The 55932-nt window shown below is 68.9% G+C and carries 50 protein-coding genes and 2 pseudogenes (1 of these 52 only partly in view); 26 read left to right on the top strand and 26 right to left on the bottom strand.

The genetic code is table 11. The features are described 5' to 3' along the window. The 3 genes and pseudogenes from A9976_RS00055 to tsaB form a co-directional block, all read right to left on the bottom strand. Nucleotides 1–239, bottom strand: a pseudogene (locus A9976_RS00055) (hypothetical protein); the annotation flags it as partial. Next, nucleotides 230–754, bottom strand: a complete 525-nt coding sequence (gene rimI, locus A9976_RS00060; protein WP_013804496.1) for a ribosomal protein S18-alanine N-acetyltransferase — start codon at nt 752–754, stop codon at nt 230–232. The pseudogene A9976_RS00055 and the gene rimI, both read right to left, overlap by 10 nt. Then, nucleotides 751–1491, bottom strand: a complete 741-nt coding sequence (gene tsaB, locus A9976_RS00065; RefSeq protein ID WP_183017296.1) for a tRNA (adenosine(37)-N6)-threonylcarbamoyltransferase complex dimerization subunit type 1 TsaB — start codon at nt 1489–1491, stop codon at nt 751–753. The genes rimI and tsaB overlap by 4 nt, the downstream gene beginning before the upstream one ends. A gap of 102 nt (nt 1492–1593) precedes the next feature. Between tsaB and dacB the strand changes: the two genes are divergently transcribed. From dacB to A9976_RS00080, 3 genes are all read left to right on the top strand, one after another. Further along, complete coding sequence (dacB, locus tag A9976_RS00070) at nt 1594–3129, top strand: D-alanyl-D-alanine carboxypeptidase/D-alanyl-D-alanine-endopeptidase (RefSeq protein ID WP_259649053.1); 1536 nt, start codon at nt 1594–1596, stop codon at nt 3127–3129. A 252-nt stretch (nt 3130–3381) separates the two neighbouring features. Further along, complete coding sequence (locus tag A9976_RS00075) at nt 3382–4515, top strand: SGNH/GDSL hydrolase family protein (protein ID WP_183017298.1); 1134 nt, start codon at nt 3382–3384, stop codon at nt 4513–4515. Between the two features lie 31 nt (nt 4516–4546). Further along, nucleotides 4547–5218 (top strand): OmpW family protein, encoded by a 672-nt coding sequence (locus tag A9976_RS00080; RefSeq protein WP_183017299.1) that lies wholly within the window; start codon nt 4547–4549, stop codon nt 5216–5218. A 64-nt stretch (nt 5219–5282) separates the two neighbouring features. Here A9976_RS00080 and A9976_RS00085 read toward each other — a convergent pair whose 3' ends face one another. Continuing rightward, nucleotides 5283–6821, bottom strand: a complete 1539-nt coding sequence (locus tag A9976_RS00085; RefSeq protein WP_183017300.1) for a CoA-acylating methylmalonate-semialdehyde dehydrogenase — start codon at nt 6819–6821, stop codon at nt 5283–5285. Between the two features lie 82 nt (nt 6822–6903). Between A9976_RS00085 and A9976_RS00090 the strand changes: the two genes are divergently transcribed. Next, nucleotides 6904–7866, top strand: coding sequence for a LysR family transcriptional regulator (locus A9976_RS00090; protein WP_183017301.1), 963 nt, complete (start codon nt 6904–6906; stop codon nt 7864–7866). Between the two features lie 16 nt (nt 7867–7882). Here A9976_RS00090 and A9976_RS00095 read toward each other — a convergent pair whose 3' ends face one another. The 6 genes from A9976_RS00095 to iolC all read right to left on the bottom strand — a co-directional run bounded on the left by A9976_RS00095 (nt 7883) and on the right by iolC (nt 14546). Next, complete coding sequence (locus tag A9976_RS00095; protein ID WP_183017302.1) at nt 7883–9226, bottom strand: type II toxin-antitoxin system HipA family toxin; 1344 nt, start codon at nt 9224–9226, stop codon at nt 7883–7885. Beyond that, nucleotides 9223–9483, bottom strand: coding sequence for a helix-turn-helix domain-containing protein (locus tag A9976_RS00100; RefSeq protein ID WP_183017303.1), 261 nt, complete (start codon nt 9481–9483; stop codon nt 9223–9225). Before A9976_RS00100 ends, A9976_RS00095 begins: the two co-directional genes overlap by 4 nt. Before the next feature lie 136 nt (nt 9484–9619). Beyond that, nucleotides 9620–10600, bottom strand: coding sequence for a tripartite tricarboxylate transporter substrate binding protein (locus A9976_RS00105; RefSeq protein ID WP_183017304.1), 981 nt, complete (start codon nt 10598–10600; stop codon nt 9620–9622). Between the two features lie 42 nt (nt 10601–10642). After that, nucleotides 10643–11662 (bottom strand): tripartite tricarboxylate transporter substrate binding protein, encoded by a 1020-nt coding sequence (locus A9976_RS00110; protein ID WP_183017305.1) that lies wholly within the window; start codon nt 11660–11662, stop codon nt 10643–10645. Nucleotides 11663–11706: 44 nt separating this feature from the next. Beyond that, entirely contained in the window at nt 11707–12510 is an 804-nt protein-coding gene (iolB, locus tag A9976_RS00115) for a 5-deoxy-glucuronate isomerase (protein ID WP_183017306.1), read from the bottom strand. A gap of 62 nt (nt 12511–12572) precedes the next feature. Next, nucleotides 12573–14546, bottom strand: coding sequence for a bifunctional 5-dehydro-2-deoxygluconokinase/5-dehydro-2-deoxyphosphogluconate aldolase (iolC, locus tag A9976_RS00120; RefSeq protein ID WP_183017307.1), 1974 nt, complete (start codon nt 14544–14546; stop codon nt 12573–12575). A 100-nt stretch (nt 14547–14646) separates the two neighbouring features. On the opposite strand from iolC, the gene A9976_RS00125 reads away from it, so the two are divergent. Further along, entirely contained in the window at nt 14647–15546 is a 900-nt protein-coding gene (locus tag A9976_RS00125) for a MurR/RpiR family transcriptional regulator (protein ID WP_183017308.1), read from the top strand. Between the two features lie 36 nt (nt 15547–15582). On the opposite strand, the gene A9976_RS00130 is transcribed toward A9976_RS00125, so the two are convergent. The 6 genes and pseudogenes from A9976_RS00130 to A9976_RS00155 all read right to left on the bottom strand — a co-directional run. After that, nucleotides 15583–16272: an NYN domain-containing protein gene (locus tag A9976_RS00130; RefSeq protein WP_225971041.1), complete on the bottom strand. Its 690-nt coding sequence runs from the start codon at nt 16270–16272 to the stop codon at nt 15583–15585. 213 nt (nt 16273–16485) lie between these two features. Then, complete coding sequence (locus A9976_RS00135; RefSeq protein ID WP_183017309.1) at nt 16486–17484, bottom strand: L-threonylcarbamoyladenylate synthase; 999 nt, start codon at nt 17482–17484, stop codon at nt 16486–16488. Nucleotides 17485–17495: 11 nt separating this feature from the next. Continuing rightward, nucleotides 17496–18659 carry a 5-(carboxyamino)imidazole ribonucleotide synthase gene (locus A9976_RS00140; RefSeq protein WP_012202921.1) on the bottom strand — a complete coding sequence of 388 codons (1164 nt, stop codon included), beginning with the start codon at nt 18657–18659 and terminating at the stop codon, nt 17496–17498. Continuing rightward, nucleotides 18656–19153, bottom strand: coding sequence for a 5-(carboxyamino)imidazole ribonucleotide mutase (purE, locus tag A9976_RS00145; protein ID WP_012202922.1), 498 nt, complete (start codon nt 19151–19153; stop codon nt 18656–18658). The genes A9976_RS00140 and purE overlap by 4 nt, the downstream gene beginning before the upstream one ends. Nucleotides 19154–19236: 83 nt before the next feature. Next, nucleotides 19237–20625: a hypothetical protein gene (locus tag A9976_RS00150; protein WP_183017310.1), complete on the bottom strand. Its 1389-nt coding sequence runs from the start codon at nt 20623–20625 to the stop codon at nt 19237–19239. After that, nucleotides 20622–21542 (bottom strand): annotated as a pseudogene (locus tag A9976_RS00155) (ABC transporter ATP-binding protein); the annotation flags it as partial. The pseudogene A9976_RS00155 and the gene A9976_RS00150, both read right to left, overlap by 4 nt. A 341-nt stretch (nt 21543–21883) precedes the next feature. Between A9976_RS00155 and trxA the strand changes: the two are divergent. After that, on the top strand, nt 21884–22840 hold the full coding sequence (gene trxA, locus A9976_RS00160; RefSeq protein WP_183017312.1) for a thioredoxin: 957 nt from the start codon (nt 21884–21886) through the stop codon (nt 22838–22840). Between the two features lie 64 nt (nt 22841–22904). On the opposite strand, the gene A9976_RS00165 is transcribed toward trxA, so the two are convergent. Further along, nucleotides 22905–23711, bottom strand: a complete 807-nt coding sequence (locus A9976_RS00165) for an aminotransferase class IV family protein (protein WP_183017313.1) — start codon at nt 23709–23711, stop codon at nt 22905–22907. Nucleotides 23712–23807: 96 nt separating this feature from the next. On the opposite strand from A9976_RS00165, the gene A9976_RS00170 reads away from it, so the two are divergent. After that, entirely contained in the window at nt 23808–24719 is a 912-nt protein-coding gene (locus A9976_RS00170; protein WP_183017314.1) for a LysR substrate-binding domain-containing protein, read from the top strand. 3 nt (nt 24720–24722) lie between these two features. Here the strand turns inward: A9976_RS00170 and A9976_RS00175 are convergent, their stop codons facing one another. After that, a complete protein-coding gene (locus A9976_RS00175) occupies nt 24723–25619 on the bottom strand; it encodes a LysR family transcriptional regulator (RefSeq protein ID WP_183017315.1) in 897 nt (298 codons plus the stop codon). Nucleotides 25620–25713: 94 nt separating this feature from the next. Here A9976_RS00175 and A9976_RS00180 point away from each other — a divergent pair, with 94 nt between their 5' ends. After that, entirely contained in the window at nt 25714–26574 is an 861-nt protein-coding gene (locus tag A9976_RS00180; RefSeq protein ID WP_183017316.1) for a DMT family transporter, read from the top strand. 28 nt (nt 26575–26602) lie between these two features. On the opposite strand, the gene A9976_RS00185 is transcribed toward A9976_RS00180, so the two are convergent. Both A9976_RS00185 and A9976_RS00190 read right to left on the bottom strand, forming a co-directional pair. Next, complete coding sequence (locus tag A9976_RS00185; RefSeq protein WP_183017317.1) at nt 26603–27187, bottom strand: DJ-1/PfpI family protein; 585 nt, start codon at nt 27185–27187, stop codon at nt 26603–26605. Between the two features lie 155 nt (nt 27188–27342). Next, nucleotides 27343–28266: a phosphoribosylaminoimidazolesuccinocarboxamide synthase gene (locus A9976_RS00190; RefSeq protein ID WP_012202931.1), complete on the bottom strand. Its 924-nt coding sequence runs from the start codon at nt 28264–28266 to the stop codon at nt 27343–27345. A 364-nt stretch (nt 28267–28630) separates the two neighbouring features. On the opposite strand from A9976_RS00190, the gene hpf reads away from it, so the two are divergent. The 9 genes from hpf to A9976_RS00235 all read left to right on the top strand — a co-directional run bounded on the left by hpf (nt 28631) and on the right by A9976_RS00235 (nt 38592). Next, on the top strand, nt 28631–28990 hold the full coding sequence (gene hpf, locus A9976_RS00195; RefSeq protein WP_012202932.1) for a ribosome hibernation-promoting factor, HPF/YfiA family: 360 nt from the start codon (nt 28631–28633) through the stop codon (nt 28988–28990). A 155-nt stretch (nt 28991–29145) separates the two neighbouring features. Next, nucleotides 29146–29619 (top strand): PTS sugar transporter subunit IIA, encoded by a 474-nt coding sequence (locus A9976_RS00200; RefSeq protein WP_013804474.1) that lies wholly within the window; start codon nt 29146–29148, stop codon nt 29617–29619. 32 nt (nt 29620–29651) lie between these two features. Further along, the gene (gene hprK / locus A9976_RS00205) at nt 29652–30608 is read left to right on the top strand and encodes an HPr(Ser) kinase/phosphatase (RefSeq protein ID WP_012202934.1); all 957 of its coding nucleotides are present in this window, start codon (nt 29652–29654) and stop codon (nt 30606–30608) included. 230 nt (nt 30609–30838) lie between these two features. Beyond that, a complete protein-coding gene (locus A9976_RS00210) occupies nt 30839–33016 on the top strand; it encodes a TonB-dependent siderophore receptor (RefSeq protein WP_183017318.1) in 2178 nt (725 codons plus the stop codon). Nucleotides 33017–33020: 4 nt separating this feature from the next. Continuing rightward, entirely contained in the window at nt 33021–34787 is a 1767-nt protein-coding gene (locus A9976_RS00215; protein ID WP_183017319.1) for an enterochelin esterase domain-containing protein, read from the top strand. A gap of 14 nt (nt 34788–34801) precedes the next feature. Then, nucleotides 34802–35812, top strand: coding sequence for a siderophore ABC transporter substrate-binding protein (locus A9976_RS00220; protein ID WP_183017320.1), 1011 nt, complete (start codon nt 34802–34804; stop codon nt 35810–35812). Between the two features lie 46 nt (nt 35813–35858). Next, nucleotides 35859–36842 carry an ABC transporter permease gene (locus tag A9976_RS00225; RefSeq protein ID WP_183017367.1) on the top strand — a complete coding sequence of 328 codons (984 nt, stop codon included), beginning with the start codon at nt 35859–35861 and terminating at the stop codon, nt 36840–36842. After that, nucleotides 36839–37837 (top strand): iron chelate uptake ABC transporter family permease subunit, encoded by a 999-nt coding sequence (locus A9976_RS00230; RefSeq protein ID WP_183017321.1) that lies wholly within the window; start codon nt 36839–36841, stop codon nt 37835–37837. Before A9976_RS00225 ends, A9976_RS00230 begins: the two co-directional genes overlap by 4 nt. Continuing rightward, nucleotides 37834–38592 (top strand): ABC transporter ATP-binding protein, encoded by a 759-nt coding sequence (locus A9976_RS00235; RefSeq protein WP_183017322.1) that lies wholly within the window; start codon nt 37834–37836, stop codon nt 38590–38592. The genes A9976_RS00230 and A9976_RS00235 overlap by 4 nt, the downstream gene beginning before the upstream one ends. A 181-nt stretch (nt 38593–38773) precedes the next feature. Here A9976_RS00235 and queA read toward each other — a convergent pair whose 3' ends face one another. Then, nucleotides 38774–39871 carry a tRNA preQ1(34) S-adenosylmethionine ribosyltransferase-isomerase QueA gene (gene queA / locus A9976_RS00240; protein WP_183017323.1) on the bottom strand — a complete coding sequence of 366 codons (1098 nt, stop codon included), beginning with the start codon at nt 39869–39871 and terminating at the stop codon, nt 38774–38776. A 98-nt stretch (nt 39872–39969) separates the two neighbouring features. Continuing rightward, the gene (locus A9976_RS00245) at nt 39970–41223 is read right to left on the bottom strand and encodes an HD-GYP domain-containing protein (RefSeq protein WP_183017324.1); all 1254 of its coding nucleotides are present in this window, start codon (nt 41221–41223) and stop codon (nt 39970–39972) included. Nucleotides 41224–41408: 185 nt separating this feature from the next. On the opposite strand from A9976_RS00245, the gene recG reads away from it, so the two are divergent. From recG to ubiA, 6 genes are all read left to right on the top strand, one after another. Further along, nucleotides 41409–43643 (top strand): ATP-dependent DNA helicase RecG, encoded by a 2235-nt coding sequence (gene recG / locus A9976_RS00250; RefSeq protein WP_183017325.1) that lies wholly within the window; start codon nt 41409–41411, stop codon nt 43641–43643. Between the two features lie 336 nt (nt 43644–43979). Beyond that, complete coding sequence (locus A9976_RS00255) at nt 43980–44753, top strand: MHYT domain-containing protein (RefSeq protein WP_183017326.1); 774 nt, start codon at nt 43980–43982, stop codon at nt 44751–44753. 226 nt (nt 44754–44979) lie between these two features. Next, a complete protein-coding gene (locus A9976_RS00260) occupies nt 44980–45945 on the top strand; it encodes a LysR substrate-binding domain-containing protein (protein WP_013804463.1) in 966 nt (321 codons plus the stop codon). A 120-nt stretch (nt 45946–46065) separates the two neighbouring features. Further along, a complete protein-coding gene (locus A9976_RS00265; protein ID WP_043822499.1) occupies nt 46066–46671 on the top strand; it encodes a Dps family protein in 606 nt (201 codons plus the stop codon). Nucleotides 46672–46730: 59 nt separating this feature from the next. Further along, entirely contained in the window at nt 46731–47528 is a 798-nt protein-coding gene (locus A9976_RS00270; protein WP_183017327.1) for a phosphatase PAP2 family protein, read from the top strand. Between the two features lie 126 nt (nt 47529–47654). Continuing rightward, entirely contained in the window at nt 47655–48524 is an 870-nt protein-coding gene (gene ubiA, locus A9976_RS00275) for a 4-hydroxybenzoate octaprenyltransferase (protein ID WP_183017368.1), read from the top strand. Nucleotides 48525–48598: 74 nt separating this feature from the next. Here the strand turns inward: ubiA and proC are convergent, their stop codons facing one another. The 4 genes from proC to A9976_RS00295 all read right to left on the bottom strand — a co-directional run bounded on the left by proC (nt 48599) and on the right by A9976_RS00295 (nt 53047). After that, nucleotides 48599–49438: a pyrroline-5-carboxylate reductase gene (proC, locus tag A9976_RS00280; RefSeq protein ID WP_183017328.1), complete on the bottom strand. Its 840-nt coding sequence runs from the start codon at nt 49436–49438 to the stop codon at nt 48599–48601. A 100-nt stretch (nt 49439–49538) separates the two neighbouring features. After that, nucleotides 49539–50744 (bottom strand): esterase-like activity of phytase family protein, encoded by a 1206-nt coding sequence (locus tag A9976_RS00285; RefSeq protein WP_183017329.1) that lies wholly within the window; start codon nt 50742–50744, stop codon nt 49539–49541. Next, nucleotides 50713–52209 carry a glycerol kinase GlpK gene (glpK, locus tag A9976_RS00290; protein ID WP_183017330.1) on the bottom strand — a complete coding sequence of 499 codons (1497 nt, stop codon included), beginning with the start codon at nt 52207–52209 and terminating at the stop codon, nt 50713–50715. The genes A9976_RS00285 and glpK overlap by 32 nt, the downstream gene beginning before the upstream one ends. A 73-nt stretch (nt 52210–52282) precedes the next feature. Beyond that, on the bottom strand, nt 52283–53047 hold the full coding sequence (locus A9976_RS00295; RefSeq protein WP_012202956.1) for a DeoR/GlpR family DNA-binding transcription regulator: 765 nt from the start codon (nt 53045–53047) through the stop codon (nt 52283–52285). A 271-nt stretch (nt 53048–53318) separates the two neighbouring features. On the opposite strand from A9976_RS00295, the gene A9976_RS00300 reads away from it, so the two are divergent. The 3 genes from A9976_RS00300 to A9976_RS00310 form a co-directional block, all read left to right on the top strand. Beyond that, nucleotides 53319–54398, top strand: coding sequence for an ABC transporter ATP-binding protein (locus A9976_RS00300; protein WP_183017331.1), 1080 nt, complete (start codon nt 53319–53321; stop codon nt 54396–54398). A 1-nt stretch (nt 54399) separates the two neighbouring features. Then, nucleotides 54400–55479 (top strand): ABC transporter ATP-binding protein, encoded by a 1080-nt coding sequence (locus A9976_RS00305; protein ID WP_183017332.1) that lies wholly within the window; start codon nt 54400–54402, stop codon nt 55477–55479. 156 nt (nt 55480–55635) lie between these two features. Then, nucleotides 55636–55932: the start of a carbohydrate ABC transporter permease gene (locus tag A9976_RS00310; RefSeq protein ID WP_183017333.1), read on the top strand. Its footprint extends 597 nt past the window's final position; the window shows 297 of its 894 coding nt (coding positions 1–297); its start codon is at nt 55636–55638; its stop codon lies off the right edge, out of view.

The raw sequence follows: 55932 nt of genomic DNA on the forward strand, positions 1-55932 counted from the left end.
GGCGCTGGCGCGGTGACAGGCGCCGGTGCAGCAGGCGCCGGGGGGGGCGCCTCCTGCACGGGCGGCGGCACGGGGCGGGCCACGGGCGGAACTGCCAGGGGCGCCGCTGCGGGCGCATCGGCGGGCGCAGCCAGGGCCTCGGACAGCATGGCGGGTGCGGTCTCGGGCTCGGGCAGCCAGACGGTGATGCCCATGGCGTGCAGCATGGCCCGCTGGCGGGTGTCTAGATTCAGGGCCATAGCTTGAGGCTCATGAGCACGGCATGCTCGCGCGGGCCGTCGTGCATGGGGTAGTAGTTCTTGCGCAGGCCCACCTCCTGGTAGCCATGCGCGGCGTAGATGCTGCGTGCGCGGACATTGCTCTCGCGCACCTCCAGCCAGATCCATTGGGCCTTGCGCTGGCGCGCCCACAGGGCCAGCGCGTCCAGCAGGATGCGGGCCCAGCCCTGGCGCTGGCGCGACGGGGCCACGGTGATGTTGAGCAGGTGGACCTCGTCGAGCACGATCATGGCGACGAAGTAGCCCACCAGTTCGCCCCGGGCATCGACCAGCAGCTGCGCTTCATTGCCGGCCGCCATGGCATCGATGAAGTTGCCACGGGACCAGGGATGCGAGTAGGCCTGCTGCTCCACAGGCAGCAGCATGTCGAGCGACAGCACGTTCAGCGGCTCGAAGCGCACGCTGTCCCGCTCCGGCGCCGGAGCGTCGGTCAGGGGCGGCTGCGGCCGCGAGGGCTGTGGCGTGTGCGTGCTCATGGTGCGGGTGGGTTGGCCTCTGGAGTGGGCGTGGCCAGGGCCAGCGCGGCGGCCGCCTTGGCAGCCTCCCGCTCGGCCGTGGTCTGAGCGACTTTATCGCGGATGTAGCGCGGCAGGGCCTGGTCGGCCGGCAAGGCGCGGTCGGCCGCCAGCAGGGCCGGGGCCAGGCGCAGCATGGCGGCGGCGGTGGGCAGGGCGGCCAGGTGGCTGGCCTGGGGCGCCAGGCGCTCGCCGTAGGCGGCCAGGGCGTTGCCGGCCACCACGGTGCCGGGCGGCAGTTGCAGGGCCTCGGGCGCGCACAGGCCGAAGTCGCCACTTTGCTCGCCAATGTCGTTCCAGCGGCCATCAGCCCAGTGGTAGGCGGCGTGGTAGACCTCGTTCATGCGCGCATCGATCACGGCGATGAGGTCGGTGCAGCCGTATTGCACGCGCGCCTGCTCGGCCACGGCCAGCAGGCTGTCCATGGGCAGCACGGGCACGCGGGCGGCAAAGGCCAGTCCCTGGGCCACGGAGCAGGCCGTGCGCAGGCCCGTGAACGAGCCCGGGCCCCGGCCGAAGACGATAGCCTGCAGCTCGGCGAATTCCAGCCCGGCCTGGGCCATCAGCGCCAGGATGGCGGGGATCAGCTCGGTCGAGGTCTGCGGGCCACCGGGGCCGCTGTGCTCCCAGACGGCATCGCCGCGCTGCACGGCGATGGAGAGGGTGTCGGTACTGGTGTCTAGGGCAAGAAGATTCATGGCTTGGGGCAGGCGGCGGTGCCGCAGCAAGTGCAGGATTATCGGTGCCCCGCCCGTCCCGCGCCCGGCGGGGCTGCAATGACCGGCGTAGACTTGCCGGCCATGTTGCATCTTTCGCCGTCTTCTTCCCTTATTGCCTCGATTTCCTCTGCCTTCTCACTCGGAACACCGCGTTCACGCCAGGGCCTGGCGGCCGCGCTGCTGGCGGCGGCTGCCCTGCCCGGCGTGGCAGGCGCCCAGGCTGACGCGCCCAGCTCGCCGGCCTCCCTGGCCACCAAGGCGGTGCGCGAAAGCCGGCTGCCGCCCGCCGTGGAGGCGGCCCTGGCGCGCGCCAAGCTGCCGCGCGATGCTGTCTCCGCCCTGGTGGTCGAGGTCGATGGCCGTGCCGCCCCGCGCCTGGACTGGCAAAGCCATGTGGCCATGAACCCGGCCTCGGTCATGAAGCTGGTCACCACCTACGCGGCGCTGGACCAGCTGGGTCCCGCCCATGTCTGGCGCACGCCCGTCTTCCTGGGCGGGCCGGTGCAGGACGGCGTGCTGCGCGGGCCGCTGTACATCCAGGGCCAGGGCGATCCCAAGCTCGTGATGGAGCGGCTGTGGCTGATGCTGCGCCGCCTGCAGGGCATGGGCATCAAGGTCATCGTGGGCGACATCGTGCTGGACCGCAGCGCGTTTTCCGTGAGCGGCCATGACGCGGCCACCTTCGACAACGAACCCTGGCGCCCCTACAACGTGGCGCCCGACGCGCTGCTGGTCAACTACAAGGCCGTGACCGTGGGCTTCACGCCCGACGCGGCGGCGGGCGTGGCGCGGCTGCAATACGATCCGCCGCTGGCCGGCATCCAGCAGCAGGAGACCGTGCCGCTGGCGCCGGCCGGCAGCGAGTGCGGCGACTGGCGCGCCCGGCTGCAGCTGGACATGGCCGACCCGCTGCGCATCGCCTTTGCCGGCCCGTTCCCGGCCAGTTGCGGGGACAAGAGCTGGTCGCTGGCGCCGGCCCAGCCCGAGGCCTTCGCGGCCCGCGCCATCGAGGGCATGTGGCGCGAGCTGGGCGGCAAGCTCACCGGCACCGTGCACGACGGCCGCGTGCCGGCCGGGCTGCAGCCTGCGTTCCAGAGCGAATCGCCTTCACTGGCCGAGGTGGTGCGCGACATCAACAAGTACAGCAACAACGTCATGGCCCAGCAGGTGTTCCTGACCATGGGAATGCAGCGCACGGGCGTGGCCAGCTTCGAGTCCTCGCGCCAGGCCCTGGGCCAGTGGTGGCAGGCGCGCTGGGGCGCGGCCGAGCAGCCCGTGGCCGACAACGGCGCGGGCCTGAGCCGCGAGGCGCGCATCACCGCCTCCGGCCTGGGCCGCATGCTGCAGCAGGCCTGGGCCTCGCCGGTGATGCCGGAGTTCGTTGCCTCCATGCCCATCGTCGGCGTGGATGGCACGCTGCGCCGCAGCCTCAGCCGGGCCCAGGGCATGGCGCATCTGAAGACCGGCACGCTGCGCGATGCCTCGGCCCTGGCCGGCTATGTGGACGGGGCCAGCGGCCGCCGCTACGTGCTGGTGGCCATGGCCAACCACGCCAACGCCCCGGCTGCGCGCGCGGCCTGGGATGCGCTTGTGGACTGGACGGCGCGCGACCGCTGATCGGGCGCCTTCGCTCCCTCTGCAGGGCCTGCTTTCGCAGGCCCTTTTTCATTGTTTTCACGGCAAGGACGTTGTCCTACCCACGGGCCATGCGGCGGTCCTTATCGTCTGTTCGCCCGCGTGCGAAATGCCTGGGCGGCAGGCAATTCCTATCCGTAGTTGCCCGGTGTCGCCAATGCGCAAGTGTCGCTACGATGGCCTTAGCAAAAAAGCACGGTCGTGCTATTCATAACACTTCACGGAGATTCCATCTTGGCAAATCGTTATCGAATCCTCGCGGCCGCTCTGGCCGCGGCCGGCCTGCTGGCCGCTTGCGGCGGCGGCAGCGGCGCCGACACCACTCCCCGGGCCAAGATCACCTCCGTCAAGGTGATGGGCGACAGCCTCTCCGACAGCGGCACCTTCGGCTACAAGTTCACCGTGCAGAACGCCACGCTGACGGGCGCCGGCTCCAACCAGGTCTGGGCCGAACGCGTGGCGGGCCTGTACAACATCTCCCTGTGCCCGCGTTTCAACGGCACGGCCTTCACGCCCAACACGGCCTGCAACAACTACGCCGTGGGCGGTGGCCGCATCAACTACACCAGCGCGCCCACGGCACCGATCTCCATCACGCAGCAGATCCTGCTGGCGGGTGCGGCGGGCTTCACGGCCGATGACCTGGCGGTGATCGACGGCGGCGCCAATGACGCGGCCGACGTGGTCGGCGCCTTCCTGGCCGCCTCCAGGGACCAGGGTGCGAGCTTCAAGGCACTGCTGTCCACCAAGATCGACGCGGCCACGCTGGGCGCGCTGCTGCAGCAGGGCCAGGCCGGCATGGCCCAGGCCGGTGGCCTGTACATGCAGAACCTGGCCAAGGGCTTTGTCTCCAGCATCCAGGCCAATGTGCTGGGCAAGGGCGCCACGCGCGTGGCCATCCTCAACGTGCCCGCCATCACGCTGACACCGCGCTTCCAGCTGGTGCTGCAGTCCGTGGCCCAGCAGCAGGGCTCGGCCGCCGCCGCGCAGCTGGAGACCGTGTTCGACGGCTGGGTCAAGGCCTTCAACCAGCAGGTCGCGGCCGGTTTCACGGGTGAGAGCCGCGTGGCCATCATCGACTTCTACAGCGAGTTCCGCCAGCAGATGGCCGACCCCGCCCAGTACGCCTACACCAACGTGAAAAAGCCGGCCTGCCCGGCCACCGGCGTGGGCGCTGACGGCCTGCCCACCTACAGCTTCCCGACCTGCACCGAGGCCGCGCTGTCCGCCTCCATTCCCGTGGGCGAGACCAGCGCCAACTGGTGGAAGAGCTATGCCTTTGCCGACAGCTTCCATCCCACGCCCTACGGCCATCAGCAGATGAGCCAGCTGGCCTCCCGCACCCTGGCCCGCGCCGGCTGGCTGTGATCGCAGACACGCAGCACGAGGAGACACATCCATGAAGAAATTCCTGCGCATCACCGCCGCCGTGGCCATGGCCACGGCCTGCATGGCCGCCAGCGCCCAGTCCGCCGGCACCTGGAGCGTGCGCCTGGGCGCCACGCGCATCGATCCCCAGACCAGCAGCGGCTGGCTGAGCACGCCCAGCTTCCCCGACACCCGCGTGGACGTGAAGGCCAACAGCCAGCTCACGGGCGGCGTGACCTACATGGTCACCAACAACTGGGCCATCGACGTGCCCATGGGCCTGCCGTTCAAGCACGACTTCGTGGGCGATGGTGCCATCTCCGGCACGGGCAAGCTCGGCCGCACCAAGGTGCTGCCCGCCACCGTGTTCGCGCAGTACCGCTTCGGCGAGGCCAACTCCGCCTTCCGCCCTTACCTGGGCCTGGGCGTGACCTATGCCAAGTTCTTCGGCGAGCGCACCACGGCCTCCCTCAACGGCCTGACCGGCGGCACGCTGGCCAATCCCACCACGGCCTCGGTGGACAGCAAGTGGGGCCTGACGCCGCAGATCGGCTTCGTCTACAACTTCAACGAACGCTGGTTCCTGGACGTGGCCTACTACAAGAGCTTCCTGAAGACCACGGCACACCTGTCCTCGGGCCAGAGCGTGTCGCTCAAGCTCAATCCCAACGTCTACGCCATCGGCATCGGATACCGCTTCTGACAGGTCGCAGTCCCCAAAGAAAAACCAGCCCGCGGGCTGGTTTTTTCATGGAGCGAACCTGCGCCTACTTGGCCGTGGGCATCACGAATTCCGCGCCCTTGGGCGTGCTCTCGGGCCAGCGCTGCATGATGCTCTTTTGGCGGGTATAGAAGCGCACGCCTTCCTCGCCGTAGGCATGCATGTCGCCGAACAGGCTGCGCTTCCAGCCGCCGAAGCCGTGCCAGGCCATGGGCACGGGAATCGGCACGTTGATGCCGACCATGCCGACCTCGATGCGGCGGCCGAACTCGCGCGCCACATTGCCGTCGCGCGTGAAGCAGGCCACGCCGTTGCCGAACTCATGGTCGTTGACCAGCTGCACGGCCTCGGCGAAGTCCTTGGCGCGCACCACGGCCAGCACGGGGCCGAAGATCTCTTCCTTGTAGATGCGCATGTCGGGCGTGACATGGTCGAACAGCGTGCCGCCCAGCCAGAAGCCGCCCGAGGTGTCGGTGCCCGTGGCGGCGCCGGCCGCCTTGCCGTCGAAGCCCCGGCCATCGACCAGCAGCTGCGCGCCTTCCTTGACGCCCAGGTCGATGTAGCCGCTGATGCGCTCGTGCGCGGCGCGCGTCACGATGGGGCCCATTTCCGCGGCCAGGTCCTCGCCGTCCAGCACCTTCAGGGCCCTGGTGCGCTCGATCAGGCGCGGCAGCAGCTGGTCGGCCACATCGCCCACGAGCACGGCCACGCTGATGGCCATGCAGCGCTCGCCGGCCGAGCCGTAGCCGGCGCCGATCAGTGCGTCCACGGCCTGTTCGATATCGGCGTCGGGCATGACCACCATGTGGTTCTTGGCGCCGCCCAGGGCCTGCACGCGCTTGCCGTGGCGGGCCCCCGTCTCATAGATGTAGTTGGCAATGGGCGTGGAGCCCACGAAGCTCACGGCCTTCACCTGGGGATGCTCGATCAGCGCATCCACGGCTTCCTTGTCGCCCTGGACCACGTTGAACACGCCGTCGGGCAGGCCGGCCTGCTTGAGCAGGTCGGCGATCAGCAGCGAGGGCGTGGGATCGATGGGGCTGGGCTTGAGCACAAAGGTGTTGCCCGCCGCAATGGCCACCGGGAACATCCACATCGGCACCATCACGGGGAAGTTGAACGGCGTCACGCCCGCCACCACGCCCAGCGGCTGGCGCAGCGTCCAGTTGTCGATGCCGGTGGAGACCTGGTCGGTGAAATCGCCCTTGAGCAGCTGCGGGATGCCGCAGGCGAACTCCACGATGTCGATGCCGCGGCTGACCTCGCCCTGCGCATCGGTGAAGACCTTGCCGTGCTCGGCCGTGATGGCGTGGGCCAGTTCGTCCTTGTGCTGGTTGAGCAGCTCGAGGAAGCGGAACATCACGCGCGCCCGGCGCAGCGGTGGCGTGTCGGCCCACTTGGGGAAGGCCGCCTGGGCGGCCGCCACGGCGGCATCGACATCGGCGCGCGAGGCCAGGGCCACGCGGCCCGTGACCTGGCCGGTGGCCGGGTTGGTCACGTCCTGCTCGCGGCCGCTGGCACCTGCCGTGCGCTGGCCGTTGACGTAATGGACGATGGAAGCGAAGGAGGTGTTTGCGGTGTTCATGCCGGCCAGTCTAGGAGTGCGCCTTCGGCCTGCCTAGGCGCTGTGCTTGAATTGATTGTTCATTTCGCTGAACAATCCCCGCATGGCAAATGAAAAACCCGATGCCAAGGCCGAGGCCTTGTGGAGCCACCTGCACTGGCTGGTCGTGCTGGAGCAGCAAGGCAGCTTCACCTCGGCCGCCGCACGCCTGGGCGTGAGCAAGGCGGCCATGAGCCAGCGCGTGGCCGAGCTGGAGCGCGCGGCCGGCGTGGCCCTGGTCACGCGCACCACGCGCAGCGTGCGCCTGACCGAAGCGGGCCAGCGCCTGGTGGACGAGACGCGCGGTGCCTTCGAGCACATCGCCGACAGCTTTGCGGGCGTGCGCGACCTGGCGGCCGAGCCGCGCGGCCTGCTGCGCGTGACCGCGCCCGTGGCCTTCTCGCGCCAGCAGCTCATGCCCCGGCTGCCGGCCTTCCTGCGTGCCCATCCGCAGATCCGGCTGGAGCTGGACCTGTCTGACCACCTGCGCTCGCTGGCGATGGAGGGCTTCGACATCGCCGTGCGCCATGCCTCCACCCCGCCCGAAACCCATGTGGCCTGGGCGCTGGCGCCCACGCGCTCGCTGCTGGTGGCCAGCACGGACTACCTGGCCGCGCACGGCACCCCGGCCACCCCGCAGGACCTGGCCGCGCACCAGTGCCTGCACTACCCGCGCACCCAGGGTGCCATGGCCTGGAGCTTCGTGCCCGCCGATGCCGGTGCGGACGCCGGTGCAGACGCAGTACGCACCGTCGTGCCCGTGGCCGGCGGCTTTGCCGCCAACAACAGCGAAATGCTGCGCGACGCCGCCATGGCCGGCCTGGGCATCGCCCTGGTGCCCGACTTCAGCGCCCAATCGGGCCTGGCCTCCGGCCACCTGCGCGAGGTCCTGCCCGGCTGGCGGCCCGTCGATGCCTTCGGCGAACACCTGTTCGCGATCCGCCCCTACGCCAGCCACGTGCCGCGTTCGGTGGCGGTATTCGTGGAGTTTCTGCGGGCGTCGTTTGCGGCGGGGTTCATTCGCTGAGCGAGGTTGATGCGTGCTACCGCTCACCCGGCAGGCGGGAACGCACAAGCTTGCCGGCGGACGATTTCTGCTTCGGTGGTGCGGAAAACCCTTCGAAGGCGTCTCCCGGTTTCCAATCACCGACGGCATAAACGCGCTGATCGCGCAAGCCCTGAACACCTTCGGACCAACCCATCAGCATGCGCTTGCCGATGTCCCTGAAGCCGCCGTGCTGCGCCATGGCATCCCTGACCTGCTGTCCGGCGTCGGCCACTGCATCGCTGATAGCTTCCACCATGACTGCCTGCTCCCGGGGCGCAATCCCCAGGGTCGTGGCGATGAACTTCTGCAGGCTCTTGCCTGGCGTCCAGGTCTTCTTTCCCATGAATTCGATGCTGGGCGGGTTGTGCTGGAAGCCGGGATAGACGACGGTGGTCAGCATGTCGTAGGCGGGGGACAGGTGCACATCGGCACGCCGGGTGTAGAGCAGGGCCAGGTTCTTGGCATGGCAGTCTGCATTGCGCAGCGCATAGGTCAGCAGCAGCGTGGTGGCCAGCTGGCGATAGGTCTGCAGCCGGCGTTCGCCGGGCACATGGTCGCGCACGGCCTTGGCGATGCGCTCCCAGGTGGTGTCGTACTTGGCCGCGGGGCGCAGGCCCAGCAGCGCGCAAAAGTCCTCCATCCCCCAAAGGGCCTGTCCGTTGTCATCGACATCGAAACGGTGCACGACCAGGGCCTGTCCGTCGTCCGAGATTTCTGTCCGTGCCGCAGGCATTACCTTGGCGGCGACCTGCATGCACAGGTGCTCGTTCAATGCCACAAAGGGCAAGTGCCTGCTGGAGCCCTTGATGATGTGGCGGCGTGTGATGAGGCTGGCCTTCCTGTGCCCCGCCAGCGATGGGCTGCCGCCCTGGACTGCCTCATCGTTCGCGTCCAGGAACTTGGGCACCACGCCGGAGACGCCACTGGTGGCGTGCTGCCGCACCAGTTGGGCAAAGGCTGCTTCCGAGTTGTCACCGCGCAGCAGCGCGGCCACTTCCACGGAACTGGCAGGCTGCTGCAGAGCGGCGCCGGGCGCGGCGACCTGGATGCGGCCGACCATGTTGCGGCCAATCACCGAAAGCAGGGCGACGGGGCTGGCCCCGATGTGCGGGCCGAACTGCTCCTGCAGAACCTGCAGCAGATAGCCTTCGGGCAGGTTCATCTGCAGCACGGGGGGCAGCTGGTCATCCCAGGCGTAGGACTCCGTGCGCACTGGCATGGTGAGTGAGACGAAGTCATCAGGCGCCGTGTGGGCGTGGTAGGTCAGAACGCTTTTGAAGTCGCCCACCGGCTCCAGCACCGCGACCTCCCGCCCCAGGACGTGGACGGCGAGCTTCATGGCCGTGCCTGGTTGCGCTCGCGGCGCAGTTCATCCAGAGTGCCCGACTGGCCCATGGCAAAGAAATCGATCTCCATGCCCAGCACGGCCAGCACGGCCAGGAGCTTGCGCGTCCCGAATTCGGCCGAGCGGCCACGCTCGAAGCGCGACAGCGTCTCGGGTGTGATGCCTGCCTGGGCGGCCACGGCGCCTTGTTGAAGACCCAGTGCGCGCCGCCGGCGGGCCACGGATTCACCGAGTTCTTGAAGGGTTTGCATTTGACTTTTATATCAATAAAATCCAATTTCTCCTAGTTTATTGATTTATCTATCAAGCAAAAGTGCTGACTGGTCGCCGCGTTCCACTGCCCGTAAAACACGGCCGAGCCATTGGCCATCGCGCTTCACAGGCCCCTCAGGCCTTGATCCCCAGCTTGTCCACCAATTGCTTGAACACCGCGTTGTCGCGGTCGATCACGGCCTTGAACTCGGGCTGGTCCAGGTAGCCCTCTCCCATGTTCTGTTTGGCCATGGTTTCGCGCAGGGCGGGGTCCTTGAGGGTCAGGGCCATGGCCTTGCGCAGGGTCTGGACCACGGCGTCAGGCGTGTTGCGGGGCACGGCCAGGCCGCGCCAGCCGCCGATGAGCAGGTCGATGCCGCGCTCCTTGAGCGTGGGCACGGCTTCCCAGCCGGCCTGTATGCGCTGCTCGGCCATGATGGCCAGCGGGCGGATCTTGCCGGCCGCCACATAGGTGGCCACCTCCACGGGCGTGACGGCCACGGCCTCGATGTGGCCGCCCAGCAGGTCGAGCACGGCAGGGTTGGCGCCGCGGTAGGGCGCGTGGTTGAATTTCACGCCCGCCTTGTCCTGCAGCGCGGCGGCGGCCAGGTGGCCCAGCGAGCCCGGTCCGGCGTTGCCGATGCGCACCGCGGCCTCGTCCTTGCGCGCGGCGGCGATCAGTTCCTCGATGCTGCGATAGGGCGAGTCGGCACGCACGGCGATGGTGGCGGGGTCGGCATTCAGGCGGGCCACGGGCAGCAGGGCGTCGGAGCTGATCTTGGTCAGCCCCATGTGCGGGATCATGGTCAGCTCGACGGTGATGATGCCGATCTTGTAGCCGTCCGGCCTGGCATTGGCCAGTTCGGTCCAGCCCACGGCGCCGCTGGCGCCTGCGCGGTTGAGCACGATCAGATCCTGCGGCAGGTGCTTGCGCGCCACCTCGGCCAGCGCGCGTGCCAGCACGTCGGTGCCGCCGCCAGCGGCAAAGGGCACGATGAGTTCAATGGGGCGCTGGGGCCAGGCGCCGGCCGGTGCCTGCGCCATGGCGGGCAGGACCGGCGTTGCGGCCAGGGCGGCCAGCGAGTGGATGAATTGGCGGCGGGATGCGAGGGTCATGGCTTGTCTCCGGGATCTTGTCTATGTGGCGATGTCTGCGCTTCAATCCATTTTGATGTTGGCGGCCTTGATCACGCCGCTCCACAGCGCCTGTTCCGAGCGCACGAAGCCTGCGAACTGCTGCGGCGTCATCTCCATGGGCTGTATGCCGATCTCTTCGAGCTTGGCACGCGTCTCGTGGTGGCGCAGGGCGGTGGCCAGGCTTTTGTTCAGGCGCTCGGTGAGCGCAGGGCTCAGGTGGGCGGGGCCGACGAAGCCCTGCCAGGCATAGGCCTCGAAGCCGGGCACGCCGGCCTCGGCCATGGTGGGTACGTCGGGCAGGATGGGCAGGCGCTGGGGCGTGGCCACGGCCAGCACGCGCAGCTTGCCCGCGCGGATGGCCGAGAGGCTGGGCGGCAGGTCCACGAACATGGACTGGATCTGTCCTGCCATGAGGTCCTGCAGCGCCGGGGCCGAGCCCTTGTAGGCCACGTGCAGGATCTGGGTGCCCGTGCGCTGCTTGAACAGCTCCAGCGCCACGTGCAGCGGCGATCCCGGGCCCGACGAGGCCGAGGAGATGCCGCCCGGCTCCTTGCGCGCCATCGCCAGGAATTCCTGCACATTCTTCGCCGGGAAGGACGGATGCACGGCCAGCACCAGCGGCATGCGGCCCAGGCCGCCGATGTAGCTGAAGTCCTTGCCCGCGTCATAGCTCAGGCGCGCATACATGGCGGGGTTGAAGGCCAGCGTGCCCGAGTCGGCCGTGCCCAGCGTGTAGCCGTCGGCCGGGGCGCGTGCGATCAGCGTGGCGCCGATGATGCTGGCCGCGCCGGGACGGTTGTCCACCACCACGGGCTGGCCCAGGTCCTTGCCCATCTGCACGGCCAGCTGGCGCGCGATCACGTCGGTGGTGCCGCCCGGTGCGTAGGGCACCACCCATTTGACGGGCTGGGTGGGCCAGGCTGGCGCACTCTGGGAGGACGGGGCTGGGGCGGATTGCGCCTGGGCGGTGCCCATGCCCAGCGTCAGCAGGGCGCAGGATAGCCAGGCCTTGCGGTGCAGGGCCATTGGGTTGAACAGCATTTTTTGTCTCCGGTGGTTTTTATGGGTGTCTGTTGCGCCGTGCGTCAGCGCGGCCGCAGCATCCATTCGTGCGCGGGGTCGTTGCGGAAGGCCCAGCGCCGCTCGGGCCCGGCCATGGTGTTGAGGTAGTAGAGGTCGTAGCCGTGCGGGGCCACGCAGGGGTGGTAGCCGCGCGGCACCATCACGGTGTCGCGGTGCTCCACCGCCATGGCTTCGTCGATGCTGCGGTCATCGGTGTAGACGCGCTGGAAGGCAAAGCCCTGGCTGGGGTTGAGCAGGTGGAAGTAGGTCTCCTCCAGCACGGTCTCGGCGTCCGGCGCGGCGGGGTCGGCGCTGTCGTGCTTGTGCGGCGGATAGCTGGACGAGTTGCCTGCGGGCGTGATGACCTCGACCACCAGCAGGGACTCGGCCGCCTCGGTCTCGGGCAGGATGTCGCAGACATGGCGCGTGTTGCTGCCCTGGCCGCGCACGCTGCGGCGCATGCTTTCGGGCGCGATCACGCGCGTGGCGTGGCGGCCCGTGGCGGGTGCGGCGCTCAAGGCAACGTCGGCCGGGCCGCGCGCCGTGATGCGCAGGCTTTGGCCGGGCGGCACATAGACGGCCGTGGGCGCACTCTCCTCGAACACGCTGGCGCGGCTGCCCAGGGCGCTGAACGCCTGGCTGCCGACCTGCACATCCACCTGGCCGGTGAGCACGGTGATGCAGTATTCAAGCGGGCCGGTGGACAGCGCCTCCACCTCGCCTGCCTGCAGCCTCAGGGCCTTGAAGTGGATGTGCTTCCAACCCGCGCTGGCGGGCGTGATGTCGGTGACGACGCGGCCGGGCGCGGCCTTGACGAGAAGGCTCATTGGGAGACCTTCGCCCTCACGGGCTGCGGTGCGAGCCCCCTTCGGAGCGGCCGGGCGGGGGCTCATGCCGCAGCTCCTTCGGTGATGTCCTGGCGCGCGTCCACGCGGCTGGCATCCCAGCCCGCGATCAGCGCGCGGAAGTTGGCGGCGACGGCATCGCGCAGCGCGGCGTCGTCCAGCTCGTTGCGCAGCCACTGCAGCGCGGGTCCGGCCCAGACGCTGCGGCCGATCATGAAGCCCTTGACCACGGGCGCCCGCGCCTGGGCAAAGCCCTGCACCAGTTGCTCCACGGGCTGGGACAGGCCCAGGATCACGGCGCCCCGGCACCAGGGGTCGCGCTCGTTCACCAGGGCGTCCAGCGCCTCCCAGTTCTCGCGCGCCATGGTGCCGACCTTCCACCATTCGGGCTTGAGGCCCAGGTCGTAGAAGTGGCGTATGGCGCGCAGCACGGCCTCGCCCCGGTCGTCCGGCGCCAGCGTGTCCTTTGGCGGGATCACTTCCAGCAGCAGCTCATGGCCGCTGGCGCGCGTGGCGGTCCAGACCTGCTGCAGCCAGGCATCCTGCTCGGCGCGCAGCGCGGGCGTGTCGTCGGGGTGGTAGAAGACCAGGCATTTGACGGTATGGCTTTGCGGCCAGTGCAGCAGCTCGGAAGCCAGCGAGTCCGTGCCGTCAAAGCGCAGCGGGCGCGAGCCCGGCAGCTCGATGGGCCGGCCTATCCACCAGCCGCGTCCCGTGGCGTCGTGCAGCGCGGCCTCGCCCAGGTGATGGCGGCCGTCGATCAGCACGCCCATGCGGCCCGCGTTGCCCGGATCGCGCTCGACCTGGGCGACCACCTCGTTGATCAGCCGCTTGAGCGGGCGCAGCCGCGCGGGCGCGGCGCCGGCCTCGCGCGCCAGATCGTCGAACTGGCTGCGGTGGTCATAGGCCAGCACGCACAGCGCGGGCCACTGCGGCCGCGCGCGGCTGACGCGGTGCAGGTGGGACAGCTCGGGGTCCTGGTCGGGACGCGGATGGCGGTGGCCCGAGAACCAGTGCGCCAGCTCGGCCTGCGTGGGCATGGCCGGCGCGCAGCCATGGCGCGAGACCACGATGGCGCCGCAGGCGTTGGCAATCGCCGCAGATTCCTCCAGGCTCTTGCCGCGCAGCAGCCCGGACAGCAGGCCCGAGGCAAAGGCATCGCCCGCGCCCAGCACATTGAGCACCTCCACGCGCTCGCCCAGCACCGTGGGCGCATCGGCAATCGCATCGGGCACCTCGCCCTCGATCAGCGAGCAGCCCAGCGGCCCGCGCTTGACCACGAAGACGGCGCGGCTGCATTCGCGCACGCGGCGCAGGCTGGCGATCAGGTCGCCCTCCACGCCGCCGGCGATCAGCCATTCCTCCTCGGTGCCGATGATGAGTTCGAACTGGCCCAGCTCGGCCTGCAGCCTGCGGCTGACCTCGGCGCTGGCCACATAGCGTGTCTCGCCGTCGCCGCGCGAGGCCAGGCCCCACAGCACGGGCCGGTAGTCGATGTCCAGCACGCGCACCAGGCCGTGGCGGCCTGCCATCTCCAGTGCCTTGCGGCTGGCGGCCAGCACGCCGGGTGCGCTCAGGTGGGTGCCCGTGATGGCCAGGCAGCGGCAGCGGGCCAGGAACGCCTCGCTGATGGCCTCGGCGTCCAGGGCCATGTCGGCGCAGTTCTCGCGGGCGAAGAGCAGGGGGAAGGTCTCCTGGTCCTTGATGCCCAGCAGCACCATGCCGGTCAGGCGCTGGGCATCGACCTGCACCTGGCTGGTGTCGCAGCCCTCGCGGCGCAGCGTCTCGACCAGGAAGCGGCCATTTTGTTCATCGCCCACGCGCGAAATCATGGCCGAGCGCAGCCCCAGGCGCGCCGTGCCGAAAGCCATGTTGCCCGAGGAGCCGCCCAGGTACTTGGCAAAGCTGCCGGCCTCCTCCAGGCTGCAGCCGATCTGCTGCGCGTAAAGGTCCACGGCCAGTCGGCCCAGGCAGGCCACGTCCAGCGGCCGGTCGGAGGGAAAGTTCAGCATGCTCATCGTCATAGGCCTGTGCGTTGCGGACACCCGCGTGCGGGCCTGTCCATAATCGTTGCGTGCATGCGATCATAGATCGAAATAGAAAAAGTTTTCCATATATATGAAAAATAGAAAAACCCTTGGCGATGCAGGCGCCCCCTCGCTGGCCGGACCCTACGCCGACCGTGGCGCCTTCCTCTCCGTGCTGCGCGAGGGCTTCGAGGCCCTGAGCCGCCAGCTCAAGGCCATCGGCCGCCATGTGGAAATGCAGGGCGATCGCCTGGCCTTCGACGGCATCCAGGCCACGGCCGAGCAATGTGGCGTGCAGCCTTCGGCCGTGGTGCGCTTTGCCAAGCATTTCGGGTTTTCGGGGTACTCGGAACTGCAGGCGCTGTTCCGCGCCGATGCGGCGCGCCAGCTCTCGGCCCAGCATGACTACCAGGACCGCATCCGGGGCCTGATCGCCTCGGGCAACGAGCCACGCAGCAGCGCGCGCCTGGCGCACGAGGTCATCGAAGGCAGCATCGAAAGCCTGCAGGCCCTGCAGCGCGGCCTGCCGCCCGAGCAGTTCGAGGCGGCGGTGGACCTCATGCTGGATGCCCCCTCGCTGTGGCTGGCCGCCTCGCGCCGCGCCTTCCCCGTGGGCGCCTACCTGGCCTATGCGCTGCAGCACACCGAAAAGCCCGTGCACTGGCTGCACGGCCTGGGCGCCATGCAAAAGGGCGAGCTGCGCGCGCTGGCGCCCGGCGACGTGATGCTGGCCGTCTCCTTCGAGCCCTACGCGCCCGAAACGCTGGAAATGGTGGATGCGGCCCTGGCCCGCGGCGCGCGCCTGCTGGCGCTGACCGACAGCCAGCTCAGCCCCCTGGCATCACGCGCCACGGTCACCCTGCTCGCCCAGGACGCAGCCACCTTCGGCTTTCGCTCCCTGACCAGCACGCTGACCCTGGCGCAGTCGCTGTTCCTGGCGCTGGCCTACCGGATGGAGCTGGCGTACGAGCCTTCGGTGAAGAGGTCCTAGTCGGCAGCGTTCCGCCCAGTGCCGCCTTGTGGGGGGTCACCAATGCGCAGGCTTGCTGGCTGGTTTTTTCCGCGTCTGCACGTTCAGCGGCAACTGCGATTGCGCCAGCTCGTCGTCCCTGATGTGATGGCGAACCCAGTGCGCCAACGCCGTCAAGCGCTTGTTGGGCACTTTGCCGTCTGCTGCGGTCCTGTCGCGCAATGGCATGACCAGCCCCAGCCTGGCGGCGGGCACGTCCTCGCGCAGCATGCGCAGTGCGGGTTCCACGTCACTGTCGTTGGAGCAGATCACCAACTGGTCGCATTCGCCACGTACTGCATCACGGTAGGCGTGCAGCGCAAGGTTCACGTCGGTCTGCTTTTCTTCGATCATCCAGACGCGCGACACGTTGTTCTTGCTCGGGTTGGCGCCCGCTTGGTAGCTCGGCAGGGATGTGGGTTCGAAGACGTGGAAGCCGTTGACGATCTGGATCAGGCCAGGGTCTCGTGCCTGCAGGGCGCGAAGGTACTGGGTCTGTGCCTGGACCGATGCCTCGCCATGCCGGGCGTACGAGGCTTTGACGGGGGCCGTGAAGTACTTGATGGCGACAACCTCTGCGCCAGGGTCTTGCGGCAGCAGGATGCGATCACGAAACAGCGCAGCAATGTCCAGCCACTTGTACGGCGTGCCCTTGAGCCGCGAGTAGTAGAGGTTGTAGCCGTCGATGTAGATGGTTGTTCTGGTCAATGTCCAAGCCACCAATGAAAAGACCACCTTGCGGTGGCCTTTTCGCCCTAAGCCTGAGCCAACTGAATGACACCGCGAAGGGATTGTGTAGTGCGATTCTAGCAACTCCTGCCATTCAAAGGCCTGGAACGGCGCCTGTTCCTGCGCCGCACGCCGTTGGACAGGCGCGCGGGTTGATGCCCGATGCGGCACTGCAGTCCCGGGGGACCTCTTCTATCCCGCAGCCGCCGCGCGCAGCAGCCGGTCGCGCACGCCTTCCCAGTCCGGCGTGTCGGGCGGGGTCTCGATCCAGATCAGCCTGGCGCCGACTTCATCGAAGTCGCGCAGGGCGCCGAACAGCTCGCGCGCGGTGGCGGCGGCGTCGGCGGGCATGGCGCGCAGCGTGACGGCGCGCGAGGCGGTGCGCAGCGGTGTACGGTGGTAGACGGCCAGGTTCCTGGCGTCGGCGCCCAGCACGTCCAGCCCGGCCTGCAACTGCCTGGCGTCCATGAGGCGCACCTGGGCGTTGGGCGCGTAGTGGGCCAGCAGGGTGCCGGAGGCGCGCGGCGTGTTCTCCTGCAGCTCTTCCTTGGACAGGGGGCGCTGGCCGCAGGCGCGTTCTATGTCGTCGCGCGTGATGGCGCCGGGGCGCAGCAGCACGGGCACGCCGCGCGTGCAGTCCACGATGGTCGATTCGATCCCCACTTCGCAGGCGCCGCCGTCCAGCACCAGCAGCGTGTCGCCGAACTCACCGGCCACATGGGCCGCCGTGGTGGGGCTGACGCGGCCGAACTTGTTGGCGCTGGGCGCCGATACGCCCCAGACGGGCGGCTGCAGCTGCTGGCAGGCGGCCAGCACGGCATGGGCGACGGGGTGTGACGGGCAGCGCAGGCCCACGCTGTCCTGGCCGCCGGTCGAGGCCCGGGCGGCCTGGGGCAGGCGCGGCAGGATCAGGGTCAGCGGGCCGGGCCAGAAGGCGTCGATCAACTGCTGCGCGAACAGCGGCACTTCACGCGCATAGCGCGTGATGGCGCCGCTGTCGGCCACATGCACGATGAGCGGATGGTTGGGCGGCCGGCCCTTGGCGGTGAAGATCTGCGCGACGGCCGCGTCGTTGTCGGCATCGGCCGCCAGGCCGTAGACGGTTTCCGTGGGCAGGCCCAGCAGTTCGCCGCGCTGCAGCGCCTGTGCGGCGGCCTGGACAGAGGCCGCCAGCGTTCCATCAAGAATCATTGCACGGGCCTTCAGAACGGCTCTAACCCTAAGATGGCAGCGGCCTGCAGGGCGGTGGAGCGCACGGCCTCGGGCGAGGGGCCGGTGACGTTCAGGTGGCCCATCTTGCGGCCGCGCTTGGCGTCGTGCTTGCCGTACAGGTGCAGGTGGCAGCCGGGCAAGGCCAGGACCTGGTCCCAGGCCGGCGCCTTGGCCTGTTCGCCGTCCTTGAACCACAGGTCGCCCAGCAGGTTCAGCATGATGGACGGGCTGTGCTGGCGCGGCTGCGTCAGCGGCAGGCCGGTCATGCAGCGCACCTGCAGCTCGAACTGCGAGACATCGCAGGCGTTCTGGCTGTAGTGGCCGCTGTTGTGCGGGCGCGGCGCGATCTCGTTGACCACGAGCATGCCGTCCTGCAGCACGAAGAATTCGACGCAGAGCACGCCCACGTAGTCCAGGCCATCGGCCACGGAGCGTGCGGCGGCCAGTGCCTGCTCGACCTGGGCCTGCGGCAGGTTGCCTTCGTAGACCTCGGTGACGGACAGGATGCCCTCGCGGTGCAGATTGCGCTGCACGGGCAGGTTGACCATGGAGCCGTCACGGCCGCGCGCCACGATGACCGAGCATTCATGGGCCAGTGGCAGCATTTTTTCCAGCACGCAGGCCACGCGGCCCAGTTGCTCCCAGGCGGTGGCCAGCTCGGCGGCGTTCTTCACGCGCACCTGGCCCTTGCCGTCGTAGCCCATGCGGGCGGTCTTGAGGATGCCGGGCAGCAGGCTGGCGTGCACGGCCGCCAGCTGGGCCGGCGTCTCGATCACCGCATAGGGCGCGCAGGGCACGCCGCAGCGCACGAAGTGGGCCTTCTCCTGGGCGCGGTCCTGGGCAATGGCCACGGAGGAGCCAGCCGGCGAGACCGGCCGCTGGGCGGCCAGCAGGTTCAGCGCCGCGGCGGGCACGTTCTCGAATTCGGTGGTGACGGCGGCCGACAGGCGCGCCAGTTCGGCCAGACCCTGCGGGTCTTCGTAGCCGGTACGGATGTGGTGGTGGCTGACCAGGCCGGCAGGGCTGGTCGGGTCGGCGTCGAGCACGGCCGTGAAATAGCCCATGGCCTGGGCCGATTGCACGAACATGCGGCCAAGTTGGCCGCCACCCAGCACGCCCAGCGTGGCGCCCGGCAGGATCACATCTGCGCTCATACGGCCACCGGGGGAAGCGTCATCGCGCGCGCTGCGGCGGTCTGCTCGGCGCGGAAGGCTTCGAGCCTGGTGCGCAGGGCCGGGTCCTCATTGGCCAGCAGGGCCACGGCGAAGAGGGCCGCATTGGCCGCGCCGGCCGCGCCGATGGCGAAGGTGGCCACGGGCACGCCCTTGGGCATCTGCACGATGGAGTGCAGCGAGTCCACGCCCTGCAGGTGGCGGCTGGCCACGGGCACGCCGAGCACGGGCACCACGGTCTTGGCAGCGATCATGCCGGGCAGGTGGGCAGCGCCCCCCGCACCCGCGATGATGGCCTTCAGGCCACGGCCGGCAGCGGCCTCGGCGTAGGCGAACATGTCGTCGGGCATGCGGTGGGCCGAGACGACCTGGGCTTCATGGGCGATGCCAAATTGCTGAAGAATGGCAACTGCGTGCTGCATGGTCTCCCAGTCGCTGCTGGAGCCCATGACCACACCGATCTGGATGGAGTTCATGTCGTGAGGGCGCCTGCGGCCCGGCCTAGTGGAACCCGCGATTTTACTTTTTTAGTCCGGATCGGCCCGCATCCCCCTGCAAATCACCGCACAGCCGTGTGCTGCTCGCGCGCAAAACCCAGCACGCGCTGGCGAAACACATGGGCCAGCCAGGCCAGGGCCAGCCCCACCTGCACGGCCAGCGACAGCCACATTCCGCTGGTGACGGGCTTGGTCAGGCCGGCTGCCAGCGGCTGGGCCAGCACGGCGGCATCGGCCCCGGCCAGGCCAAAGGCCAGCAGCGGCAGCACGATGTTGACCAGCAGCCAGGTGACGGCAAACGCGGCCAGCGGCGACTTGATGCGCCCGGCCAGCAGGGAAAAGCCCGTGGCCAGCGCGGCATCGCGCAGCAACTGCGCCGTGGCCAGCGCCGCCAGTTGGGCCGCGCCCGGCACGATGGGCTGGCCGCCCCCAGGCCACAGCAGCCACAGCGCGCAGGCCAGCACGGCCAGCAGCCAGCTCACGGGCCACAGCGGCAGGGCCTCGAGCGCGCCACGCCAGCGCCCCTGCAGCACGCACCACTGCACCTGGCGCCAGCTGCGCAGGCCCTCGTCCATGCCGTGCAGGCAGACATAGGCCGTGCCCGCCAGCGCCAGCCCGGTGGTCCATGCGAAGAAGGAGGCCGGGCCGGGGCCCTGCAACTGCATTGCATCGAGGTGCATGCCTCCAAAGGCCAGGCCCGCCACGCACAGGCCCAGCGGCCAGGCCCAGGGCAGGGTGCGCACATCCAGCCGCGTGCACAGCAGCCGCCACAGGGCCAGCAGGCCCAGCCCCAGCGCGATGGCACCGAACAGGTAGATGGCGCCGCGCCCGTGCAGCGGCACGGACCACCACAGCACAGGGCGACCTTCTTCGCGGCCCAGCTGCTCGGTCAACCGGCCCAGGATGGGTCCGGGCAGCACCATCACGAACAGCAGCGGCACCAGCACGAAGCGGATGCGGCGCGCGGGCTGCTCCTTCGGCCCCCAGCCCATGAGCACGGAGTGCATGCTCCAGGCCTGCAGGGCCAGGCCCCACAGCACGGCCTGCAGCACGGCGTGCACGCCCCCGGCCAGCCCGCCCGGCTGGCCCGCCGAGGTGGCCAGCACGGCCAGCGCGCACCACAGCATGTACAGCCAGGCCGCCAGCGGAGCGCCCAGCAGCTTGCCCCAGGCCATCTGCCATGGCGTCAGGGCCGACAGGCGCTGCCAGTCCCAGGTGTGCTGGTGCGCCTCTTCGTTGAGGCCGCGCCCGGCCAGCACGCTGCCCAGGCCGGCCGCGGCGATCCACATGCCGATCAGGGCGGCGACCAGCAGGGCATGCAGGCGGTCTTCGGGCTGGACCAGGACCATTGGCGTGGCCAGCAGCAAGGCGGTGAGCAGCAGGCTCCAGCCCAGTTGGGCGGGCCGCCAGTTGAGCCAGAGCTGGCGCTGGAATTCGGGGTTGTGCGTCATGGCTGCTCCGCAGGGCTGAGGGGGGCTGCGGCCTGCAGGCCGCGTGCGTAGCGGTCCTGCAGGCGCTCGCGCACAGGCGCCAGGCTGGCCACGGGCAGGCCGGCGCCAACCAGGCGGGCCAGCAGGTCGGCGCGTTCGCGCGGCAGGGTGGGCAGCCACAGCTGCAGATGCACCAGGCCCTGGTCATCGGGCGGCGGCACAGGGGTGTCGGGAAGGACCTGGTGCAGCTGCCGTGCCAGCGACCCGGCCGGGGCACCCGGGGGCGGTGCCAGCTCCAGCGCGTACAGCGCCAGCGGCACATCGCCGCCGGCGGCCGGCGCCTTGATGCCGCCGTGCAGGGCCTCGTGGCTTTCCACGCGGCCGCCGCGCAGGCTCAGGATGTGGGTGCAGTACTCGTCGAGTTCGCTGAGGATGTGGCTGGAGACGATCAGGGTCATGCCCTGGGCCTGCAGCGCGCGCATCAGCTGGGACAGGCTGGCGCGGGCCTCGGGGTCCAGGCCGCTGGCCGGCTCGTCCAGCAGCAGCACGCGCGGCTGGTGGACGATGGCCTGGCCGATGGCCACGCGCTGGCGCTGGCCGCGAGACAGCTCGGTGGGCAGGCGCTCCAGCAGATCGGCCAGGCCCAGCTGCCCGGCCACGTGCGCCACGCGCTGCGGCGCCTCGGACGGGGGCACGCCCATGGACAGGGCCGCGTACTGCAGGCAGCGCCGCACGCTCAGGCGGTCATAGAGGCCGAAGAAATCCGACAGATAGCCCAGGTGCCGGTGCACTTCGCGGGGCTGCTCCTGCACCGCAATGCCGTGCACCTCGACCTGGCCCGACAGCGGCTGGTCCAGTCCGGCGATGCAGCGCATCAGCGTGGATTTGCCGGCGCCGTTGGGCCCCACCAGGGCCGTGACGGTGCCTGCGGCGATATGGAGGCTGACGCCATCGAGCGCGCGGTGGCCGGGGTACTCGAACACCAGCTGCGAAACCTTGATCAAGGCGAGCCCTCCCTCATTGCGTTGATGGCAGGCCGCAATGGCGGCACAGCGCGCCAATATAGCCCAGCGCTGCCGCGCCGCGCCCTCGGCCGGGCGGCTTGAAATGCGCGCAGCCTGCTCCCATCTGGGGTGGCTGTCGCCCATGGCGTTCACGCCCTGGGCCTTGGAATTGCTGGAGAATCACACGGTCCGCATCGGAGGCATTCGGCCGCCGAACTCCGAACCGCCACAGTCCGCGCGCCCTGGCCGCGCGCCTTGCCACAGGGTCTGATCACATGATTGATGTCACCATTGAGAATTTCGAAGCCGAAGTCGTCGCCGCCTCCATGCAGGTGCCGGTGCTCGTCGACTTCTGGGCGCCCTGGTGCGGCCCGTGCAAGACGCTGGGCCCCATCCTGGAAAAGCTCGAAGTGGCCTACGACGGCCGCTTCAAGCTGGTCAAGATCGACTCCGACCAGGAGCAGCAGCTGGCCGGCATGTTCGGCATCCGCTCCATCCCGACCTGCATTCTGATGATGGGCGGCCGCCCCGTGGACGGCTTCATGGGCGCCCAGCCCGAAGGCAAGCTGCGCGAGTTCCTCGACAAGCACCTGCCCTCCGAAGGCGAGCTGGCCGCCGAGGCCGAAGCCGACGAGGCCCACCAGCTGCTGGAAGCCGGCGACACCCAGGCGGCCCTGCAAAAGCTGGCCGACGCCCTGGCCGCCGATCCGGCCAACGACGATGCACGCTTCGACTACGTGCGCCTGCTGATCGCCACGGGTGGCTACGAAGAGGCCGGCGCCCTGCTGGTCGAGCCGCTCAAGCGCATTCCCCAGGCCACGCGCTTCGAGGCGCTCAACCAGTGGCTGCAGTGCATGCTGTTCGTGCACAACGACGAGCGTGGCAACTGGGAGTTTGCGCAGTTCGACGCCGTCATCGCGCAGAACAAGCGCGACTTCGACACCCGCTTCGGCAAGGCCCGGGCCCTGGCCGCCGAAGGCCAATGGGCAGCCAGCATGGACGAACTGCTGGAAATCATCATGCGCGACAAGGATTGGAACGGCCAGGCCGCGCGCAAGCTCTACGTGGGCATCCTGGAGCTGCTCACGCCCCCGAAGCCCAAGAAGCAGGACGCCATCCCCGGCAAGAGCAGCGGCGGCATCGAGCTGCTGGGCAAGGCTGGCGCCGAGCAGGACGAAGCCACGCAACTGGTCAACGGCTACCGCCGCAAGCTCAGCATGGCGCTGAACTGAGACCGGCGCTGCACGGGTGAAGAGACGGGGGAGCCTTGCGGCTCCCTTTTTTCATGGCGAGGGCTCAGGGTGCAACCGGTTCCTCGGCCGCATGCGCGCGGTGCAGCAACTGCACGAAGCCAGGCGCATCGGGCAGATGCACATCGGCCAGTCGCCTGACCGGAATGCCCGGGGACCACGAATTCATCACCACGGCGCCGGCCAGGGATGGCAGGTCGGCCAGGGTCAGCACGGCCTGGCGCTGCGCCACGCCCAGGCGCTGCAACTGGCGCCGCAGCATGGACTCGGTCGTGCCCGGAAGTACCTGGGCGCGCGGCCAGACCACGGCATCTCCATCCCAGAAAGCCAGGTTCCAGATGGTGGCCTCGCCAATGCGGCCATGGCGGTCGGCAAAGGCGGCGTCGTCAAAGCCCTGGGCCACGGCGCGGCGCAGCAGGTGCGTCTTGGCCACCTCGCCCACATGCTTGAGGTGGGGCAGCATGCGCTCATGCTCGAACAGCGCCAGGCTCAAGGGCCCGGCAGGGCCCGAGGCGGGGGCCGAGGTGCGCACCAGCATGCGCGGCCGCGCATCGGCGGCCGTGAATTCCCCGGCAGGCGAGTACACCGTGGCGGTCAGCGACACATCCTGCGGGCCGTTGGCAAGCGCCGCCCTCAGCTGCGCCTGGACATGGTCATCGGGCAAGGCCTGGCCGTACAGCTCCAGCGAGGCCTGTCGCAGGCGCTGCAGATGCAGGTCCAGCCCGCGCAGCCTGCCGCCGCGCACCTGCATGGCCGTGAAATGGGCATGGCCGGCAAAGGCCAGGGCGGCGAGTTCGGCCGCCGTAGCGGGCTGCCCATCGATGAGGCTGGTGAAGAAGGAGGCGGTTTCCATGGGTTCATCCATCAAGTTTTCTTGATTGTTCGATGACGGCCCCAAAAGAGGAAGCAAGTAGTATTTGGAGCTTCATCAAGAAAAATTTGAAGATCCATGCGCCAGCTCCCACCCGGCACGCGCGCCCTGCGCAGCTTCGAGGCTGCAGGGCGCCACCTGAACTTCACGCGCGCGGCCGACGAACTGGGGCTGACCCCGGCGGCGGTCAGCCACCAGATCAAGGAGATGGAGGAACAGCTGGGCCTCGTCCTCTTCACGCGCAACAGCCGCAGCATGCAGCTCACGCCCGCAGGCAGCGTGCTGCTGGAGGCCACGGCCGAGGCGCTGGGCCTGCTGCGGCGCGCCACCGGCCGGGCGCGCCAGCTGGCCCGGGGCGAGACGCGGCTGCGCCTGTCGCTGGGCGCGCGCCTTGCCACGCAGTGGCTGCTGCCCCGGCTGCCGCGCTTTCGCGCCGCGCATCCGCAGGTTGAACTGAGCCTGGACATCTGCGACGAGGTGCGCGACTTCGACGCCGATGACATCGACGCCGCCATCCGCTTCGGCACGGGCCGTGATCCGCACACCCTGGCGGTGCGCCTGTTCGATGCCAGGGTGATCCCCGTCTGCAGCCCGGCCCTGCTGCAGTCCGGCCCGCCGCTGGCCCGGCCCGTTGACCTGCTGGCGCACACGCTGTGCCATGTCGATTGCAGGGTGGACGGCCAGGCCTGGCCGAACTGGCCGATGTGGATGGCGGCGGCCGGCGTGGAGGGCCTGGACGCAGGCCGCTGCATCGCCTTCACCGACTCCAGCCACGTCGTGCAGGCCGTGATGGACGGTGGCGCCGTGGGCCTGGTCGAGCAGGACCTGGTGGCCGAAGACCTGGCCCGTGGCCGCCTGGTGCGCCTGTTCGACATCACCGTGGGCCTGGGCCCGGCCTATGCCTACCACCTGCTCCACCCCCGGCGCAGCCAGGGCCAGCCGGCCATCGAGGCGTTGCGTGCGTGGGTGCTGCAGGAGGCCGGGCTGTAGCGCCTACTTCCGTACGGGATCGGCAAATCGCATCAACCCGCGCACCACGGCCTGCACGGCCGGGTCTTGTTGCGCGGCGCTGCGGCAGGCCAGTCCCAGCGGGCGTGTCAGTGCGGGGCTGAGCCCGCGCTGCTGCAGCGTGCGGCTGACGGCATCCATGGGCTCCTCGCGCGGCAGGACCGTGGGGCCGTGGCCGGCGGCGACCAGGGCGCGTATGCCTTCGGGAAAGCTCATTTCCATGCGCGGCTGGGGCAGCAGGCCCGCCTGGGCGAACCATTGGGACAGCAGGCGGTGCATCTGGGTGCCGGCGGCAAAGCCTATCCAGGGCTGGGCGTTGAGCCATTCAGGCGTGATCTGGTCGGGCAGCGGCATCTGCGGCGGGGCGAACAGCTCCATGGGGTCGTTGCGCCAGGCGCGCATTTCCAGGCCTGAAGGCACGGGCTGGGGCAGCCCGACCAGGGCCAGGTCCAGGTGGCCAGTCGCCAGGCGCTGCATGGCCTGGGCGGAACTCGCGACTTCCAGGCGCAGTTCCACGCCGGGCGCGTGCTCGGCCAGCCATTGCAGCAGTTCGGGCAAAAGCAGGGGGCTGACGCCGGCCGAGGCGCCTATGCGCACGCTGGCGCCAAAGCCCTCGGCCCGCTTGCGCACCTGGCGCAGCAGGGCCTCGCTGTCGGCCAGCAGGCGGCGTCCGCCTTCGGCCAGCAACGCGCCTGCGGGCGTCAGCTGCGCCTTTCGCTTGCCGCGCACCAGCAGGGGTGTGTCCAGGCGCGCTTCCAGCTCCTGGATGTGCAGGCTGACGGCTGGCGGCGACAGGTGAAGGGCCTGGGCGGCGGCAGCCAGCGTGCCCAGGTCGGCCACGGCCACCAGGGTCTGGAGCTGGTCAAGGTTCAGGCGTCGCATCAGGTTTCCTGAAGATGATGTTCCAAAGATTCGACTTTATCTAATCTGGGTGCGAATCCATCATCCCGTCCCGTATCAAGAACGAGGCCATGGAATGGAATTGAGCAATGCGGTGCTGGCCGCGGCCCTGGGGGCCGCGCTGATGAATGCGGGATGGAACAGCGCCATCAAGCTGGGCGGCGACAAGATGGTCGCCATGGCGCTGACCACGGGGCTGGCCAGCCTGTGGTCGCTGCTGGTGCTGCCCTGGCTGGACTGGCGCGCGGCGGGGTTGTGGGACGCATCGGTGTGGTGGTGGCTGGCGGCCTCGGTGGCCGTGCACACCGTCTATCACTTCGTGCTGCCGCGCGCCTACCAGCATGGCGAGTTCGGCGTGGTCTACCCGGTGGCGCGGGGCAGTGCGCCACTGTTCGTGACGCTGGGCGCGGCGCTGCTGGCCGGTGAGTGGCCGGGCGTACCCGGGCTGGCCGGCGTGCTGTGCCTGTCGCTGGGCGTGCTGGCGCTGTCGGTGCGCAGCGGCGCGGCCAGCGGTTATGGCGGCAGCGGCTATGCGCTGGCCACGGGAGCCATGATTGCCTGCTATACGGTCATCGACGGGCTGGGAGCGCGCGCATCCGGCTCCGCGCTGCTCTATGCGGCCTTGCTCACGCTGGGCGATGGCCTGGCCACGGTGCTGATCGTCGCCTGGCGGCGCGGCCCTGCCGTGCTGCGTGCCGATGCACGCACCTGGCGCCTGTGCTCCCTGGCCGCCGCCATGCAGCTGAGTGCCAGCTGGATGGCGACCTGGGCGCTGTCCCAGGCGCCCATGGGCCTGGTGTCTGCGCTGCGCGAAAGCAGCGTGCTGTTTGCGGGCTGGATCGCCGCCTGGCTGATGCGCGAGCGCCTGGGCCGCGTGCGCATGCTGGCCTCGGCCCTGGTGTTCGGCGGCATCGTGCTGGTGCGCTGGGGCCGTTGAACTGCCCCGCGCCGGGCACGCTGCGTACTCAGCCGTGGCTGATGCGCGTGCCCAGGAGCGTCAGGAACTGGGCGATCCAGGCCGGGTGAGCGGGCCACGCGGGGGCGCTGACCAGGTTGCCTTCGGTATGCGCCTGGTCCACGCCGATGTCGGCATAGGTGCCGCCGGCCAGTTCGACCTCGGCACGGCAGGCCGGGTAGGCCGAGCAGGTGCGGCCCTTGAGCACGCCGGCGCCAGCCAGCAGCTGGGCGCCGTGGCAGACGGCTGCCACGGGCTTGTCGTTGTCGAAGAAGTGGCGCACGGCGGCGCGCACGGCGTCGTAGTTGCGCAGGTACTCGGGGCCGCGTCCACCGGGGATCACCAGGGCGTCGTACTGCTCGGGCTTGATGTCGGCGAAGCTGGCGTTGAGCGTGAAGTTGTGGCCGGGCTTCTCGCTGTAGGTCTGCGCGCCCTCGAAATCATGGATGGCCGTCTTGATGTGGTCCCCGGCCTTCTTGTCGGGGCAGACCGCATGCACCGTGTGTCCCACGGCCTGCAGGGCCTGGAAGGGGACCATGGTTTCGTAGTCCTCGCAGTAGTCGCCACAGATCATCAGAATCTTCTTGCCAGCCATGTGCTTGCTCCTTCAGAAAAAGTCAGAGGAAGCGAACATTGTGGCAGCGTCGGTGACGCAGGCATGACCGGCTGCAAAAACGCAGGCCTGCAACGAAAAAGAGAGCCGAAGCTCTCTTTTGCGGGGAAGGCGCGGGGCCAGGCTATGGCGGGCCGTCAGGCCGTCAGGCGCTGCAGGGCTTCGCGGTACTTGGCGGCCGTCTTCTCGGTCACTTCCTGGGGCAGGCGCGGGGCCGGGGCCTTCTTGTCCCAGGGCTTGCCGTTGACCTGGGCCTGCTCCAGCCAGTCGCGCACGAACTGCTTGTCGTAGCTGGGCGGGTTCTCGCCATTGGCCAGGGCCTGGGCATAGCCCTCCACAGGCCAGTAGCGCGAGCTGTCGGGCGTGAGCACCTCGTCCATCAGCACCAGTTCGCCGTTTTCGTCCAGGCCGAATTCGAACTTGGTGTCGGCAATGATCATGCCCTTTTCGAGGGCGATGGCCGCAGCTTCCTTGTAGATGCGGATGGCCGTATCGCGGATCTGGGAGGCCAGCTTCTCGCCGACCATCTCCACCGTGCGCTCGTAAGTGATGTTCTCGTCATGGTCACCCATCTCGGCCTTGGCGGCCGGGGTGTAGATGGGTTCGGGCAGCTTGGCGGCGTTGGTCAGGCCTTCGGGCAGGGGCACGCCGCAGACCGAGCGCGATTCCTGGTATTCCTTCCAGCCGCTGCCGGCCAGGTAGCCGCGCACCACGGCCTCGATCAGCACGGGCTTGAGACGCTTGACCAGCATGGAGCGGCCCGTGACCTGGGGCACTTCGGCGGGCGTGACCACGGATTCGGGCGCTTCGCCGGTCAGGTGGTTGGGGCAGATGTGGCCGAGCTTGTCGAACCAGAACAGCGCCATCTGCGTCAGCAGCTCGCCCTTGCCGGGGATAGGCTCGCCCATGATCACGTCGAAGGCCGACAGGCGGTCCGAGGCCACCATCAGGATGCGGTCATCGCCCACGGCATAGTTGTCGCGCACCTTGCCGCGCGCGAGCAGCGGCAGCGAGGCAATGTTGGAAGTGTGCAGGGCGGAGGGGCGGGACTGGGTGGTCATGTGAGGCAAGGGGCAATCTGGCAAAGAGGCTGCAGCGGCCGGATGGCTGCAAGCGGCACGCGCAGGAGCGCGATTCTAACCAACGGCGCCTCACGGTGACGGGCGGCCCGTGGCAAGCCCCACCCCAGGGGCGCAGCCTGGCAAACCCGCCGATTGTGCGCCCAATTGCATGCCGCGCAAAACCCGTTCCCAAGGCCCTGCGCCGTCCTGCGCTATCGGCTTGCGGCGTTGCTTTTGGGCAGGCCCCGGCGCATAGTGGGTTCGCAAGCAAACGAATGCGCATTCCGGCCTGCAAGCACCTGTCCCGGCGGATCGTCTCCCGGTGGACCGGGCTGTTTTCATCCAGAGCAAGGAGTGTTTAGATATGAATCTGACGATTAGTGGGCATCACCTGGAGGTCACTCCCTCGCTGCGCAGTTACGTCATGGCCAAGCTCGAACGCATTCTTCGACACTTTGACCAGGTGGTGGATGTAAAGGTCTTGCTGACCGTTCATAACCAAAAGGAGAAGGAAAAGCGCCAACGTGCCGGTTGCACGCTGCGCGTCAAGGGCCAGGATCTTTTTGTCGAGACCTCTCACTTCGATCTCTACGCCGCCGTCGATGCGCTGGCTGACAAGCTGGACCGCGTGGTGGTGCGCTACAAGACCCGCCAGCAGGGCAGCCGCTATGGTTCGGCCAAGCGACTCGATGATGCTGGGCTGACCTTGGCGTCAGTCGGGTGACAGGTAAGGCGCCTGCCCTGTGCGGGCGCTTACAATACCTGCGCTTATGTGGCTGATGTGCCACGCACGACCACCGCCCTTCGGGGCGGTTTTTGATGGGGGTCAGGGTTTCCCCACGGTTTCCGGCACTGCGGTGCATAATTGTTTCCCGAACCATGAACCGTCTTGCCTCCATCCTGCCCGCCGCTCAAGTGCTCGTGAGCGTCGACGTCACCAGCAAAAAGCGCGCTTTCGAAGAAGCAGGTCTGCTCTTCGAGAGCCTGCATGGCCTGTCCCGCGCACTTATCACCGACAGCCTGTTTGCACGCGAACGCCTGGGCTCGACGGGGCTCGGCCACGGCGTGGCCATTCCCCATGGGCGCATCAAGGGCCTGACCGCTCCCATGGCGGCCGTGTTCCAACTGGACAATCCCATTGGTTTCGATGCTCCCGATGAGCAGCCCGTGGGCCTGCTGATCTTTCTGCTGGTTCCCGAAGCGGCCACCCAGAAGCATCTGGAAATCCTGTCCGAAATCGCCGAGCTTCTCAGCGACAGCCAGCTGCGCGAGCGCCTGAAGTCCTGCGCCGATGCGGCCCGGCTGCATGGAATGATTGCCGGCTGGCAGTCCTCCGCTGCGCCCCTGGTCTAGACTTTTTCCTTCCCCTTTTCACGGGCCTTGCCATGAGACCCAGTGCCATCAGCGCCGATGTCCTGTTCGAGGAGTTCCGCTCCAGCCTGCGCTGGGAGTGGGTGGCGGGCCTGGGAGCCTCGGAGCGCCGTTTCGACGAGATGGCCGTGCGCTCGGCGCGCTCCGGCGCGGACCTCGTCGGCTACCTGAACTACATCCATCCCTACCGACTGCAGGTGCTGGGCGAGCGCGAGATCGCCTATCTGAGCAATGCCACGCCGCAGGACTGCCAGCGCCGCGTGGCACGCATCGTCACGCTGGAGCCGCCCGTGCTGGTGCTGGCCGACGGGCAGACGGCGCCCGAGGCGCTGCTGTCCATGTGCGAGCGCGCCCACATTCCCATGTTCTCCACGCGCGAGCAGTCGGCCTTCGTGATCGATGTGCTGCGCGCCTACCTGGCCAAGCACTTCGCCGACCGCACCACCATGCACGGCGTGTTCATGGACATCCTGGGCATGGGCGTGCTGATCACGGGCGAGTCGGGCCTGGGCAAGAGCGAGCTGGGGCTGGAACTGGTGACGCGCGGCAACGGCCTGGTGGCCGATGACGCGGTGGACCTGTACCGCATCAACCAGACCACGATCGAGGGCAAGTGCCCCGAGCTGCTGCAGAACCTGCTGGAGGTGCGCGGCATCGGGCTGCTGGACATCCGCGCCATCTTTGGCGAGACGGCCGTGCGCCGCAAGATGCGCCTCAAGCTCATCGTGCACCTGGTGCGCAAGGAAACCATGGAGCGCGAGTACGAGCGCCTGCCGGCCGAGCCGCTGACGCAGGATGTGCTCGGCGTGCCCGTGCGCAAGGTGGTGATCCAGGTGGTGGCGGGCCGCAACATCGCCGTGCTGGTCGAGGCCGCCGTGCGCAATGCCATCTTGCAGCTGCGCGGCATCGACACCTACCAGGAATTCGTGCAGCGCCACCGCCGCGCCATGGAGCGCGGCGACACCTTCTAGCGGCCGCTGGCGTCGCCGAGGCCGGGCCGCCTGTTGCCTGGCCCCCACTGTTTTCAATGCGATTGTTTGCTGGCCGTGCGCCCATGTTTGCGCGCGGTGCGTTGTTGCTGCTTTCTTAATAAGAATAATTCTCATTTTCTATAATTCGGGCAGATGCCGTATCCGGCCTGTGCCCGAGGGGCTCCGGGCTGGATGCGGCGCATTTCCTTCCGTCTCGAAAGCCCTCCCGGATGTCTTCCCGTACCCGCATCGGCCTGCCGCGCGCAGGCGCTGCCAGCCCCTTCCCCCCTGTTTGCACGTTCCATCGCCTTGGCCCCATCGCCGGTGTCTGCGCCTTGGTGGCTGCCGCGGCGCTGCCTGCCGGCGCCTGGGCCGCTGACGCCGAACTGGGCGAGGTCACGGTGCGCGGCACCACCGATCCCCAGACCCTTCCCACGGTAGCCCCGGGCGGCCAGGTGGCCAAGGGTGCGGGCCTGGGCGTGCTGGGCCAGCGCGATGTGATGGACACGCCGTTCAACATCACCTCCTACACGGCCGAAGGCATTGCCGACCAGAACGCGACAACGCTGATGTCGGTGCTGGAAAACGACCCCTCGGTGCGCTTCACCACCAACACCGGCCATGCCTACGAGAACTTCACCATCCGCGGCCTGGGGGTGAATGCCTCGGAGCTGGGCTTCAACGGCCTGTACGGCCTGGCGCCCGACGGCCACGTGCCCGTCGAGATGATCGAGCGCGTGGAAGTGCTCAAGGGCCCCGGTGCGCTGATGAGCGGCATGACGCCCGGCGGCGCCGTGGGCGGCACCATCAACCTGGTGACCAAGCGCCCGCTGGCCCAGGATCTCACGCGCGTGACCACCATGTTCAGCAGCGGCTCCCAGCTGGGCCTGCAGGCCGATGTCTCGCGCCGCTTCGGCCCCGAGCGCCGCCTGGGCATACGCGTCAACGGCAGCACCTCGAGCGGCGACACCGAGATCGACGGCCAGAACCGCCGCCACGGCCTGGGCGCGCTGGCGCTGGACTACCAGGGCGACGGATTCACGCTGGGGCTGGATGCCTACAGCTACCGCTCCACCATCCGCGATGGCAGCCCGATGATGGTCAGCATGCAGAACCTCAAGCAGGTCATCGCGGCGCCCGACGCCACGACCAACCTGTTCCCCGGCATACACGCCAAGCAGCAAAGCGATGCACTGATGCTGCGCGGCTCGGTGGACCTGGGCGCGGACTGGACGCTGTTCGGCTCCGCAGGCACGGCACAGCATGCCTACGACGGCATGCTCAACGGCACGCGCGTGGTGCTGCGCGCCCAGGGCGACGGCTCGGCCGTGGGCCAGACCTACAACCAGTACGGCTATACCGACAGCACGGCGGCCGAATTCGGCGTGCGCGGGCGCCTGCGCACGGGCGGCGTGAACCACCTGCTGGTGGCCTCCCTGAACTGGATGAACCAGAAGGGCGGGCGCGCGGCCGTGGCCACCAGCGCCAGCTACATCACCAACATCTACAACCCTGCGCCCATCACGCTGGCCGGCCCCTATGGCGCCATCAAGCAGGAGCGCGACGACGTGCTCAGCAGCCTGGCCCTGGCCGACACGCTGAGCTGGGGCGGCGATGCCGTGCAACTGACCGTGGGCGCACGCCTGCAGCGCGTGAACCAGAAGATGGCGGGCTACAACGAGCAGGCCGTCTCGCCCGCGCTGGGCCTGGTGGTCAAGCCCTGGGGCGATGCGGTCTCGCTGTATGCCAACCATGTGCAGGGCCTGAGCGCGGGCTCCATCGTCGGCGCCACCTATGCCAATGCCGGTGAAGTGTTCGCGCCCTACAAGACCAAGCAGTTCGAGATCGGCGCCAAGTGGCGCACGGGCGATTTCACGCAGACGGTCTCGCTGTTCCAGATCGAGCGGCCCTCGTCCGTGGTGGAGACCGCGACCAACCGCCTGCTGATGGATGGCGAGCAGCGCAACCGGGGCCTGGAGTGGAATGTGTTCGGCGAGCCGCTGCGCGGCACGCGCGTGCTGGGCGGCCTGGCCTACACCCAGGCCATCCAGAGCAAGACCCAGGGCGGCGCGCGCGATGGCTTCGGCGTCTACGGCGTGCCGCGCTGGACGGCCAACCTGGGCGGCGAGTGGGACGTGCCCGCGCTGCCGGGCGCCACGCTCACCGGCCGCCTGATCTACACGGGCGCCCAGTGGGTGAATTCGGCCAACACGCTGAAGATGCCCAGCTGGACCCGCGTGGACGTGGGCGCGCGCTATGCCACCCGCATCGCGGCCAAACCCGTCACCTTCCGCGCCACGGTGGAGAACCTGCTCGACAAGTCCTACTGGGCCGGCAGCTTCAACGACAACTTCGCCACCACGGGCGGCCCGCGCACGGTACGTGTCTCGGCCACGGTGGACTTCTGACGCCATGGCGCAAGCTGCACGACAAGGCCTGTGCCTGGCCACCTCGCTGCTGTGCCTGCTGGGCGCAGCCGTCCATGCCGCTGAAGACATGAGGGCAGCCGCACCGCGGCAGGCCCTGGCCGCACGGCCGGGCACGCTGGCGCCGGGCCAGGCGGCCACGGGGGTCCTGGCTGCCGATGGGCGCGAGTCCTGGCGCGTCGATCTGCCCGCCGGCCACGTGGTTCAGGGTGAATTCGAAGGGCTGGGCGTGGCCCTGGACCTGGAGGATGCCCAGGGCCGGCACCTGCGCCGCCTGGCGCGGCCCGATGGCGGCGCGCAGTCGCTGATGTGGGTCACGGAGGGGGCCGGCAGGCAAAGGCTGGTGGCGCGCCACATCGCAACGAATGCGCTGATGGCCGGCGAGGTGAAATCCGCAGCCGGCCGCTTTGCGCTGCGGTTGACCTCCAGTCTTGCGCCGCTGGGCGCCAAGGCTGTGCAGGCCCCGGAACGGCCTGCGCTGGAAAGCCCACGCCTGCAGGCCCTGGCGCAGGCCATCCAGCGCGGCGCGGGTTCGGGCGTGGCGGCAGACGCCTTCTGGCGGCGCGTGCAGGAGGAGGGCGCGCCGATGGTGGAGCCGCTGCCCGGCGGCCAGTCCCTGGTCACCTTCCTGTGGCGTGGCCAGCCGCGCGCCGGCATGCAGGGGGTGCGCCTGTTCGGCAGCCCGGCCGGCAATCACGATCCCTTGCAGCACCTCGACGGCAGCGATGTCTGGTGGGCCAGCTTCCGCATGGCCGACAACGCGCGGCTCAGTTACCGCCTGGCGCCCGATGTACCGCTGATCGCAGGCTCGGCCATGGAGCAGCGCCGCGCCCTGCTGGCCACGGCACAGCGCGATCCGCTCAATCCCAAGGTGTTTCCGCAGCCCCCCGAGGGCGGCTTCATCGATGCCTTCCAGGGCGCCTCCGTGCTGGAACTGCCCGAGGCGCCGCCCCAGCCCTGGGTGGCGCCGCGCGCGGGCGTGGCCCAGGGGGCGCTGGTGCAGCACCGCCTGTCCAGCCGCGTGCTGGGCAACAGCCGCGATGTCTGGACCTACCGCCCGGCGGGTGGTCAGGCGCCCGAGGCGCTGCTGGTGCTGTTCGACGGCAACGCCTATGCGAAGCAGGTGTCCACGTCCACCCTCATCGACAACCTCATGGCCGACGGCCTGATCCCGCCCACGGCCGTGGTGCTGGTGGACAACGCCAGCCCGCAGGCGCGCGGCAGGGAGTTGCCGCCCAACACCGCCTTCGCGCGCTTTCTGGATGAGGAGCTGATGCCCTGGGTGGGTGAACAGGGCCTGGGCCAGCCTGCGGCGCGCACGGTGATCGGTGGCTCCAGCTTTGGCGGCCTGGCCTCGGCCTACGCGGGTCTGGTCAATGCGCGCTGGTTCGGCAACGTGCTGAGCATGTCGGGATCGTTCTGGTGGTCGCCGGTCGGCGAGGTGCCGGGCTGGGTGCAGCGCCGCTATGCCCAGGAGCCGCGCCAGCCCGTGCGCTTTTATCTGGATGCGGGCCGCTACGAGCGCGCACGCGGCGGGCAGGACGGCATCCTGGAAACCAACCGCCACCTGGCCGATGTGCTGCGCGCCAAGGGCTACGAGGTCACCCAGGCCGAGCACGAGACCAGCCATGACTACCTGCAGTGGCAGGGCTCGCTGGCCTGCGGCCTGGTGGCCCTGCTCAACCCCGGGCGCTTCGCCCAGGGCCTGCCGGCCTGCGAGCGCATGCCGGACGGCACGCCGGCACTTCCCTGATGCTACAAAGGCCAATGTTTGAACTTCCTGGCAATACAGCAATCACTGTAATGATGAACACCATGAATGCAAATCATTCCCGTCGCCGAATCCTGGCGAAGATGGGGCAGGGCCTGGGCGTGCTGGTCACGCTGCCGCTGGCGGCGCAGATGTCCCATGCCCAGACGGCGGCGGCCGGCAGGACCGTGACCGTGCCGCATGCCAAGGGCGAGGTCCAGGTGCCCTTCAAGCCCGTGCGCGTGCTGGTGTTCGAGCTGGCGGCGCTGGACACGCTGCAGGCGCTGGGCGGCGAGGTGCGGGGTGTGCCCGAGTTCAAGATGCCGCCGCTGCTGGCCCGCTATGCCGATGCGAAATACGCACGCATCGGCAGCCTGTTCGAGCCTGACTACGAATCCATCCAGGCGCTGTCGCCCGACCTCATCATCGTGGGTGGCCGCTCCGAGGCCAAGTACAAGGAGCTGTCGCGCTTCGCGCCCGTGCTGGACCTCAGTGTCAGCGACCAGCACCAGATGGCCGACATCTACCGCAACATCCGCACGCTGGGCGCCGTCTACGGCCTGCATGACAAGGCCGAGGCCGAGGTCAGGTCCGTGGAGCAGGCCATCACCGGATTGCATGGGAAGGCGCAGGACGCCGGCAAGGGGCTGGTGCTGCTGACCTCGGGCGGCAAGCTCAGCGCCTACGGTCCGGGCTCGCGCTTCGGCATGCTGCACGATGTGTTCGGAGTGAAGCCGGCCATCGACAACCTCACGGTGGCCCGCCATGGGCAGGTCGTTTCCTTCGAGTTCCTGCTCAAGACCAATCCCGACTGGCTGTTCGTCATCGACCGCGACGTGGCCATCGGCCAGGATGGCAAGACCGCCCAGCAACTGCTGGACAACCCGCTGGTGCGTGCCACCAAGGCCTGGCGCGGCAAGCAGGTGGTCTATCTGAACGCAGCCAACTGGTACACCCTGTCCAACGCCGGGCCGGGCGCGCTGAAGGCCAATATCCAGCAACTGTCGGATGCCTTCACCCGCACATGACCTCAAAGCGTTGAGCCCGCCTGTCGCCACCGCGCCCGCCGCGCCCATTTCACGCCCCTCTCGCCAGGCCCTTGCCTGGCTTTTCGCGCTGGGCCTGCTGCTGGCGCTGTCTCTGGCCAGCCTGATGGTGGGCGCGGGCGACATGCACTGGAGCGTGCTGTGGTCGCGCAGCAAGGACGACCTGGCCAGCCAGGTGCTGGTGTACAGCCGCGTGCCGCGCACGCTGGCCCTGGTGCTGGCCGGCGCATCGATGGCGGTCTGCGGCCTGCTCATGCAGATGCTGGCGCGCAACCATTTCGTGGAGCCTTCCACCGTGGGCACGGTGGAGTCGGCCAGCCTGGGCATGCTGGCCGCGTTCCTCTGGGTGCCGCACTGGCCGGTGATGGCCAAGATGGGCATCTCGGCCGTGGCGGCGCTGCTGGGCACGGCGCTGTTCCTGGCCGTGCTCTCGCGCATCCGGCTGCGCTCGTCGTGGATGGTGCCCCTGGTCGGCCTGGTGCTGGCCGGCGTGCTGGAGGCAGCCGCCAGCTTTCTGGCGCTGCAGTTCGACATGATGCAGGTGCTCAAGTCCTGGTCCAACGGCGATTTCTCGCTGGTGGTCCAGGGCCGCTACGAGTTGCTGTGGCTGTCGCTGGGCGTCACGGCCCTGGCCTGCCTGGCGGCCGACCGTTTCACCGTGGCGGGCCTGGGCGAGAGCTTTGCCACCAACCTGGGCCTGAACTACCGGCGCCTGGTGTGGCAGGGGCTGGTGGTGGTGGCCGTGGCCACCTCGGCCGTGGTGGTCACGGCCGGCAGCCTGCCCTTCGTGGGACTGATCGTGCCCAACGTGGTGCGCCTGGTCCTGGGCGACAACGTGCGCCGCAGCGTGCTGTGGGTGGCGCTGATCGGCGCGGGCCTGACCGTGCTGTGCGACCTGGTCGGGCGGCTGCTGATCGCTCCCTATGAAATCCCCGTGGGCACCGTGCTGGGCGTGCTGGGCAGTGCCCTGTTCCTGGCGCTGATCCTGCGCCGCCGCAAGGACCGTGCATGAGCAGCCTGCCGCAATCCGTTGCTTCCGATGAGCCTGCAGCGCGCAGCTGGGGCCATGGCGCGCGCCTGGCGCTGCTGGGCGCGCTGGCCCTGCTGTGCCTGCTGGCCTTCATGACCGTGGGCGTCAAGACCGACTGGGCCTTCGTGCTGGAGCACCGGGGCGCCAAGGTGCTGACCATGGCGCTGGTGGCCTGTGCCATCGGCCTGTCCACCGTGGTGTTCCAGACCGTGTCGCACAACACCATCCTCACGCCTTCCGTCATGGGGCTGGATGCGCTGTACCTGTTCGTGCAGGCGGCCATGGTGCTGATGCTGGGCGCGGCGGGCGTGTCCGCCATGGGCGAGGTCGGGCGCTATGCGCTCAACATCGTGCTGATGATGGGCTTCAGCGTGCTGCTGATGCGCTGGCTGTTCGTAGGCCATGCCAGCAGCCTGCACCTGATGCTGCTGGTGGGCATGGTGGGTGGCATCTTCTTTCGTAGCCTGGCCGGGCTGGCCATGCGCGTGCTCGATCCCAATGAATTCACGGCGCTGCAGGACCGCATGTTCGCCAACTTCAACGCGGTGAACCTGCAGCTGCTGCTGCCGTCGCTGCTGCTGATCGCCCTGGGCAGCGCCTGGATCTGGCGCCAGCGCCGCGTGCTGGACGTGATCTCGCTGGGGCGCGATGCCGCCGTCAGCCTGGGCCTGGACTACGAGGGCCGCGTGCTGCGGCTGCTCGCCGTGGTGGCCTGCATGGTGGCCGTGTCCACGGCCCTGGTGGGCCCGGTGGTCTTCTTCGGCCTGCTGGTCAGCAACATGGCCTATCACGCCATGGGCACGCGCCGCCATGCCTGGGTGCTGCCTGCGGCCGTGCTCTGGGGCTGCGTGCTGCTCATGGGCGGGCAGGTGCTGCTGGAGCAGCTTTTCAAATTCAATACCGTGCTGAGCATCGTGGTGGAGTTCCTGGGGGGAATCGTCTTCATCGTGCTGCTCATGCGCAAGGGGACCCAATGATCGAGGTGCGTGATCTGCTCAAGCGCCATGGCGGAACGGCCGTGCTGCAGGAACTCAATTTCGATGTGCCCGAGCGGGCGCTGACGGCCATCATCGGGCCCAACGGGGCGGGCAAGTCCACGCTGCTGTCCCTGGTCAGCCGCCTCATGCCGATCACGGCGGGCAAGGTGCGGGTGGCCGGCCTTGACGTGGCCACCACGCCCACCGAGGCGCTGGCGCGCATCATGGCCATCCTGCGCCAGGACAACCAGAGCGCGCTGCGCCTGACGGTGCGCGACCTGGTGGGCTTTGGCCGCTTCCCGCACAGCAAGGGCCGGCTGGGCCCCGAAGACCTGCGCCATGTGGACGAGGCGCTGGAGTACCTGCAGCTCACGCCGCTGGCCGAGCGCTTCCTGGACGAACTCTCAGGCGGCCAGCGCCAGCGCGCCTACATCGCCATGGTGCTGTGCCAGGACACGCCCTTCATCCTGCTGGACGAGCCGCTGAACAACCTGGACATGGCCCACGCCGTCAGCATGATGGGCCTGCTGCGCCGCGCCGTCACCGAGCGCGGCAAGACCGTGGTCATGGTGCTGCACGACATCAACTTCGCCTCGTGCTACGCCGACCACATCATCGCGCTCAAGGACGGCCGCCTGGCCGTGGCGGGCACGCCGGCCGAGGTCGTGCAGGACGAGGTCCTCAGCAGCCTCTACGGCATCCCTGTCAGCGTGCATGAGGTCAAGGGCCGCAGGCTTTGCCATTACTTTGGTTGAACATGCGGCGTTTCGGGCTTGGCGCTTGAACCTGGCGCGGCCTGAGGCGAGGGACACCAAGCAAGGGCCTAAGCCGGCCGCGCCGCCCCGCCGCGAGGGTGTCGCCGGCTGCCCGTATGCCCCCCTCCCCCGCGAAGCGGGTAGAGAGGCGCCGTGCAACGGGGGAAGCGGCGTAAGCCGCTCAGGGGGTGCTTCTTTTCAACAGCATGGAATCGCCATAGCTGAAGAAACGGTACTCCTGCGCAATCGCATGGCGGTACAGCGCCATCACCTGCTCATAGCCCGCGAAGGCGCTGACCAGCATCATCAGCGTGCTCTTGGGCAGGTGGAAGTTGGTGATCAGCAGATCGACCACCTGGTACTCGAAGCCGGGCGTGATGAAGATGCGCGTGTCGCCGGAGAACTGGCCTGTCTGGGCCCAGGACTCCAGCGTGCGCACCGTGGTCGTGCCCACGGCGACGACGCGGCCGCCGCGCTGGCGGCAGCGTTCCAGCGAGGCCAGCGTGGCCAGCGGGATCTCGTACCACTCGCTGTGCATCTGGTGGTCGGCCAGGTTCTCGGTCTTCACGGGCTGGAAGGTGCCGGCGCCCACGTGCAGCGTGACGCTGGCGCGCTCGATGCCGCGCTCGGCCAGGCGGGCCAGCACGGCGTCGTCAAAGTGCAGGGCGGCCGTGGGCGCGGCCACGGCGCCGGGGCGGGCCGCGAAGACGGTCTGGTAGCGCTCGCTGTCTTCGGCGGCGTCGGGGTCGTTGCCGGTGTCCTGGTGGCGCTCGATATAGGGCGGCAGCGGCAGGTGACCGAAGCGCTCCATCAGCTCGTGCGGCGTCTCGCCGCGCGGGCCTTCGAAGCTCAGGTGGAACAGCGGGCCGTTCTCGTCGGGCCAGCGGCCGCGCAGCACGGCGTCGAAGCCGCCTCGGTTCTTGCCGCCGCACAGGTGGATGCGCGAGCCGGGCAGGGGCTTCTTGCTGACGCGCATGTGGGCCACGACATCGTTGCCTTCGAGCACGCGCTCGACCAGCAGCTCCAGCCGGCCGCCGCTGGCCTTCTCGCCGAAGATGCGCGCCTTGAGAACGCGCGTGTCGTTGAACACCAGCAGGTCGCCGGGCTGCAGCAGGTCGGGCAGCTCGTGGAAGATGCGGTCGGTGGGCGGGGTGGCATCGTCTCGGCCGTCGAGCAGGCGCGAGGCGCTGCGCTGGGCGGCAGGATGCTGGGCGATCAGGTTCTCAGGAAGCTCGAAGTCGAAATCGCTGAGCGAAAACACACGGGACAGGGAGGACATGCAGTGCTTGAGGGCCGGACATGGCCCGTTCCAAGTTCGTTGAACGGAAGTCCGCCATTGTCGCAAACCCTGGGGTCATCCCCGGCATTTCGCGGTGGTCACTTGGCCATCTGGGCCTGGGGCTGGCGCTCGAACTCCAGCCACAGCGTCTCCAGATCCGGAAAGTCCCAGTTCGCCGGGTCTTCGCGTGCGATGATGCGGTCGTTGCCCTGGCTCTCGGACAGGTCCTCGATCTCGGGCGTGATGCGGCAGGCCTGGCGCAGCGAATAGAACACCTTGACGCGCGGAGCCAGCAGGCTGCCCGGCGAGGCATCGACCACGACGGCCAGGCGCTGCGAATGCAGGCGCACCAGCGAGCCCAGCGGATAGATGCCCACGGTCTGCACGAACTGCTCGAACAGCCGCTTGTCGAAATGGCGGGGGCTCCACTCGGCCATGCGCCGCAGTGCCTCCGAGGGCGGCCAGCCCTTCTTGTAGGGACGATCCGAGGTGATGGCGTCGTAGACATCGCAGATCGCCGTCATGCGTGCCAGCAGGCCGATGTCGCCCTGCTGCAGGCCGTCGGGGTAGCCGCTGCCGTCCACCTTCTCGTGGTGGTGCAGGCAGGCATCGATGACCTCGTCGTCCAGGCCCAGCGGGCGCAGCAGCTGTTCGCCATGGCGTGGGTGGGCGCGCATCAGCGCCCATTCCGCATCGTCCAGCGGCCCGGGCTTGTTGAGCACGGCGACCGGGATCGCGGTCTTGCCCAGGTCGTGCATGAGACCGGCCATGCCGGCCTTGCGCAGGCTGTGGTCGTCCAGGCCCATGCGCTTGGCCAGGGCCACCATCAGCGCGCACACGGCCAGGCTGTGCATGTAGGTGTAGTCGTCGGCCGTCTTCAGCCGTGCCAGGCCGATCAGGGCGTGGGGATTGCGCGCCACGGAGGCCGTCACATCGTCCACCAGCTGCCCGGCGGCCGTGGCGTCCACGGGCCGGCCCAGCCGCGCGTCGCTGAACAGGCGGCTGAGCAATTGCCTGGCCTGCACGCAGGTCTGCGCGGCGCGGCGCAGCTCGGTGGCGGTGGAAATGGGGGCCGTGCTCTGCTCGGAGACAGGGCGCGCGCTGTCCGGGATCTGGTGGCGAAGCTCGTCCTGCGGATCAAAGCGCAGGCAAGGCACCTGGACACCCACGTCCAGGCCCTTGCGCACGTCGATCCAGACCTCCTGGATGGAGGTGGAGCGCAGGCGCTGGAGATCTGCCTCGGAGCGGAGCAGGAAACGGGTTCGCCAAAAAGGATGCTCCATCCAGGAGCCGCAGAACTCGTGCAGGAACATGCCCAGAGTGACATGCTGGACATTGATACGCTTCAACATGGCATTCGGTGGCGGGGTAACACTACGTAACGTCAGCGTGCATGGTAGCGGCTTCCCCAGAGACCCGGGGCCTCAAGGGTGCTTTGGGCAAGGGCATCCGGCATGAACGTGGCGTGTTGCCTACACCTGTATATTCATACACTATGCATGCATGCCCATGCGCATGCTCTGAAACAGGATAGCCCATGCCCTTGAACGTCTCCTCTGCCTTCCCAGATCTGGGGCGCGACGCCCCCGGCGGCAAGGCCGCGCGTGCCGGCAAGGCAAAGGCCGCAGGCAAGGGCGGCAAGGCAGCGGAGAAGGCGGCAGACAAGCCCGCAGCGCCCGCCAAGCCCGCGGCCAGCGCCGCGCAGAAGGCGCTGCAGAAGATGGGCCTGGTGCGCGACATCGATCTGGCACTGCACCTGCCGCTGCGCTATGAGGACGAGACGCGCATCACCCCGCTGCGCAATGCCCGCGAGGGCGACACGGTGCAGATCGAGGCCACGGTGACCCACAGCGAGGTGCAGCTGCGCCCGCGCCGCATGCTCAAGGTCACGGTGGACGATGGCACGGCCGAATGCGTGCTGACCTTCTTCAGCTTCTACCCCTCGCACCAGAAGACCCTGTCCGTGGGCGCGCGGCTGCGCATCCGCGGCGAGGTCAAGGGCGGCTTCTGGGGCCGGCAGATGCTGCACCCGGCGTTTCGCGCGGCCGGCGGCGACCTGCCCACCGCACTCACGCCCGTCTATCCCACGGTGGCGGGCCTGCCCCAGGCCTACATCCGCCGTGCGGCGGTCACGGCCATGCTGCGCGCCGATCTCTCCGATACGCTGCCCCAGGGCGAGCATCCGCCCGTGGCGCAGTTCCATGGCAACGGCGGGCTGCCGCCGCTGTTCAGCCTGCGCGATGCGCTGCAGTTCCTGCACCACCCCACGCCCGATGTGGCCCTGGCCACGCTGGAAGACCATTCGCACCCGGCCTGGCAGCGCCTGAAGGCCGAGGAGCTGCTGGCCCAGCAACTGTCCCAATACGAGGCCAAGCGCGAGCGCGCGCGGCTCAGGGCGCCCGTGCTGCGCGCTCTGCCCATGGACAGCGCCCAGGGCCTGGCGCGCCAGTTCCTGGACCAATTGCCCTTTGGCCTGACCGGCGCCCAGCAGCGCGTGGTGGCCGAGATCCTTGCCGACATGGAGCGCCGCATGCCCATGCACCGGCTGCTGCAGGGCGATGTGGGATCGGGCAAGACCGTGGTGGCGGCGCTGTCGGCCGTGGCCTGCATCGAGGCCGGCTGGCAGTGCGCGCTGATGGCGCCCACCGAAATCCTGGCCGAGCAGCATTTCGGCAAGCTGGTCGGCTGGCTGGAGCCGCTGCTGGCCCCGCTGGGCAAGCGCGTGGCCTGGCTGGCCGGCGCGCAGAAGAAGAAGGAACGCACCGCCATGCTGGAGCTGGTCCGCAGCGGCGAGGCGGCCCTGGTCGTGGGCACGCACGCCGTCATCCAGGACCAGGTGCAGTTCAAGAACCTGGCGCTGGCCGTCATCGACGAGCAGCACCGCTTCGGCGTGGCCCAGCGGCTTGCGCTGCGCCAGAAACTCGCGGCCTCGGGCATGGAGCCCCATCTGCTGATGATGAGCGCCACGCCCATTCCGCGCACCCTGGCCATGAGCTACTACGCCGACCTGGATGTGTCCACCATCGACGAGCTGCCGCCGGGCCGCACGCCCATCGTCACCAAGCTCATTGCCGACAGCCGCAAGGACGAGGTCATCGAGCGCATAGGCGCCCAGGTCGCGGAAGGGCGCCAGGTCTACTGGGTCTGCCCGCTGATCGAGGAAAGCGAGGCGCTGGACCTGTCCAACGCCACGGCCACCCATGCCTATCTGAGCGAGATGCTGCCCAGCGTCATGGTCGGCCTGCTGCACTCGCGCATGCCCACGGCCGAGAAGAAGGCCGTGATGGAGCTGTTCTCCGCCGGTGTCATGGGCGTGCTGGTCTCCACCACGGTGATCGAAGTGGGCGTGGACGTGCCCAACGCCTCGCTCATGGTCATCGAGCATGCGGAGCGCTTCGGCCTGTCCCAGCTGCACCAGCTGCGCGGTCGCGTGGGGCGGGGTGCGGCGGCCTCGGCCTGCGTGCTGCTGTATTCGGTGGGAGACAGCGGGCGCCTGGGCGAGACGGCCAAGGACCGGCTGCGCGCCATGGCCGAGACCAATGACGGCTTCGAGATCGCGCGGCGCGACCTGGAGATCCGCGGCCCCGGCGAATTCCTCGGTGCGCGCCAATCGGGGGCGCCCATGCTGCGCTTCGCCGATCTGGAGCAGGACCTCATGCTGCTCGACTGGGCACGCGAACTGGCGCCGCGCATGCTGGAGCAGCACCCGCAACTGGCCCTGCGCCATGTGGGCCGCTGGCTGGGCGGCAAGGCCGAATTCCTCAAGGCCTGATCGGCCCGTTCCATTCCTGTCGGGTGATTGTGTTACGTATTTTTACGTGTTTGGCCGCTGCCTGGCGTTGGCATCTTCCGCAGGCCTGCAGCCCGCACCAGGCATGGTTTCCACACGCGTTGTAGCCTGCGAAATGCAGCGCTTCATGCCGTCATGGCGGTGACAGCGCAGTCCCGTTGCCGCATTGAATATTTGTGACCTTTTGGTACATTGAGTCACAAAAAAACAGGGTAGCTCCATCCGGGAGGGGATGGCCTGCCAAGCCTCCCCCACGGGGAGGACGGCCGCGATCACTCTTGTGTTGTCCCATTTTTCTGCAAATGAGGAGCTGCCAACATGAATGAAGCCGTTCAAGCGAATGAGATCGTCGAGACCTCCTGGCGCATGGGCCTGGTGGCCTTGTCCTATGGGATTGCCGTATTGGGTTCCTTCGTGGCCCTGACCGCGGCGCAGCGCATCCGGGGACGCGCGGGCATCAGCTGGCTGAACCTGCTGGCTGCGGGCACGGCGCTGGGCGGCATCGGCGTGTGGTCCATGCATTTCACGGGCATGCTGGCGCTGAACCTGGGCATGGGGTCGGGCTACTCCATGATCGAAACCCTGGCGTCCCTGTGCGCCGCCGTTGCCGCCACCTCGGTGGCGCTGGTCTTTGTGGCGCGGCGTCCCGAAAGCGGGGCGCGCGTGCTGGGCGCGGGCACCCTGCTGGGCCTGGGCGTGGCCTTCATGCATTACCTGGGCATGTACGGCATGCGCTTTCCGGGCTTCATCGTCTGGTCCGTTCCCACCGTGCTGCTGTCCGTGGGCATCGCTGTTGCCGCGGCCAGCGCCGCGCTGTGGCTGTCGTTTCGCACCAGCTCGCCGGGCATGCGTGCGCTGGCCGCTGCCGTCATGGGCGCGGCGGTCTGTTCCATGCACTACACCGGCATGGCCGCAGCGGACTTCGTATGCATTTCAGAGACACAGCGTTATGCTAGGCCGCAAGGCTTTGCCGTGATCAGCGCCCTGGACCTTCCGGTCTTTACCGTGATCGTGGCCATAGGCCTGGCTGCATTGATAGGCATGGACCAGCTCATGCAGCAGCGCGACCGGATGCGCCGGCCGCTGCAGTAGGTGGATAAATACAAAAAGCCGGCGGGTCGGGGAGCGCGCAGTGGTCATGCGCGGACGAGGACTGGCACAATCGAAATAGGACAAATCCTAGAACCTGTGCAGGAACTTTTGAGGGGAGCACCCCGGCAAGCGGGCCGCAAGGCCTGATTGCACAAAGGTTCCGGCACAGGTTCTTGGTGTAAGACCATCGTATTTTCCGAGGCTCCCTCCCAGACACAGCTCGCCAATGACACTTACCGAACTCAAATACATCGTGGCCGTGGCACGTGAAAAGCATTTTGGCCGCGCCGCCGAAGCCTGTTATGTGTCCCAGCCCACGTTGTCCGTGGCGATCAAGAAGCTGGAGGAGGAGCTCGATGTCAAGCTCTTCGAGCGCAGTGCCGGCGAGGTGTCGGTCACGTCGCTGGGCGAGGAGATCATCCGTCAGGCGCAAAGCGTGCTGGAGCAGGCCGCCGAGATCAAGGAAATCGCCAAGCGCGGCAAGGACCCGCTGTCCGGCGTGCTCACCCTGGGTGTGATCTACACCATCGGCCCCTACCTGCTGCCTGACCTGGTGCGCAACTCCATCATGCGCACGCCGCAGATGCCGCTGATGCTGCAGGAGAACTACACCATCAAGCTGCTGGAGATGCTGCGCACCGGCGAGATCGACTGCGCCATCGTCGCCGAGCCCTTCCCCGACACCGGCCTGGCGCTGGCGCCGCTGTACGACGAGCCCTTCATGGCCGCCGTTCCCAGCACCCATGCGCTGGCCCAGAAGGACCATGTCTCCACCAGCGATCTCAAGAACGAGACCATGCTGCTGCTGGGCTCGGGCCACTGCTTCCGCGACCATGTGCTCCAGGTCTGCCCCGAGTTCGCACGCTATGCCAGCAATGCCGAAGGCATTCGCCGTACCTTCGAGGGCTCTTCGCTGGAGACCATCAAGCACATGGTGGCCGCCGGCATGGGCGTGACCCTGGTGCCGCGCCTGTCCGTGCCCGCCGATGCGCTGGAGACCACGGCGCGCCGCCGCAAGACCGACGAGCCGCACATCCGCTACCTGCCTATCCTCGAGGACGACGGCTCGGCCCCGCCGACACGGCGCGTGGTCCTGGCCTGGCGCCGCAGCTTCACGCGCTACGAGGCCATCGCCGCCCTGCGCAACGCGGTCTACGCCTGCGCCTTGCCCGGCGTCAAACGCCTGTCCTGATGACCGCGCCGGCACGTGCGCCGGGCCCGTGGGGCCGCTGCACTTGCGTTATCGTTGCAACTGGCTCCCGGGCGACCTGCCGGGAGCATCTTCCGTTTGTACGAAGCTGAAAGGGATCCCATGGCCAAAAATGCCAGCAAAGACAAGTCCGGTGCGAAGAAGCCAGAGGCCGTGCAGGCCGACAAGGCCGACAAGGCAGTGCAGCCTGCAAAGGCCGCGCTGGCTGACGTGGCACCGGCGTCCGTGCGCTCCTCCGCCATCCATATCGGCATCAGCGACAAGGATCGCGCGGCCATCGCCAAGGGCCTGTCGGCCCTGCTGGCCGACACCTACACGCTGTATCTGACCACGCACAACTTCCACTGGAACGTCACCGGTCCGATGTTCAACACGCTGCATACCATGTTCATGGGGCAGTACACGGAGCTGTGGAACGCCGTCGATCCCATCGCCGAGCGCATCCGTGCGCTGGGCCATTTCGCGCCGGGCTCCTATGCCGACTTCGGCAAGCTCACCAGCCTGGCCGACGTGCCCCACGACCCACCCAAGGCCCTGGAGATGGTGCGCATCCTGGTCGCCGGCCACGAGGCCGTGGCCCGCACGGCGCGCAGCCTGTTCCCCCTGGCCGACAAGGCCAGCGACGAACCCACGGCCGACCTGCTGACCCAGCGCCTGACCGTGCACGAGCAGACCGCCTGGATGCTGCGCGCGCTGCTCGAAGACTGATGCTGCGCAGACGCCAGTCCCTGCGCGTACCCACCCTGGCCCGGGAGTGATGCCACCGCATGCTCTGGACCTGGATTGACGCACACGCCGCCACGGGCGGCCTGTGCCTGGTACTGGCCGCCCTGGGCGGCCTTTTTTTCTATCTGCGCCTGCCTGCCATGGCCCGGCTGCGCCACGCAGGCCTGCCCATGCCACGGGCCGCATGGCTGGGCCTGGCTGCCGCCGGCGGGCTGGCCTTGCTGGCACTGGCCGTGATGGTGCGCGACATGCTGGGCCTGGCCCAGCCCGCAGGCTGCACCGCCTGCACCGACTGGCCGGTGCTCGACGAAGCCCTGCACCTGTGGCTGGCCGGCCATGCCACCGATGCCTGGGTGCGCCCCGTGGTCGCCTTCACCCAACTGGGCAATGTGGCCTGGATGGTGTCGCTGTCGGCCGCCGTGCTGGCGCTGCTGCTGTGGCGGCGCGACTGGCTGCATGCGGCCGCCTGGGTGGTGGCCACGGCTGGCGTGGGCCTGTGGATACGCGCCATCAAGACCAGCGTGGGCCGTCCGCGCCCCGTGGGTGGCTGGGTGCCTGAGGGCGGCTTCAGCTTCCCCAGCGGCCACAGCGCGGGCACCTTCGTGCTCTATCTGATGCTGGCCTGGCTGCTGCTGCCGTACCTGCGCCCGGCCTGGCGCTGGCCCGTGGGCCTGGCGGCCCTGGCTGTCGCCCTGGGCGTGGGCGCCAGCCGCGTGGTGCTGCGCGTGCACTATGCCAGCGATGTGCTGGCCGGCTGGCTGCTGGGCCTGGCCTGGATGGCGCTGGTGATCTGTGCCGTGGAGTGGGCGCAAACCCGCGTTGCCGGCAGGCGCTGCTGAGGCGCGCCGCCGAGCCCGCCCGCCCAGCGGCGACAATGCGGGCATTTTCGAATGTGATGCGTGCGATGGCCGGCCCACGGCCGCCATCGGCGCCCAGACGCCATGCCCACCACCTCCTCTACGCCCATGCCTGCGCCCCGGCGCAGCAAACTGTCGCTCTATCTGGACCTGGTCCGCTTCAACCGGCCGGCCGGCTGGCTGGTCCTGGTCTGGCCCACGCTGGCCGCACTGTGGGTGGCAGCGGGCGGGTTTCCGGGCTGGCATCTGCTGGTGGTCTTCGTGCTGGGAACGGTGCTGATGCGCAGCGCCGGCTGCTGCATCAACGACATCGCCGACCGCGATTTCGACCGCCACGTCAAGCGCACCACCCAGCGCCCCATCACCTCGGGGCAGGTCTCGGTCAAGGAGGCCGCCCTGCTGGGCGCGGCCCTGGCCCTGGTCTCGCTGGGCCTGGTGCTGACCACGCGCTGGGAGGCCGTGGCCTGGTCCGTGCCCGCCGTGCTGTTCACCATCCTCTACCCGTTCACCAAGCGCTTCTTCGCCATGCCCCAGGCCTTCCTGGGCATTGCCTTCAACTTCGGCATCGTCATCGCCTTCGCCGCCGTGCAGGGCCAGGTGCCGGCCACGGCCTGGATTCTGTGGCTCGCCAACATGTTCCTGGTGCTGGCCTATGACACCGAATACGCCATGGTGGACCGCGACGACGACCTCAGGATCGGCATGAAGACCTCGGCCATCACCCTGGGGCGCTTCGACGTGGCGGCCGTCATGGGATTTTTCATGCTCTGCGGCCTGCTCACCGCCTGGGCGCTGGCGCCCTACGGCCTGGCCTGGCCTCTCTGGCTGGGCCTGGCCGTGGCCGCGGCCCAGGTGATCTGGCACTTCACCCTGATCCGCCACCGCACGCGCGAGGGTTGCTTCGTGGCCTTCAGCAAGAGCCACTGGATCGGTGCCAGCCTGTTCGCGGGCGTGGCACTGGGGTTTGCGCTGCGCTGAGGGTTCAGGGCTGAAAAAACAAGGGAGGCCGGTGCCTCCCTTTTGCATGGAGCCTGGGGCGCGCTGCGCCGGGCTCAGCGGCCGAATTCGGCGGCCAGCTCCTTGGCCCGTGTTTCCGCTGCCCGCATGGCTGCCACGAAATGCTCGGGCACCTGTTGCGCCTGCATGTGGGTGATGGCGGCGTGGGTGGTGCCGCCCTTGCTGGTGACGCGCTGGCGCAGCACGTCGGCGCTTTCGGTGGAGCGGGCGGCCAGTTCCGATGCGCCCTGGAAGGTGGCCACGCCCAGGCGGTAGGACTGCTCGGCCGTGAGGCCCATGTCCACGCCGGCCTGTGTCATGGCTTCCAGGAACAGGAAGACATAGGCCGGGCCCGAGCCCGACAGTGCGGTCACGGCATCCAGGTGCGCTTCCTGGTCGACCCAGACGAACTGGCCCGTGGTGGCAACGACCTGCTCGATGGCGCTCTTGCCAGCGGCATCGACCTGGGCGCATGCGAACAGGCCCGTCATGCCCTTGCCCACCAGGGCCGGCGTGTTGGGCATGGCACGCACGATGCGGCCCGTGCCCAGCCACTGGGCGATGGAGTCCGTGGGAATGCCGGCGGCCACGCTCAGGTGCAGGGCCTGGGCGGTGTGCGGTGCCACGGCCTGGGCGGCTTCCTTGAAGGTCTGGGGCTTGACGGCCCAGACCACGATGGCGGCTCCGTCCAGCGCGCTGGCGGCGGCCGCAGCATCGGCATGGGCCGTGATGCCGAAGTTCGTGCGCAGCGCGTCGCGTGCAGCCTCGAAGGGTTCGACGACGACGATGCGGTCTGCGGATTGGCCCTGGCCGATCAGTCCGCCGATGATGGCGCTGGCCATGTTGCCGCCACCGATGAAGGCGATGACAGGGGAGGCTGTGGAAACGGTGTTCATGCTGGTGCCGTTGGAGAAGGAAAACGAAGAGTTTAGAGCGTGTTCCCCTGGCGTTCGGGCCGCGTGAATTTGCGCACCCACGGAGAATCCCGAAGCTGTTTCAGAACACGCAGGGCTCCGGATGACGGTAGGCCGTGATCAGGATCTGGTTGGCCTGCGCCGGGTTGAAGTTGTCGTCGCCGGCGAACACCAGCACGCGCGTGCCATCGGGCAGCGGCGGGCCCCAGGACATGGCTTCCATGTTGTCCAGCCGGCCGGGCTGCACGGTTGACAGATCGGCCACCAGTTGCTTGACCGCCACTTGTGGCGGCGTTTGCGCGAAGCTGGCCAGGGCCAGCGTGTCAGGCGCATCCAGGCCGATGCGGTACAGCCGCGCGCCAAAGCCGTGGCCCGGGCTGTAGGAGCGCTCCAGCACCAGCAGGTGGCCGGGGCCGTCCAGCAGGATCTCGCTGATGCCGTTGACCTCGCGCCGGGGCAGGGCCCAGCTGGCGGCCGGCACGGCATCGGGCTGGTAGGCGATCTGGCGCAGCAGCCGGCCATCGTCCAGGCTGACCAGGCTGATGCGCACGGGCGCGCCCGCCGAGCCGGCGCTGGCGCGCGGCCCATCCTGGCGCAACGGCGCCTCCAGGGCCAGCCAGGCCTGTTGGCCGTCCGGCGTCACGGCCAGCCCTTCGAAGCCGAAGTTCGGGCGCAGGCCCGGCACGCCGGCCTCGTCCTTGAAGGGATGGAGCCAGCGCGCAAGCTGGCGGCCTTGCGCATCGGCTTTCACCAGCGAGGTGCCAAAGCCCCGGCCCGGGTCGCCTTCGTCGGTCCACAGCAGGCCGCCGTCCGGCAGCAGGCGGATGGCTTCGGGGTCGGGCACGGGCTGGGTGGCGGGCGCGGCATGGCGCGGGCGCAGCCAGCGGCCCCCGGCATCCAGCAGCGGATGCACTTCGGTGACCTGCGCCTGCCAGGGGTTGGGGCCGGCGCGCTGGCCGGCGTCCAGCTGCTCTATGCGCAGGCGCATCCAGCGCGCGGGGCCGCGCGCCGAGCGGTCATCGCTGATGGCCACGAAGTCGCCGCGCTGGGCGTCGTAGTCCAGGCCCGAGATGCCGCCGGTGGTGGCGCCATGGATGGGTTCGTCGCGCGCAATCGTGGTGCTGCCCAGCCATTGCAGGCGCGCGCATGCCGTGGGCTGCGGGGCCGGCAGGGCCTGGGGCGGCGCGGCGCAGCCGGCCAGCAGCAGGCCGGAAAGCACCAGGCTGGCCGCCTTGAACAAGGCCGTGAGCCCGTTGTCAGGCCGCCAGCGCGGTCTGGGCCACCGCATGCTCCCAGCGCGCCATCAGCTCGTCGGCGCGGTGCTTGTCCAGCGTGGGCACGAAGCGGCGCTCGGCCTTCCACAGCGCCGACAGTTCCTCGGTGCTCTGGTATACGCCCGAGGACAGGCCCGCCAGGTAGGCAGCGCCCAGGGCCGTGGTCTCCACGCAGGCCGGACGCACGACGGGAATGCCCAGCAGGTCGGCCTGGAACTGCATGAGCAGGTTGTTGACGCAGGCGCCGCCGTCCACGCGCAGTTCGCTGACCGGCGCGCCGCCGCTGGCCACCGCGTCGCGGCTCATGGCCAGCAGCAGTGCGGCACTCTGGAAGGCGATGGATTCAAGCGCGGCCCGCGCGATGTGGGCAATGGTGGTGCCGCGCGTCAGGCCCGTGATGGTGCCGCGCGCATCGGGCTTCCAGTAGGGGGCGCCCAGTCCCGTGAAGGCCGGCACCATCATCACGCCGCCCGAATCGGGCACGCTCTCGGCCAGCTGCTGTACCTGGCCGCTGTGCTCGATGGCGCGCAGCCCGTCGCGCAGCCACTGGACCACGGCGCCGCCCACGAAGACGCTGCCTTCCAGCGCATAGGCTGGCGCAGCGGTGGGCTGTGCCGCAGCGGTGGTCAGCAGGCCGTTGGCAGAGGTCTGGAACACGCCGCCCGTGTGCATGAGCATGAAGCAGCCCGTGCCATAGGTGTTCTTGGCCATGCCGGCCGAAAAGCAGGCCTGGCCGAAGAGGGCGCTTTGCTGGTCGCCGGCCACACCGCCGATGGCGATCTCGCCGCCCAGCACTTCGGCGGCCGTGTGGCCGAAGTCCGCTGCCGAGGGCAGCACCTCGGGCATCAGCGCGCGCGGAATCTCCAGCAGCGCCAGCAGATCGTCGTCCCACTGGTTGGTGTGGACGTTGAACAGCATGGTGCGGCTGGCGTTGGAGACATCGGTCACATGGCGGCGCCCGCCCGTGAGTTGCCAGATCAGCCAGCTGTCCACGGTGCCGAAGGCCAGTTCGCCACGCTCGGCGGCGGCGCGTGCGCCGTTGACGTTGTCCAGGATCCAGCGCAGCTTGGTGCCCGAGAAATAGGCGTCGATCAGCAGGCCGGTCTTGCGCTGGATGGTGTCGGCATGGCCTGCCTCGCGCAGCTGGGCGCACAGCGGCTCGGCGCGGCGGTCCTGCCAGACGATGGCGTGGTGTATGGGCTGGCCCGTGGCGCGGTTCCAGACCACGGTGGTCTCGCGCTGGTTGGTGATGCCCAGGGCGCGGATGTCGGCTGCCGCCAGCCCGGCCTTGGCCAGGGCCTCGCGCGCCGTGGCCAGCTGGGTGCGCCAGATCTCGCGCGGATCGTGCTCGACCCAGCCGGGCCGGGGATAGATCTGCGGCAGCTCCAGCTGGGCCGAGGCCACGATGCGGCCCTGGGTGTCGAAGACGATGCTGCGCGAGCTGGAGGTGCCCTGGTCCAGGGCAAGCAGATAGGTCATGGTGCGGTATCCAGGAAAAGCAGGGCCGGTGCGCGTGTCCTGTGCGGGCGGTGGCGCAGCGGCTGCGGAAAACTTATTGCGCCACCACGCATTGCACCTCGGCTTCGCGCAGAAGGGCATCGAACGGGGCAGGGGGCGCGGTATCGGTGAACAGGCGGTCGATCTGGTCCAGGCGTGCCAGCTCCACCATGGCCTGGCGGTGGAACTTGCTGTGGTCGGCGGCCAGCCACACCTCGCGCGACTGGGCAATGATGGTCTGGGCCACCTTGACTTCGCGCATGTCGAAGTCGCGCAGGCTGCCGTCGGGCTCGATGGCCGAGATGCCGATCAGGGCGATATCCACCTTGAACTGGCGGATGAAGTCCACGGCCGCCTCGCCCACGATGCCCCGGTCGCGCGTGCGCACCACGCCGCCGGCCACGATGACTTCGCAGTCCGCGTTGGAGCTGAGGATGGCCGCCACGTTGAGGTTGTTGGTGATCACGCGCAGGCCCCGGTGCTTGAGCAGGGCCTGGGCCACGGCCTCGGTGGTGGTGCCGATGTTCAGGATCAGCGAGCAGCCGTTGGGAATGGCCTCGGCCACGGCGCGCGCAATGCGCGACTTGCCTTCGGCATGCAGCACCTGGCGCTGGGTGTGGCCCAGGTTCTCCACCGTGGCGCTGGGCACGCGCACGCCGCCGTGAAAGCGCACCATCAGGCCCGCATCGGCCAGCTTCTGTATGTCGCGGCGCACGGTCTGCAGGGTCACGCCCAGGATCTCGGCCAGCTGCTCCACCGAAGTGGACTGGCGGCTGCGCACTTCGTCGAGCAGCTGTAGTTGTCGGGGATTGGTGTTCACGGCGGCGATTCCAGATCTGGTGCGTTCTCAGGCAAACAAGGCGGGGCGACCGGGTTATAGCGCATTTGCCCCTGGCCGGCCGTGGGTTGGAGAACTTTAAAACGAAGAAAAAAGAACAGCACCTAGGGTATGTGTTGATGGGCTGCGATCTGGAAAGAACAAAAATGATCACGTTCTTGCTTTCGGATGGCGCGCAATTGCCGCCTGAAGCAAGGTGTTTCTCCTTGTTCAATCGCTGCCCCCGCAGGCGGCCTCGTCAGTGAGGGCGGTCGTGGAACTGGTGTTGGAGAGAATCAGCAAACGCGTGGGCGGCCAGACCTGGCTGCACCCCATGCACCTTGAACTGGAAAGCGGCGCGGTGACCGTGCTGCTGGGTGCCACGCAGGCCGGCAAGACCAGCCTGATGCGCATCATGGCCGGCCTGGACGTGCCCACCGAAGGCCGTGTGCGCGCCGATGGCGTCGATGTGACCGGCATGCCCGTGCGCGAGCGCAACGTGGCCATGGTCTACCAGCAGTTCATCAACTATCCCTCGCTCACGGTGGCGGACAACATCGCCTCGCCGCTCAAGCTGCGCGGCGACCGCGATGTGGCGCAGCGCGTGCGCGCCCTGGCCCAGCGGCTGCACATAGAGATGTTCCTGGACCGCTACCCGGCCGAGCTGTCGGGCGGCCAGCAGCAGCGCGTGGCGCTGGCGCGCGCCCTGGCCAAGGGCGCTCCGCTGATGCTGCTGGACGAGCCCCTGGTCAACCTCGACTACAAGCTGCGCGAGGAACTGCGCGAGGAGCTGACCCAGCTGTTCTCCACGGGCGACTCCACCGTGGTCTATGCCACCACCGAGCCCGGCGAGGCCCTGCTGCTGGGTGGTTATACGGCTGTGCTGTATGAGGGCGAACTGCTGCAGTACGGCCCCACGGCCGAGGTCTTCCATCAGCCGAATTCGCTGCGCGTGGCGCGCGCCTTCAGTGATCCGCCCATGAACCTGATCGTGGCCAGTGCCGTGGAGGGCGGGCTGGAACTGCCGGGCGGCGCGCGGCTGCCCGTGGCGCTGCCTGCGGACCTGGCCGCGTCCGGCCCACTGACCCTGGGCCTGCGCGCCAGCGCCCTGCGCCTGCAGCCTCGGCCCGGCGATCTGGCGCTGCAGGGCGTGGTGGAACTGGCCGAGATTTCGGGCTCCGACACCTTCGTGCATGCCACCACGCCCTGGGGCGAGCTGGTGGCCCAGGTCACGGGCGTGCACCACCTGGACCTGGGCAGCGCGGTCACGCTGCACCTGGACCCGGCCCATGCCTACGTTTTCGGCACGGACGGCGCGCTGCTGCTGGCGCCGGCGCGGCCCGGAGGACGATGAGATGGCCCGCATAGAACTCGATCTGGCCCACTCCTACAAGCCGAACCCGCAGCAGGACAGCGACTACGCGCTGCTGCCGCTGGACATGGTCTTCGAGGACGGCGGCGCCTATGCGCTGCTCGGCCCCTCGGGCTGCGGCAAGACCACCATGCTCAACATCATGTCGGGCCTGCTGGTCCCCTCGCAGGGCAAGGTGCTGTTCGACGGCCGCGACATGACGCGCGCCACGCCCCAGGAACGCAACATCGCCCAGGTGTTCCAGTTCCCGGTGATCTACGACACCATGACCGTGGCCGAGAACCTGGCCTTTCCGCTGAAGAACCGCCGCATGCCCGAGGAGCGCATCCGCGCGCGGGTCGGCCAGATCGCCGAGATGCTGGAGATGAGCGGCCAGCTCGACCAGCGCGCAGCCGGCCTGTCGGCCGATGCCAAGCAGAAGATCTCGCTGGGCCGGGGCCTGGTGCGGCCCGATGTCTCGGCCGTGCTGTTCGACGAGCCGCTCACGGTGATCGACCCCCAGCTCAAGTGGCAGCTGCGCCGCAAGCTCAAGCAGATCCACCATGAACTGCGCCTCACGCTGATCTATGTGACGCACGACCAGGTGGAGGCCCTGACCTTTGCCGAGCACGTTGTGGTCATGACGCGCGGGCGCGCCGTGCAGGTGGGCACGCCCGCCCAGCTTTTCGAGCGGCCCAGCCACGCCTTCGTCGGCCACTTCATCGGCTCGCCGGGCATGAACTTCGTGCCGTTGCAGCAGGACGGCGGCCGGCTGCTGGCCGAGGGCCAGTACCTGCCCCGGCCCGCCGCACTGGCCAGCGTGGCGCCCGGCCTGCCCCTGAGCCTGGGCATACGTCCCGAGTACCTGGCACTGGCCTCGGCCGACGCGCCCGGCGCCGTGGCCTGCACGGTGGAGCGCGTGCAGGACGTGGGCACGCACCAGTTGCTGGTGGCGCGCCTGGGCGAGCGGCTGCTCAAGCTGCGCTGCGGCGCCGATGCCGCGCTGCCGGCCGTGGGCGAGACCGTCTGGGTGCAATTGCAGGGCCCCCACACCTGCTACTACGTCAACGAGGAGCTGGTATGAGGCTCCCCCTGAGCGGCTGCGCCGCTTCCCCCTCTCTCGCGACGCGGGAGGGGGACGACACCCTTGCGGCGGGGCGGCCCTTGCTCGGTGTCCCTGAGCTGGGTAGCTCCGGTCTCGTAGGCCGCGGTTTGTGCATTAGCGTGAGGGGTGCCTGAGATGAGTTCAATCAAGCCCGTCAACCAGAAGGCCTGGCTGCTGATCCTGCCGGTCATCATCTGCGTGGCCTTCTCGGCCATCATCCCGCTGATGACGGTGGTGAACTACTCGGTGCAGGACATCATCAGTCCCGACCGGCGCGTGTTCGTGGGCACGGAATGGTTTGCCCAGGTCATGCGCGACGAGGAACTGCACTCGGCCCTGCTGCGCCAGATCGGCTTTTCGCTGGCCGTGCTGCTGGTGGAGATCCCGCTGGGCATCGCGCTGGCGCTTTCCATGCCGGCCCAGGGCTGGAAG

The organism is Delftia sp. UME58 (assembly GCF_014170385.1).
GTDB classification, from domain to species: Bacteria; Pseudomonadota; Gammaproteobacteria; order Burkholderiales; family Burkholderiaceae_C; genus Comamonas; species Comamonas acidovorans.

Excerpts from the sequence above, each read along its gene's own strand:
- tsaB (WP_183017296.1), bottom strand. The coding sequence starts at position 1,491 with ATGAATCTTCTTGCCCTAGACACCAGTACCGACACCCTCTCCATCGCC.
- A9976_RS00080 (WP_183017299.1), top strand. The coding sequence starts at position 4,547 with ATGAAGAAATTCCTGCGCATCACCGCCGCCGTGGCCATGGCCACGGCC.
- A9976_RS00235 (WP_183017322.1), top strand. The coding sequence starts at position 37,834 with ATGATCGAGGTGCGTGATCTGCTCAAGCGCCATGGCGGAACGGCCGTG.
- purE (WP_012202922.1), bottom strand. The coding sequence starts at position 19,153 with ATGAACTCCATCCAGATCGGTGTGGTCATGGGCTCCAGCAGCGACTGG.
- dacB (WP_259649053.1), top strand. The coding sequence starts at position 1,594 with ATGTTGCATCTTTCGCCGTCTTCTTCCCTTATTGCCTCGATTTCCTCT.
- A9976_RS00215 (WP_183017319.1), top strand. The coding sequence starts at position 33,021 with ATGGCGCAAGCTGCACGACAAGGCCTGTGCCTGGCCACCTCGCTGCTG.
- recG (WP_183017325.1), top strand. The coding sequence starts at position 41,409 with ATGCCCTTGAACGTCTCCTCTGCCTTCCCAGATCTGGGGCGCGACGCC.
- iolB (WP_183017306.1), bottom strand. The coding sequence starts at position 12,510 with ATGAGCCTTCTCGTCAAGGCCGCGCCCGGCCGCGTCGTCACCGACATC.
- A9976_RS00170 (WP_183017314.1), top strand. The coding sequence starts at position 23,808 with ATGCGCCAGCTCCCACCCGGCACGCGCGCCCTGCGCAGCTTCGAGGCT.
- A9976_RS00165 (WP_183017313.1), bottom strand. The coding sequence starts at position 23,711 with ATGGAAACCGCCTCCTTCTTCACCAGCCTCATCGATGGGCAGCCCGCT.
- A9976_RS00285 (WP_183017329.1), bottom strand. The coding sequence starts at position 50,744 with ATGCGGTGGCCCAGACCGCGCTGGCGGCCTGACAACGGGCTCACGGCC.
- A9976_RS00220 (WP_183017320.1), top strand. The coding sequence starts at position 34,802 with ATGTTTGAACTTCCTGGCAATACAGCAATCACTGTAATGATGAACACC.
- A9976_RS00230 (WP_183017321.1), top strand. The coding sequence starts at position 36,839 with ATGAGCAGCCTGCCGCAATCCGTTGCTTCCGATGAGCCTGCAGCGCGC.
- A9976_RS00135 (WP_183017309.1), bottom strand. The coding sequence starts at position 17,484 with ATGATTCTTGATGGAACGCTGGCGGCCTCTGTCCAGGCCGCCGCACAG.
- A9976_RS00125 (WP_183017308.1), top strand. The coding sequence starts at position 14,647 with ATGAAAAATAGAAAAACCCTTGGCGATGCAGGCGCCCCCTCGCTGGCC.
- A9976_RS00255 (WP_183017326.1), top strand. The coding sequence starts at position 43,980 with ATGAATGAAGCCGTTCAAGCGAATGAGATCGTCGAGACCTCCTGGCGC.
- hprK (WP_012202934.1), top strand. The coding sequence starts at position 29,652 with ATGAGACCCAGTGCCATCAGCGCCGATGTCCTGTTCGAGGAGTTCCGC.
- A9976_RS00095 (WP_183017302.1), bottom strand. The coding sequence starts at position 9,226 with ATGAAGCTCGCCGTCCACGTCCTGGGGCGGGAGGTCGCGGTGCTGGAG.
- hpf (WP_012202932.1), top strand. The coding sequence starts at position 28,631 with ATGAATCTGACGATTAGTGGGCATCACCTGGAGGTCACTCCCTCGCTG.
- queA (WP_183017323.1), bottom strand. The coding sequence starts at position 39,871 with ATGTCCTCCCTGTCCCGTGTGTTTTCGCTCAGCGATTTCGACTTCGAG.
- A9976_RS00175 (WP_183017315.1), bottom strand. The coding sequence starts at position 25,619 with ATGCGACGCCTGAACCTTGACCAGCTCCAGACCCTGGTGGCCGTGGCC.
- A9976_RS00270 (WP_183017327.1), top strand. The coding sequence starts at position 46,731 with ATGCTCTGGACCTGGATTGACGCACACGCCGCCACGGGCGGCCTGTGC.
- trxA (WP_183017312.1), top strand. The coding sequence starts at position 21,884 with ATGATTGATGTCACCATTGAGAATTTCGAAGCCGAAGTCGTCGCCGCC.
- A9976_RS00185 (WP_183017317.1), bottom strand. The coding sequence starts at position 27,187 with ATGGCTGGCAAGAAGATTCTGATGATCTGTGGCGACTACTGCGAGGAC.
- proC (WP_183017328.1), bottom strand. The coding sequence starts at position 49,438 with ATGAACACCGTTTCCACAGCCTCCCCTGTCATCGCCTTCATCGGTGGC.
- rimI (WP_013804496.1), bottom strand. The coding sequence starts at position 754 with ATGAGCACGCACACGCCACAGCCCTCGCGGCCGCAGCCGCCCCTGACC.
- A9976_RS00150 (WP_183017310.1), bottom strand. The coding sequence starts at position 20,625 with ATGACGCACAACCCCGAATTCCAGCGCCAGCTCTGGCTCAACTGGCGG.
- A9976_RS00180 (WP_183017316.1), top strand. The coding sequence starts at position 25,714 with ATGGAATTGAGCAATGCGGTGCTGGCCGCGGCCCTGGGGGCCGCGCTG.
- A9976_RS00140 (WP_012202921.1), bottom strand. The coding sequence starts at position 18,659 with ATGAGCGCAGATGTGATCCTGCCGGGCGCCACGCTGGGCGTGCTGGGT.
- A9976_RS00085 (WP_183017300.1), bottom strand. The coding sequence starts at position 6,821 with ATGAACACCGCAAACACCTCCTTCGCTTCCATCGTCCATTACGTCAAC.
- A9976_RS00105 (WP_183017304.1), bottom strand. The coding sequence starts at position 10,600 with ATGACCCTCGCATCCCGCCGCCAATTCATCCACTCGCTGGCCGCCCTG.
- glpK (WP_183017330.1), bottom strand. The coding sequence starts at position 52,209 with ATGACCTATCTGCTTGCCCTGGACCAGGGCACCTCCAGCTCGCGCAGC.
- A9976_RS00100 (WP_183017303.1), bottom strand. The coding sequence starts at position 9,483 with ATGCAAACCCTTCAAGAACTCGGTGAATCCGTGGCCCGCCGGCGGCGC.
- A9976_RS00190 (WP_012202931.1), bottom strand. The coding sequence starts at position 28,266 with ATGACCACCCAGTCCCGCCCCTCCGCCCTGCACACTTCCAACATTGCC.
- A9976_RS00210 (WP_183017318.1), top strand. The coding sequence starts at position 30,839 with ATGTCTTCCCGTACCCGCATCGGCCTGCCGCGCGCAGGCGCTGCCAGC.
- iolC (WP_183017307.1), bottom strand. The coding sequence starts at position 14,546 with ATGAGCATGCTGAACTTTCCCTCCGACCGGCCGCTGGACGTGGCCTGC.
- ubiA (WP_183017368.1), top strand. The coding sequence starts at position 47,655 with ATGCCTGCGCCCCGGCGCAGCAAACTGTCGCTCTATCTGGACCTGGTC.
- A9976_RS00200 (WP_013804474.1), top strand. The coding sequence starts at position 29,146 with ATGAACCGTCTTGCCTCCATCCTGCCCGCCGCTCAAGTGCTCGTGAGC.
- A9976_RS00245 (WP_183017324.1), bottom strand. The coding sequence starts at position 41,223 with ATGTTGAAGCGTATCAATGTCCAGCATGTCACTCTGGGCATGTTCCTG.
- A9976_RS00110 (WP_183017305.1), bottom strand. The coding sequence starts at position 11,662 with ATGCTGTTCAACCCAATGGCCCTGCACCGCAAGGCCTGGCTATCCTGC.
- A9976_RS00260 (WP_013804463.1), top strand. The coding sequence starts at position 44,980 with ATGACACTTACCGAACTCAAATACATCGTGGCCGTGGCACGTGAAAAG.
- A9976_RS00265 (WP_043822499.1), top strand. The coding sequence starts at position 46,066 with ATGGCCAAAAATGCCAGCAAAGACAAGTCCGGTGCGAAGAAGCCAGAG.
- A9976_RS00090 (WP_183017301.1), top strand. The coding sequence starts at position 6,904 with ATGGCAAATGAAAAACCCGATGCCAAGGCCGAGGCCTTGTGGAGCCAC.
- A9976_RS00305 (WP_183017332.1), top strand. The coding sequence starts at position 54,400 with ATGGCCCGCATAGAACTCGATCTGGCCCACTCCTACAAGCCGAACCCG.